We start from the raw sequence: 56787 nt of genomic DNA on the forward strand, positions 1-56787 counted from the left end.
CGCACACCTCCGGCCTGCGCCCCGAACTCCCGCTGTACGACTGCCGGGACGACAGGGCCCGGCTCGCCCTCCTGCGGGCCGAGGCACCGACGGCGGAGCCGGGCACCTACCGGTACTCGGACCTGAACATGCTCCTGCTGCAGTCGGTCCTGGAACGCGTCACCGGCCGCACCCTCGACGTCCTCGTGCACGACGGCATCACGCGGCCGCTCGGCATGACCGCCACCGCCTTCGGGCCCTGCCCCGGCGCGGCGGCCACCGAGGACCAGCGGCGGCCGTGGGCCAGGGCGGACCGGGGCATGCTGCGGGGCGTCGTCCACGACGAGAACGCCTGGGCGCTCGGCGGGGTCGCCGGCCACGCGGGCCTCTTCTCCACCGCGCCCGACCTGGCCGTCTTCTGCCGCGCCCTGCTCTGCGGCGGCTCGTACGGTCCCGCGCGCATCCTCGGCCCCGATTTCGTGGAACTGCTGTTCACCCCGCCGGGGCTGGGCTTCGCCCTGGACCAGCAGTGGTTCATGGGCGAGCTGGCGGGCCGCGGCGCCGCGGGCCACACCGGATTCACCGGCACCTCCCTGGTCCTCGACCCGGCGACCGATACCTTCCTGATCCTGCTGGCCAACACGGTCCATCCCAGACGCCGGCCACCGGACAGCGGCCCACGGGCGGCACTGGCCACACATCTGGCAAGAGCGGTGATCTGACACCGCCGCCGGCACCCCCACAGAAACCCTGACCCAGCCCGCCGGCCGGAGCCCTGGCCCCCGGACTGGCGGACGAAGCGGCCCCCCGGACGGCCGGCGGAGCCCTGACCCCAGAGCGCCGGCCGGAGCGCCCCCAGCCCGCCGGCCAGAGCCCTGGCGCCCAGACTGCCGGAGCCCTGGCCCCCGGACTGGCGGGCGGTGCCCTCGCTTGGCGGCCGGCGGCGGGGGTCTCTCTTCGGCGGTGCCTTTTCAGCCGGCCGAGACGGGTGGGCGGGTGGGCAGAACGGGGGTCTGGGGGCGGAGCCCCCAGCAGCGCAGGGCGCCATAGAATCACCGGGTGAACGACCCCCTCCGCACCGCACTGGCCGAGCTCCTCGAAGGCTTGCCCCCCACGGAGGTGTCCGCAGCAGTGGACCGGCTCATCGCCAACTACCGCGGCGACACCCCCACCACCGCGCCGATCCTCCGCAACCGCGCCGACGTCGCCGCGTACGCGGCCTACCGGATGCCCGCCACCTTCGAGGCCGTCCGCTCCGCGCTGGAGGCGTTCGCCGAGGCCGTCCCCGACTGGACGCCCGGCAGCCACGCCGACGTCGGTGGCGGCACCGGCGCCGCCACCTGGGCCGTCACGGCGACCTGGCCCGGCGAGCGCAGCGTCACCGTGCTGGACTGGGCCGAGCCCGCGCTCGCCCTCGGCCGGGAACTGGCCGCCGCCAACCCCGCCCTCGCCACCGCCCGCTGGCGGCGCGCCCGGATCGGAGCGGACCTCACCCTGGACGCCACCGACCTCGTCACGGTGTCGTACGTCCTCAACGAACTCTCCCCGGCGGACCGGACCGCCCTGGTCGACACCGCTGCGGCCGCCGCGCAGACCGTCGTGATCGTCGAGGCCGGCACTCCGGCCGGGTACGAGCGCGTCATCGAGGCCCGCGACCGGCTGCTCGCGGCCGGCTTCCGGGTCGCCGCGCCCTGCCCGCACAGCGCCGCCTGCCCGATAGTGCCCGGCACCGACTGGTGCCACTTCTCCGCCCGGGTCGGCCGGTCGTCCCTGCACCGCCAGGTGAAGGGCGGCTCGCTGGCCTACGAGGACGAGAAGTTCTCCTACGTCGCCGCCACCCGCCTCCCGGCCGAGCCCGCCCCCGCCCGCGTGGTCCGGCGCCCGCAGATCCGCAAGGGCCAGGTGCTGCTCGACCTGTGCGAGGCCGATGAGCAGCTGCGCCGTACGACGGTCACCAAACGCCACGGCGACCTGTACAAGGCGGCCCGGGACGCCGACTGGGGCGATGCCTGGCCGCCGTACGGCTCCGTGTCGTAGCCCGCCCTCGCGGCTTGTTACTTTCGACCCCATGGTCAACAAGCCCGCCCCCGACGCCACCCGCCGCAGCGAGAAGTCGCGCCGGGCGATCTATGCCGCCGCCCTCGAACTGGTCGGCGAGGTCGGATACCCGAAAACCACCGTCGAGTCCATCGCCGCACGGGCCGGGGTCGGCAAGCAGACCATCTACCGGTGGTGGTCGTCCAAGGCCGACGTCCTGCTGGAGGCGTTCCTGGACCTCGCCGAGCAGGCTGCCCGGGCGGCGGGGCAGGAGCCGTACGCCATCCCGGACACCGGTGATCTGGCCGCCGACCTCAAGGCGGTGCTGCGGGCCACGGTGGACGAGCTGGTCGACCCGCGCTTCGAGGTGCCGTCGCGTGCGCTGGCCGCGGAGGGGGTGGTCAACGAGCAGCTCGGCAGGGTGTTCGTGACGAAACTGCTCGAACCGCAGCTTCAGCTGTACGTCACCCGGTTGCGCTCCGCGCAGGACGCCGGGGCGGTACGGGGTGATGTCGACCCTCGTATCGCGCTGGAGCTGTTCGTGTCGCCGCTTGCGCAGCGGTGGCTGCAACGGACGGGTCCGATCTCGTACGAGTACACGGACACCCTGGTCGAATACGCCCTGCACGGCATCGCACCCCGTTGATTCCCACCCGCCCGCCCAGCCGTCCCGTTCGCTGGTGAGCACCGGCTCGGTCGGTCGTGAGCACCGTCCCGGTCGGTCGCGAGCACCCGCTCGGTCGGTTGTGAGGCTCGTCTCCTCCTGTTCCGGCAGAACCGTCCTACGGCACCCCGAAGCACAAGAAGATGGGACGATAAGGCATGCTGTCCGCACACCAGCGAGGCGACCACCAGACTGAGGCGATAGATGAGCGCGACGTTCGGCGGCCGGTCCGGCCGGCAGGGCAAACTCTCCCAATGGCTGCTCGGACGCCGCCCGAAGGAAGCCGGCGCCGTCGACGACGGCCGTGAGGCCCTGCTGCTCGCTGCCGCCGGCGCGGGTCTGCCGCTCGCCCCCGCCGCACATCCGGCCCCCGGTTACCGCTGTTCCTGCGACCGCATCGGCTGCCCCACCCCGGCCCGGCACCCGGTGTCGTTCGCCTGGCAGACGCAGTCCACCACCGACCGCGCCCAGATCGAGCGCTGGGCCCGGCACCAGCCACAGGCCAACTTCATCACCGCCACCGGCATGGTGCACGACGTCCTGGACGTGCCCCTGGATGCCGGACGCGAGGCTCTGGAGCGGCTGCTCGGTGCCGGTGTGGAGGTCGGCCCGGTCGCCGAGAGCGACGACGGCCGCATGCTGTTCTTCACCCTCACCCGCGGCACCCCCGAGGACGAGGACGAGTGGTGGCCCTGCGAACTGGACTGCCACCCCGAGACCATGGACGAGCACCCCGGCCTGCGCTGGCACTGCCGGGGCTCCTACGTCCTCGTACCGCCCGCCCGGCTGCCCGGTGACGAGGACCGTCAGGTCCGCTGGGTGCACGGTCCGGAGCATCCGCTGCCGGACCCGCTGTCCCTGCTGGAGACGCTCACCGACGCCTGCGCCCGGCACGCGGGCGCGGAGGCCGCCCACCAGGGCGCGGCCTGGCCGCTGCAGCACTGACGGTCCGCCGGCGGCTCATCCGCCCTGTGCGGCCGTCAGTCCCTGGACCCGCCCCAGCATCTGCACCGGCCCGCTGCCGGCCGGGTCCAGTACGGCCTGGTTGGCGATCGACTCCAGCGTCAGGGACTGCTTGACCTCGCCCTTGACGAGGGCCTGCACGTCCTTGTTCGGGGCCGGCACGGTGCCGCCCGCGTAGGCGGTCCGCTTCTCGTAGTGGTGCGTGGTGAAGAACACGAGCGCCCCGCCGTCCGCCGTGCGCAGCGCGAGCGGCGCGTAGTCGCCCTGGGTGAGCGGCTCGTCGATGAACTGGCGGACCAGACCGGGTTTCTCGGCCGCCTTCTTGCGGTCCGCGCGCAGCCGGCTGGTGTCGCGGCCGTCCGCGAAGGTCTTCCCGCCGCTCTTGAGGTAGGCCGCGTACGTCTTGCTCAACTCGTCCGGGCGGACGGCCAGTTGCGAGGTGTCGGCCGGTACGGCCTCGGCCCGGCCGTCCTCGTCCGTCCTGAACTGCGGCACGGTACCGGGCGCCATGAGCGTCAGATAGGCCACCTGCCACCGCTCGCCGAGGTCGTTGCGGGTGAACACGAGCACCCAGCGGGCGTTGCCGCCCTTGTTGCCCTGGGCGTCGGCGACGAACCAGCGCGGCCAGCCGGCCTTCTTCGGGATCGTGATCTTCACGTCCGTCAGGGTCAGCGGGGTGTGGTCGGCGTTGCCGGCCGGGCTGTTGGTGTGTCCGGCCTTCAGCCGGGCGGAGTCGATGTCCGCGAGGGCGCCGGTGACATAGGGCGCGTCCAGGGAGCTGTCGTAGGCCTTGTCGGCCCTGTTGTACGCGTCCGTGAACGCGGTGAGTGCCTTGGCGGCCTCGGCGCGGGTGGCGGCGGGGAGCACCTCGCGCTCCCCGTGCACCACCACACAACCGCTCATCGTCACCGACAAAGCGGTCAGCGAGGCCGCTATGAGTGCGTTGCGGTCACGCCTGCGAAGCCGTCGACGGCTGCGTTCCCTGGTCATCGGGCTCCTTCACCTTCCCCTTCCCGGAGGCGAACCCTACCGGGGACAGGAACAGCGCGAGCACCGGGACCAGATACAGCGCCCACACCGTGATCTGGACGACCGTCGGGTCCGGCTGGAAGTTGAAGACGCCCTTCAGCAGGGTGCCGTACCAGCTGTCCGGCGGGATGGTGTCGCTGATGTCGAAGGCCAGCTCGTTGATGCCGGGGACCCAGTTCGCCTCCTGCAGGTCGTGCAGACCGTACGCCAGTACGCCCGCCGCGACCACGACCAGCATGCCGCCGGTCCAGGTGAAGAACTTGGCCAGGTTGATCTTCAGGGCGCCGCGGTAGAACAGCCAGCCGAGCACCACGGCGGTGACGAGGCCGAGGGCCGCACCGATCAGCGGGCTGGCGGTGCCGTCGCTCGCCGCGTGCACCGACGCCCACACGAACAGCGCGGTCTCCAGGCCCTCCCGGCCGACCGCGAGGAACGCGGTGGCGACCAGCGCGCCCGTGCCCAGCGCGAGGGCCGAGTCCAGCTTGCCGTGCAGCTCCGACTTCAGGTGCCGGGCGGTGCGCCGCATCCAGAACACCATCCAGGTGACCAGGCCCACGGCGACGATCGACAGGGAGCCGCCGAGCGCCTCCTGCGCCTGGAACGTCAGCTCCTGGGAGCCGAACTCCAGGGCGCAGCCGAAGCCCATGGCGATGGCGATCGCGATGCCGATGCCGGCCCAGATCGGCCTGAGGGCGTCCCTGCGGCCGGTCTTGACGAGGTAGGCGATCAGGATGCAGACGACGAGCGACGCCTCCAGACCCTCGCGCAGGCCGATCAGGTAGTTGGAGAACACGGGCTACGCCTCCTTCGCGAACAGCGTGCGGCCCCACCAGTCGCCGGAGTCCCGGACGCCCGGGGGCACCGCGAAGACCGCCGAACCCACGTGCTGGATGTACTCGTTCAGCGCGTCCATCGCCGCCAGGTTGCGCTGCACCGGGATGAAGCCCTTGCGTACGTCCCGCTGGTAGGCGAGGAAGAACAGCCCCGCGTCCAGCCGGCCCAGGCCGTCGGTGCCGTCGGTGAAGGAGTAGCCCCGGCGCAGGATGGTGGCCCCGCTGTTGGAGTCGGGGTGTGCGAGCCGCACGTGCGCGTCCGGCTTCATCGCCTTCAGGAACGGCTCGTCGTGCTCCTTGGCCTTGCCGACCGGGGCGCCCTCGCGCTTGTCCCGGCCGAACACGTCCTCCTGCTCCTGCAGCGAGGTGCGGTCCCAGGTCTCGATGTTCATGCGGATGCGGCGGGCGACCAGGTACGACCCGCCCGTCATCCAGGCGCTCCCGTCGTCGCCGTCCCCGTCGCCGACCCACACGAACTTCTTCAGCCGGTCGGTCTCGGTGCCCGCGATGTTGCGGGTGCCGTCCTTGAACCCCATGAGGTTGCGCGGGGTCTGCGCGTCCGGGGTGGTCGAGGAGGTCTTGCCGAAGCCCAGCTGCGACCAGCGGATGGCGACCTTGCCGAAGCCGATCCGGGCGAGGTTGCGGATGGCGTGCACGGCGACCTGCGGGTCGTCGGCGCAGGCCTGGACGCACAGGTCGCCGCCGGTGCGGGACTTGTCGAGGTTGTCGCCGGGGAACTTGGGCAGGTCGACCAGGGCCTCCGGGCGCCGGTCGCGCAGACCGAACTTGTCGAAGAGCGACGGCCCGAACCCGATGGTCAGCGTCAGCCGGGACGGCTTGAGGCCGAGCGCCTCACCGGTGTCGTCCGGCGGGGCCTCGGCGAGCCCGCCGTACGCGCCCTCGCCGACCGCCTTGCCGGCGGTCATCCGGCGGGCCGCCTCCGTCCAGTCCTTGAGCATCTGGACGAACTCTTCGCGGTCCTCGGTCTTCACGTCGAACGCGGCGAAGTGGAGCCGGTCCTGCACCGGCGTGGCGATGCCGGCCTGGTGGGTGCCGTGGAACTCCACCGCGCCGCCCGTCTCGGCGGCCACCGGGTCCACGTCGTTGCCCGTTTTGGCCATCGCCACGGCACCGCCGGCCGCGGCGGCCCCGAGCGCGAGCCCGGCACCACCCCAGCCGATCAGCGCGCGACGCGACGGATTGCTCCCCTGGGTCTCGGTCATCGCCCTGCCCCCTTGCTTACTTCACGACCGCGGCGGCGAGCTTGGACAGCGGCTCGGCGAGCGCGTTCACCGCGTCCGACAGCTCCTTGCGCTGGTCCTTGGTGACCTTGTCGTAGGAGACGAAGTCGTACGAGTTCTTGTCCGAGCGGTACTTGTCGAGCAGCGTGTCCAGCGCCGCGAACTGCTTGTCCAGTTCCTTGGCCAGCGCCGGGTCGTTCTTCGCGGCGACCGGCTTCAGCAGCTCGTACGCCTTCTGGGCGCCCTCGACGTTGCCCTTGAAGTCGACCAGGTCGGTGTGGGCGTAGCGGTCCTCCTCGCCGGTGACCTTGCCGGTGGCGACCTCGTCCAGCAGCTCCTTGGCGCCGTTGGCCATGGAGGTCGGGGTGATCTCGGCCTTGCCGACCCGGCCCTGCCAGTCCTTGAGGTCCTTCGCCAGCTGGTCGGCGAGGGTCTTCTCCTCGGCGCCGATCTTCTTGTCCTGCCAGAGGGCCTTCTCCAGGCGGTGCCAGCCGGTCCACTTCTGGCCGTCCTCCAGGCCGTCCTCGCGGACGTCGACCTTCGGGTCGATGTCACCGAAGGACTCGGCGACCGGCTCGGTGCGCTCCCAGCCGAGGCGGGAGATGCCGTAGGCCTTCTTGGCGCCCTCGACGTCGCCGTCCTTGACGGCCTTCACGAAGGTCTCGACGAGCGGCAGCGTCTCGTCGGCCTGGTCCTGGGCGTACTGGCGGTAGTCGGCGACGGCCTTGTCCAGCTTGGGGTCGCGCTTGGCGGTGTTGCCGCCGCCGGTCACGGTGAGCTTCTGCCGGACGCCGTGACCCTTCATGCCGGGCCGGCAGGCGATCTCGTACGAGCCGGCCTTCACCTCGGCGGTGAGGGTGTACTTGGTGCCCGGGCCGATGTTCTCCTTCTCGGAGACGATCCGGTCGTCCGGGAACAGGATCTCGACCTCGGTGGCCTGCGAGCCCTTGTTCTCGATCTTCAGCGTGACCTGGCCGGCCGGGGTGGTCTTGGTGGAGGTGTCGCACGTGGAGTCGGCCGCGGTGACCTGGATGGCGTCACCGTCCTTGGCGTCGCTCTTCGCCGTGCAGGCCGAGAGGGCGGTCAGAGCGGCCGCGGTGGCGGCGGCGGTGACGGTCAGTCGGACGGCTCGCATGCAGGCTCCAAGCGGATCTGGTCTGGTGAGGCTGCCCTAACTTACATGAGGCTTACCTCACCCATACAGCCCTGGGTCGTGATTCAGGTCTCACGGAAATCTCACAGGCACGGCTTGATCTCACTGGCGAAAACCAGACTCCAAAGAAACGTAAAGGGATGGTCAAGACCGTAGATCCGGAGCCGCCGCGGACGGAGATCCGCGCCGTCGTCCGTCGCCGGAGGGGGAGGGGCGTCCTGCCCGCCGGCGGCCGGGACACCGGAGGCGTACCCGCCGGCGGTCTCGTCCGGGGCGTGCCGGCCGGGGCCGCGGTGTTTCAATTCCGGAGTGACTGACTACGACGTGCTCCGCGTCTTCTGCGCACCGAACGGCGGCTACGGCAATGAGCTGGGCGTCGTGCGCGAAGGCTCGGTGCTTCCCGAGCGTGCCGACCGGCAGGCGCTGGCGGCCAAACTCGGCTTCAGCGAGACCGTGTTCGTGGACGACCCCGAGCGCGGAGTGATCGACATCTACACCCCCACCGTGCGCCTGCCCTTCGCCGGACACCCTTGCGTCGGCACGGCCTGGCTGCTCGACGTGCCGGAACTGATCACGCCCGCCGGGGTCGTGGGGGCCCGGCAGGACGGCGAGTTCAGCTGGATCGAGGCCCGGGCGGAGTGGGCGCCGCCGCGCACTCTGCGGCAGTACGCCGACGCCGCCGAGGTGGAAGCCCTCGACGTGCCGCCGCCGGACGAGCGAAGCGAGACGGAGGTCCCCCCGGGCGGACTCAGGAGGGGGGTCTATGCGTGGGCCTGGGAGGACGAGGCGGCCGGCCGGGTGCGGGCCCGCGCCTTCCGGAGCCGCGTCGAGGAGCGCGACGGCAGCCGCTCCGGTGAAGCCGGTTCCTGCACCGGGGACATCCACGAGGACGAGGCGACGGGCGCGGCGGCGCTCCTCCTCACCGACCGGCTGGGCCGGGCACTGAACATCACCCAGGGCAGGGGCTCGCAGATCCTGACCGCCCCCCAGCCGCACGGCTGGATCGAGGTCGGTGGACGGGTGTACCTGGAGCGTTGACGGAAGCACCCGTCCGGGCGGCCGTCCGCACCTCCGTTCGAGTGGTACCGCGTGTGCGCGCCATGGCGAGCGGGGACTTCTGGGCGTGACCACTCCCCCTCCTCCAGAGGAGCATCATGCGTATCAGATCAGTCCTGGCCGCGACCGCTCTCGCCGCGGCGCTGGCCGCCACCGGCGCCGCGTCGGCCGGCGCCCACACCCAGGACCTCCTGGACGACGACGAGGCCGTCTGCAGCCCGTACGCAGGCGAACTCCACTCGCTGGAGAACAGCACGTCCTGGGCCGGTGCCCACTGCAGCGACTACCTGCGCTGACCCGGCCCGGGTCCCCCTCCCGCGCGGCGGGGGACCCGGCCGCCAGGGCTCACGCGGACTGCGGGAACTCCTCGCCCAGGGCCCGCAACACGGCCGTGTTCAGCGCGAACGCCCGCTTGCACTCGCCCGCGACCCGCTGCCTCTCCAGGTCGTCCACCGCTATCGCGTCCAGCAGCTCCCGGTAGCTCCGCTTGAACGCGGCCGGGTTGGCGATCTCCTCGAAGACGTAGAAGCGGACGCCGTCGCCCTTCTTCGTGAAGCCCCAGGTCTTCTCCGCCCTGTCGCGGATGACCTGGCCGCCGGAGAGGTCGCCGAGGTACCGCGTGTAGTGATGGGCGACGTAGCCGCCCGGCCAGCGCCCGGCACATTCCCGCACCCGGTCCGCGTACGCCAGCGTCGCGGGCAGCGCGCTCAGGCCCGCCCGCCAGCCCGGCCCCCGCAGATGGGCCAGGTCCCGCTCCAGCGCGGGCAGTCGCAGCAGCTCCGGCCGGACGAACGGCCCCGCCACCGGGTCCGCGGCCAGTCGCTCCGCCGCGCTCTCCAGTGCCTCGTACACGAACCACAGCTGCTCGGTGTAGCGCGTGTACGCCGCCACGCCGAGCCGGCCGCCCAGCAGGTCGCTCATGAAGGCCGAGGACTCCGCCTCGGTGTGCTGTTCGTGCGACGCGGTGCGGATGAGGGCCGAGAACGACTCCATGGACACTCCTCGTTTGCCGACCTGCTGTCGGTAAGTTTACCGACGCGGTGTCGGAAAAAAACACCGGACGCGTCCGGAGAGCGGGAGGAGGGCATGAGAAAGCCCGCCCGGGCAGGGGCGGGCTCAGCGGTACGGCCGGGTCACGGCAGGGTGAGGATCTCCGCGCCGGTCTCCGTCACCACCAGCGTGTGCTCGAACTGGGCCGTCCGCTTGCGGTCCTTGGTCACGACCGTCCAGCCGTCGTCCCACATGTCGTACTCGTGCGTCCCCAGCGTCAGCATCGGCTCGATCGTGAAGGTCATCCCCGGCTGCATGACCGTCGTCGCGTGCGGGCTGTCGTAGTGCGGGATGATCAGGCCCGAGTGGAACGACGAGTTGATGCCGTGACCGGTGAAGTCGCGGACGACGCCGTAGCCGAAGCGCTTGGCGTACGACTCGATGACCCGGCCGATGACGTTGATCTGCCGGCCCGGCCTGACCGCCTTGATCGCGCGCTCGAGGGACTCCCGCGTGCGCTCCACCAGCAGCCGCGACTCCTCGTCCACGTCACCGACCAGGTAGGTGGCGTTGTTGTCGCCGTGCACCCCGCCGAGGTACGCCGTCACGTCCAGGTTGACGATGTCGCCGTCCCTGAGGACCGTCGAGTCCGGGATGCCGTGGCAGATCACCTCGTTGACCGAGGTGCACAGGGACTTCGGGAAGCCGCGGTAGCCGAGCGTGGACGGATAGGCCCCGTGGTCGCACATGTACTCGTGGGCGACCTTGTCCAGCTGGTCCGTGGTGACCCCGGGCGCGATGATCCTCGCGGCCTCCGCCATCGCCTGCGCGGCGATGCGGCCGGCGATACGCATCGCCTCGATGGTCTCGGCGGTCTGCACCTCCGGCCCGGTGTACGGCGCCGGCGCGGGCTTGCCGACGTACTCGGGACGACGGATGTTTCCGGGGACCGAACGGGTGGGAGACAGCTCCCCTGGTACGAGCAGCGACTGGCCAGACATGCCAGCGAGTCTAACCAGCGGACATGGGGGAACATGTCGGTGGCGAGAGGAGCTGTTCATGGCCCTGTTCAAGAAGCGCACCGTCGGCAAGCCGGGCGAGTGGTACTACTGCCTGGAGCACAAGAAGGTCGAGGAGGGCCCGGACTGCCCGGGCAAGGACCGCTTCGGGCCGTACGCCTCCCCGGAGGAGGCCCGGCACGCGATGGAGACCGCCGCCGAGCGCAACCTCCAGTGGGAGAACGACCCGCGCTGGCACGACGCGCCCGCGGGCGGCAACCCCGAAGACACCTGATCGGACCGCTGCCGGACCCCGAGCTGCGGGCCGACCGAGTACGACAGCAGTTCGATCCCGGCGAGCCGGCCGCGCAGCTCGTCCGGGATCGTCTGGTTCCACGTGGCCGCCCGGAGCCGTGCGGCCGGCCTGTCGGTGGACCGAGCCGGTGGTCGGGTGGGACGGTCACCAGGGGGCAGCCGGCGGTGTCATCAGCGCTTCCGCCAGCCCGGACAACCGGTCCCGGAAACCCCGTCGCCCCCTCGGCGCCCCCGCGTTCTCGCCCGCCGCCGCGCTGACCAGGTGCTGGACGCTGTCCAGGTCCAGTTCCGCCCCGTCCGGCACGGCCAGCGTGTCGTGTGCCATCGCGGCGAGTTCGCCCCTGCCCGCCCCGAGCGCCAGCACCGTCACCCCGGCCCGCCGGGCCTCGTGCACCTGTTCGAGCAGCGGTGCGGGCTCCTCGGGCGCCACGACCAGCAGGGTCTCACCGCGCCGCGCCGCCGCGATCCGGCCCGGCCCGACGGCCAGATGCGCGGGGTCCGACGGGCGTGCGTGCTGCCGTACCAGCGTCGGCGCCAGCTCCGGCGTCCCCGACCAGGCCGCCTCGTCCACCAGATGCGCGGCCAGGTGCCAGGGCTCGTACCCGGGCGTGCCCACCAGCAGCAGCCCACCCCCGTGCGCCACCACCGACCCGCGCAACACCCCGGCGAACCTCCGGGTGGCTCCCAGCCACTCGGTCCCGGCGAGCACCTCACGCAGCAACGCGACCCGTACGGCGTCCATGCGGCCGCATCCTGCCGCAACAGACCACTCGTGACACGAAGTTCACCCTGAATTCGCCCGACCTGGGGATGGTCACGGCCCATCCGTTCGCGTGAGGAGCCGCCCATGACCGACGTCACCGTCCCCTTCCGCGCGGGCCGGGAGGGGTACGCCAGCTTCCGCATCCCCGCGGTCGTCGCCACCCGGGCCGGCACACTGCTCGCGTTCTGTGAGGGCCGGGCCGACTCCGCGGCCGACCACGGGCACATCGACATCGTGTTGAAGCGGTCCACCGACGGCGGCCGTACCTGGGGACCGCTCACGGTCGCGGCGGCCAACGGCAAGAACCTCGCCGGCAACCCCGCCCCCGTCGTCCTCGACACCGGCCGGATCCTGCTCGTGCACATCCGCGCCGCCGCCTGGGCCACCGAGGCCGCCATCCTGCGCGGCCAGGTCAAGGACGCCGACGGCCGCCGGGTGTGGGTGCAGCACAGCGACGACGACGGTGTCACCTGGTCCAGGCCCAAGGAGATCACCCGGCAGGTGAAGAAGCCCGGCTGGCGCTGGTACGCCACCACCCCCGGCCACGCCCTCCAGCTCACCTCCGGCCGCGTCCTCGTCCCGGCCAACCACACCCTGCCGCCCACCGGCGGCGACACCGGCACCGAGGCCAAGTACAACAGCGGGCACTGCCTGCTCAGCGACGACCGCGGCGAGACCTGGTACCTCGGCTACCTCGACGAGAACACCGACGGATACGTCAACGTCAACGAGACCACCGCCGCCGAACTCCTCGACGGCCGGGTCTACTTCAACACCCGCAACGACTCGCCCTCACCGGGCAACCGCGCCGACGCCCACTCCCGGGACGGCGGGAAGACCCTCGTGAAGCCCTTCCGCCCGCAGGCCGGGCTGACCGCACCGGTCTGCGAAGCCTCCGTGCTCCAGCTCCGCGACCCCGACCTGCTCCTCTTCTCCGCACCGGCCGACCCCGCCGCCCGCGCCCTGATGACGATCCGCGCCTCCGCCGACGGCGGCACCACCTGGCGCCCGGCGTTCACCGCCGACGGGCTGCCCGCCGCCTACTCCGACCTGGTCCGCGTCGACCGGCACACGGTCGGACTCCTCTACGAGACCGGCGACTTCAGCGCCTACAGCACCATCACCTTCCGCCGGGTGCCGGTGGAGCGGCTGACCTGAGCCGGTGCCGGTGCCCGTGCCGTCACGGACGTAGAGTCGGGCCATGACCTCTACCGACAGCGCACAGAAGGCCCCCGCCAAGGACCCCTGGGACCTGCCCGACGTCTCCGGGTACGTCGTCGGCGTGCTCGGCGGCACCGGCCCGCAGGGCAAGGGCCTCGCCTACCGGCTCGCCCGGGCCGGCCAGAAGGTGATCATCGGCTCCCGCGCCGCCGAGCGCGCCCGGGCCGCCGCCGACGAACTCGGCCACGGCATCGAGGGCGCCGACAACGCCGAGACCGCCCGCCGCAGCGACATCGTGATCGTCGCCGTGCCGTGGGACGGCCACGGCGACACCCTGAAGGCGCTGCGCGAGGAGCTGGCCGGGAAGCTCGTCGTGGACTGCGTCAACCCGCTCGGCTTCGACAAGAAGGGCGCCTACGCGCTCAAGCCGGAGGAGGGCAGTGCCGCCGAGCAGGCCGCCGCCCTGCTGCCCGACTCCCGGGTGACGGCCGCCTTCCACCACCTGTCGGCCGTCCTGCTGCAGGACCCGCAGATCGAGCAGATCGACACCGACGTGATGGTGCTCGGCGAGGAGCGCGCCGACGTGGAGATCGTGCAGGCGCTGGCCGGGCGCATCCCCGGCATGCGCGGCGTCTTCGCGGGGCGGCTGCGAGGCGCCCACCAGGTCGAGTCTCTCGTCGCGAACCTGATCTCCGTCAACCGCCGCTACAAGGCGCACGCCGGTCTCCGCGTCACCGACGTGTGAGCCGCGCGGGGCCATGGGGGACACTGGTCGGCGAAGCAGTCCCGAGCAGTGTCCCCGACAGGAGCCGTCCGTCATGTCCCCCCTGCCCCCGCCCGGCCCGGCCCGGCGACTCGCCCTCTACACCCTGATCGTCTGCCTCCTCGCCGTGGCCGCCGCGGTCGTCTCCTTCGCCCGGGGAAGCTGGCTGGGCATCGTCTGGGTGCTGCTGGCGGGCCTGACGTCCAACATGACCTTCTACTACGTGAAGCGCGCCCGGGACGCCGCCGGACAGGGCAGCTCGGTCACGGGCTGACGGCGCAGTAGGGGTCGCTCTCCCGCCAGAAGCGGAACAGGTCGTATCCGCAGTACGTGTCGTTGCCGCTGATGCCCAGCCCGCGCAGGAGCGCGTCGATCACGTCGAAGAACGCCGCGTTCACCGACGGCAGCCACAGCAGCGCGAACACGAACAGCAGCCCGAACGGCGCGAACGGCTCCACCTGCCGCTTGATGTTGTACGACAGCCACGGCTCGATCACGCCGTAGCCGTCCAGGCCCGGCACCGGCAGGAAGTTCAGGATCGCCGCCGTCACCTGCAGCAGGGCCAGGAACGCCAGCGCGTACCGGAACTCCGCGGGCACGCCGTCCAGCGCGTGCAGCCAGAACGGGGCCGTGCAGACTACCGCGAACAGCACGTTGGTCAGCGGGCCCGCCGCCGAGATCAGGCTGTGCCGCCAGCGGCCCCGGATCCGGTTGCGCTCGATGAACACCGCGCCGCCGGGCAGACCGATCCCGCCCATGATCACGAACAGTACCGGGAGCACGATGCTCAGCAGCGCGTGCGTGTACTTCAGCGGGTTCAGCGTGAGATAGCCCTTCGCGCCGACCGTGATGTCCCCGCCGTGCAGGGCGGTGCGCGCGTGCGCGTACTCGTGCAGGCACAGGGAGACGATCCAGGAGGCCGTCACGAACAGGAACACCGCGATGCCCGGCTGGGCGGCGAACCCGGTCCAGGTGGCCCAGCCGGTCACCGCCGTCACGGCCAGGATGCCGACGAACACGGGACTGACCCGGCGGTCGCCGCGGCGGGTGGTGGCGGTGGTCATGGGACGGGCTCCCTGTCGGCGTGAGTGATCGAAAGCCCGACCGTACCCGGCACGGGCTCTCGGGGAAAACGTCTCGCGGTGGCCGCCCGGTTCCGGGAAGGTGAAGGAATGCCACAGACGCGGGTGTTCTACGAGGACTGGCAGATGGAGTGCTGCGGCACTCCGTTCGCGGTGGGGGACGAGGTCGGCTGGCGGCTCGTCGCCGTCGACGAAGAGGACCCGCAGGGCGACTGCCACGGCGCCGCGGCACGGGTGGAGAACCACGGCGGCCCGGATCATGAGACCCATGGCCGCGTCGCCGCGGTCGACCTGGTGCTCCAGGAGTACCTGGCCCGGCACGACCCGCTCGCCGTCGCACCGGAACCCGAGCCGGAACCCGGCACGCTGGTGTTCCGCGCGACCGGGCGGGCCCTGCAGGCCGTGCCCGGCGCAACGGCCCGGGAACCCCTCGACGCCTGCCCGAAGTGGTTCGACGCCTACGAGGACGAGGAGCCGCCGCCGCGGCAGGCGCCGTACCGGGTCCGTCGCGCCGTCGGCGTCCTCGTCACCCTGGACGTCCCGGACGTCCCGGACGGCACGCCGTCGCAGCCCGGTGAGCACCGCTGACCGCTCCGGTGACAATGGACCCCGTGCGCTATCAGCTCTTCGGCACCACCCAGGCGATCCGCCCCGACGGCACGGCCGTCCCGGTCGGCGGGGCGCGGCTGCGCACCCTGCTGAGCGTGCTCGCGCTCCGGGCCGGCCGGACCGTGCCGGTGGGCGTGCTGGTGGACGAGGTGTGGGGCGCCGAGCCGCCCGCCGACGCCGCCGGTGCGCTGCAGGCGCTGGTCGGCCGGCTGCGGCGGACCCTCGGCGCCTCCGCCGTCGCCTCCGCCGACGGCGGCTACCGGCTCACGGCCGCCCCCGACGATATCGACCTCACCCGCTTCGACCGGCTGACCGGCGACGGCCTGCGCGCCCTCGCCGACGGCGACCCGGCGAAGGCCGCCACCGTCCTCGACGACGCCCTCGCCCTGTGGCGCGGCCCCGCACTCGCCGACCTGCCCGGCCACACCGCCGAGGCGGCCCGTTGGGAGACCCGCCGCCTCGACGCGCTGCGCGCCCGCCACACCGCCGCCCTCGCCCTCGGCCGAGCCGAGCAGTCGCTGCCCGAGCTGACCGCGCTGTGCGACGGCCACCCGCTGGACGAGCCGCTCCAGGCGCTGCGGCTGCGGGCCCTGCGCGACGCCGGCCGCCCGGCCCAGGCGCTCGCCGCCTACGAGGACGTACGACGCCTGCTCGCCGACCGGCTCGGCTCCGACCCCGGCCCCGAACTGCGCGCCCTGCACACCGAGCTGCTGCACGCGGAACCGGCGGACCCCCGGCCCGCGGCCGGCCCGGGCAACCTGCCCGCCCGGCTCACCTCCTTCGTCGGCCGGGAAGCCGACATCCGGGCCATCGGCTCCGACCTCGCGGCGGCCCGCCTGGTCACCCTGCTCGGGCCCGGCGGCGCCGGGAAGACCCGGCTGTCCCAGGAGGCCGCCGAGGCGGTACGGCACACCGTCCGGGACGGGGTGTGGCTCGCCGAACTGGCCCCCGTGGACGACCCGGACGCCGTACCGCAGGCCGTGCTCACCGCGATCGGCGCCCGTGAGACCGTGCTGCACGGCGCCGGCGCCGACAGCATGCGCGCGGTCACCGACCGGCACGGCGACCCCCTCGAACGGCTCGTGGAGCACTGCGCCCGGCGCCGGATGCTGATCATCCTGGACAACTGCGAGCACGTCGTCGCCGCCGCGGCCGAGCTGGCGGAGCGCCTGCTGGCCCGGTGCCCCGGACTCACCGTCCTCGCCACCAGCCGTGAGCCCCTGGGCGTGCCGGGGGAGCTGCTGCGGCCGGTGGAACCGCTGCCCGAACCCGTCGCCGTGCGGCTGCTCGCCGAGCGCGGCGCCGCGGCCCGGCCCGGCTTCCGGGCCACGGACGATCCCGGGGCGTGCGCCGAGATCTGCCGCCGCCTCGACGGACTGCCCCTGGCGATCGAGCTGGCGGCGGCCCGGCTGCGCATGCTGTCGCCCCGGCAGATAGCGGACCGGCTGGACGACCGCTTCCGGCTGCTCACCTCCGGCAGCCGTACCGTGCTGCCCCGCCAGCAGACCCTCAGAGCCGTCGTCGACTGGTCCTGGGACCTGCTCGACGCCGACGAACGGGACGTCCTCGCCCGGCTGTCGGTGTTCGCCGGCGGCTGCGACCTGGCCGCCGCCGAGGCCGTGTGCGGCCCGGTCGCCCTGGACGCGCTCGGCTCCCTGGTCGACAAGTCCCTGGTCGTGGCCGCCCCCGCAGCCGACGGCGGCATGCGCTACCGGCTGCTGGAGACCGTCGCCGAGTACGCGGCCGAACGGCTCGCCGAGACCGGCCGCCGCAGCGAGGCCGAACGCGCCCACCTGACGTACTACCGGGAACTCGCCCGCACCACCGACCCGATGCTGCGCGGCCCCGAACAGCGTGCCGCCATCGACCGGTTCCAGCTGGAGTACGAGAACCTGCGCACCGCCTTCCGGCACGCCGTCGCCGCGCGCGACGAGCAGGAAGCCCTGGCCCTGGCGCTGTCCATGATCTGGTTCTGGCAGATGAGCGACCTGCGCATCGAGTCCCGCACCTGGTGCTGGGACGTGATGGCGCTCGGCCCCGATCCGTTCGCCGAACCGGTCCGCCGCGCGCAGCCGGTCTGGGACCGCTGCACCGACACCCCGCCCCCGTACACCGGCGAGGTGCTCGCCGAGGCCCGGCGCGGTGTCCACCTGGCCCACCTGGCCTGCATGGACACCGACATGGAAGCCTGGGAGACCCCCGAGGCACGGGCCAAGCTGCGCATCATCACGCAGGTCTACGAGCCCGGGCTGCCGCAGACCTGCCGCGCCCCGGGCCTGCTGTGGTTCTTCGCCGTGATGCTGACCGGGGGCATGGACCGGCTGCGGACGATCATCGACGCCGCCGTGCGGACCTGCCGGGACACCCCGGGCTACGAGTGGGAACTGGCCGGCGCCCTGCAGTGGCGCGCCAACCTCCTCGCCAACCGCGCCGCCTGGGCCGGCGACGCCACCCGCGACGCCGACGAGTCGCTGGAGATCTACCGCCGCCTCGGCGACGACTGGGGCACCGCCGAGGCGCTGTCCGCCCGCGGCGAGTCCCACGAACGCCGGGGCGCCTACGCCGAGGCCGTCGCCGACTACCAGGCGGCCATCGACCGCGCCGACCGCCTCGGCGCTCGCGCCCAGGTGGCCGTGCTCCGCTCCCGGCTCGGCAGTGTGCTCATGGAGTCCGGCGACAGCGTGCGCGGTGAGCGGTTGCTGCGTGAGGTCATCGCGAGCCAGGACGGCGCCCACAACGAGGCGATGCCCGCCGCCCGGCTCTTCCTCGCCTGCTGGCTCGGTCTGGCCGACCGCGTCCCCGAGGCCCGCGAGCAGCTTCACCTGCTGCGCGAGGAGTTCAAGATCGCGCACTTCGTCGTCTTCGACGCCATGATCCTGATCCAGGAGGCCTGGCTGGACGCGCTGGAGGAGCGGACCGAGGAGGCGCTGGCCCGGGCGCGCAAGGCGCTGCGGCGCGCCACCGACCCGCTGACCGAGGCCATCACCCCCCATCTGCAATCCATCTGCCTCAACGTGGCCGCGATGGCCCTCGCCCGTGCCGACGGGGGTGGCCGCGCCGCCGACGCCGCCCGCTGCCTGGCCGCGGCGGACGCCCTCATGCCGGCCGGTCACATAGCCATCGGGGTGGAGCGGCGGGTGCGCGACATGACCGAGGCCCGGGTCCGGGAGACGCTCGACGACCGGGCGTACCAGGCCGCGTACGACGAGGGCGGTGGCCTCTCCCTCGCGGAGGCCACCGCCCTCGTCTGACCGCCCGGGAGCCTCAGCTCTTCGTGCGGAACTTGTGGATCGCGACCGGCGCCATGACCGCGGTGAGCCCCACCGACCAGATCAGGGTGACCCAGAGGTCGTGGGCCACCGGGCCGCCCTCCATCAGGCCGCGCGCGGTGTCGGCCAGCGCGGACAGCGGGTTGTAGTCGGTGAACGACTGGAGCCAGCCCGGCATCGACGCGGTCGGCGCGAAGATCGACGAGCCGAACTGCAGCGGCATCAGCACCAGGAAGCCCATCGCCTGCACCGACTGGGCGTTCTTCATCACCACGCCGAGGGTGAGGAACACCCACATCAGCGCCGAGCCGAACACCGCGGACAGCCCGATCGAGGCCAGCAGGCCGGCCCAGTGCTTGATGTCGTAGCCCACGAGGACGGCGACCACCATCAGCACCGCGGTCGCGAACAGCATCCGCATCAGCTCCACCGCGATCTTCGCGAAGAGGACGGAGCCGCGCCCGATGGGCAGCGAGCGGAAACGGTCCATGACGCCGGAGTTGAAGTCCTGGTTGAAGCCGGTGCCCACGCCCTGGGCCATGTTCATGCCCATCATGGCCATGAGGCCGGGGATCACGTACTGGACGTACCGCTCCTGGCCGCCGCCCAGCGACTGCCCGATGGAGCCGCCGAAGACGTACACGAACAGCAGAGTGAAGACGACCGGGAACAGGACGGCGTCGAACATCGACTCCGGGTCCTGCCGGATCCACAGCAGGTTGCGGCGGATCAGTGCGCCGGTGTGCCGCAGATGGGCCCGCACGGAGATCGGCGTGTCCGCCTTCGCGGCGGCCGGGGACAGGGTGGCGGTACTCATGCGGCGACCTCCTGGCGGTCGTCGGCGGGCGTGGCGTCCTGCGGGGCACCGGCGCGGTGGCCGGTGAGGGACAGGAACACCTCGTCCAGGCTCGGCAGTTCGGTGGTGATGGAGGAGAGGGTGATGCCGCGTGCGGTGACGGCGCCGACCACCGCGGTCAGCTGCTCGTCGCTGAGGATCGGCACCAGCAGGGTCCCGGTCTCGGTGTCCACGGTGGTGGCGGCGAGCCCGGTGATGCCCAGGTCGTCCAGCATCCCGGCGAGCGGGCGCAGCTCCAGCGGGTCCACCGGACGCACCCGGAGGGTGCGTCCGCCGACGCGGGCCTTCAGCTCCTCGATGCCGCCGGTGGCGATGACCTTGCCCCGGTCCACGACGGTCAGCTCGGAGGCGAGCTGTTCGGCCTCCTCCATGTACTGGGTGGTGAGCAGCACGGTGACGCCTTCGCCGACCATCGCCTTGACCTCGTCCCACACCTCGTTGCGGGTGCGGGGGTCCAGGCCGGTCGTCGGCTCGTCCAGGTACAGCACCGCGGGCCGGCCGATCATGGAGGCGGCCAGGTCCAGCCGCCGGCGCATGCCGCCGGAGTAGGTTCCGGCGGGCCGCCGGGCGGCCTCCGTCAGCGAGAACCGCTCCAGCAGTTCGTCGGCGCGGGTGCGCGCGTCCTTGCGGGACAGGTCCAGCAGCCGGCCGATCAGGTACAGGTTCTCCCAGCCCGGCAGCTTCTCGTCCACGGAGGCGTACTGGCCGGTCAGGCCGATCAGCCGGCGCAGCTGCCGGGGCTGCCGTACGACGTCGTAGCCGGCCACCGTGGCCTGTCCGGCGTCCGGGGTGATCAGGGTGGACAGGATGCGTACGAGGGTGGTCTTGCCGGCGCCGTTCGGCCCGAGCACACCCATCACGGTGCCCTCGCGCACGTCCAGGTCGACACCGTCCAGTGCCTTGGTCTCGCCGTAGTGCTTGACCAGTCCCCGCACGGTCACGGCGGAGTGTCCGCCGACGGGGTTGTCGTCGATGCGTGTCATGGGGAAGACAGTGCCAGCGCCCACCGACAAACCACCGACAGGCCGCCGACAGGGTGCCGACAGGGTGCCGGCGCGGCACCGACACGGACCTGGGGCGCCGGCCGGCCGCCACGGCACCGCCTGCCGGGCGGGCGGCCCGGGGCAAAGGGACAGCCCGCCGACGGGGGAAGATCGGCGGGCTGTCCTTGGTGCGACGGTGGATCAGTGGACGGAGTGCGCCTCCGTCGGGAACGCGCCGCCGACGACGTCCTCGGCGAACGCCTTGGCCGCGCCGGTCATCACCTCACGCAGATCCGCGTACTGCTTCACGAACTTCGGCACCCGGCCCGAGGTGAGCCCGAGCATGTCGGTCCACACCAGGACCTGCGCGTCCGTCTCCGGGCCCGCGCCGATGCCGACGGTCGGGATGTGCAGCACGCGCGTGACCTCGGCGGCCAGCTCGGCCGGCACCAGCTCCAGCACGACGGCGAAGGCGCCCGCGTCCTGTACGGCCTTCGCGTCCCGCAGCAGCTGCTGCGCGGCCTCCTCGCCCCGGCCCTGTACGCGGTAGCCCATCGCGTTCACGGACTGCGGGGTCAGGCCGATGTGCGCCATCACCGGGATGCCGGACTCCACCAGCAGCCGGATCTGCTCGTGCGAGCGCTCGCCGCCCTCCAGCTTGACCGCGCCGACCCCGGCCTCCTTCACCAGCCGGGTCGCCGAGCGCAGCGCCTGCACCGGGCCCTCCTGGTAGGAGCCGAAGGGGAGGTCGCCCACGATCAGCGACCGCTGCGTGCCGCGGACGACGGCCGCGGACAGCATGGTCATCTCGTCGAGGGTGACGGGTACGGTCGTCTCGTACCCGAGGTGGCAGTTGCCTGCCGAGTCGCCGACCAGGATCACCGGGATCCCGGCCTCGTCGAAGACGGACGCGGTCATCGCGTCGTAGGCGGTGAGCATGGGCCACTTCTCGCCCCGCTCCTTGGCGAGCGCGATGTCGCGGACGGTGATGCGACGGGTGCTGCCCTTTCCTCCGTAGAGGCCCCCGTACAGCGCCTTGCTGCCGTCGGAAGGCTTGTTCTGGGCAGCCGAAAGCTGCGTCATGGCAACGGCTCCTTCAGTCATCTCGAGGCACCCTGACGGTGTCCCCGGATCGTCTCCATGGTGGCACCTCGTGCCAGTCAGGACCAGGGGGACCCCCTGTGATCCCCGCGTATCTCCCGGCCGTCCGGCCCGTCGTGTAAGACCTTGGCAAAGAAATAAGATACGAGAACGTTCCGTATCGAAATTGTCGTAGGGTCGGACACATGACAAGTTCCGTCCCTGCCTCCCGAATACCGGAAGCGGTGCACCGGCGCCGCTGGGCGATCCTCGGCGTGCTGATGCTGAGCCTGCTCATCGTGGTGCTCGACAACTCGATCCTGAACGTCGCCATCAAGACCATCTCCACCCCGGCGCCCACCGGCCTCGGCGCCACCCAGAGCGAGATCGAGTGGGCGATCAACGCCTACACCCTCGTCTTCGCCGGCCTGCTGTTCACCGCCGGACTCGTCGGTGACCGCATCGGCCGCAAGAAGGTGCTGCTCGGCGGTATCGCCGTGTTCGGCATCGGCTCGGCCCTGGCCGCCGAGTCCGGCTCGCCGGGCCAGCTGATCGCCTTCCGCGCGCTGATGGCCCTCGGTGCCGCCTTCGTCATGCCCGCCACCCTCGCCGTGCTGATGAACGTCTTCGAGCGCGACGAGCAGCCCAAGGCCATCGGTCTCTGGGCCGGCGGCGTCGGCCTCGCCATCGCCATCGGCCCCATCACCGGCGGCGCGCTCCTCGACCACTTCTGGTGGGGCTCGGTCTTCTTGGTCAACGTGCCCATCGTGATCATCGCGCTGGTCCTGATGGCCTGGCTGGTGCCCGACTCCCGCGACCCGCGGCCCGGCCGCCTCGACCCGGTCGGTGTCGTGCTGTCCGTCGTCGGCCTCGTGCTGCTCGTCTACGGCATCATCAAGGGCGGCGAACTGGCCGACTTCACCGACCCGAAGGTCCTGGCGACCATCATCGCCGGGCTCGTCGTGCTGGCCGCCTTCGTCGCCTTCGAGAAGCGCAGCGACCACCCGTCGCTGGACGTGACCTACTTCAAGAACAAGGTCTTCTCGGCCGCCATGAGCGCCATCGCGCTGGTCTTCTTCGCGCTGATGGGCGTCACGTTCTTCGGTGTCTTCTACACCCAGAGCGTGCGCGGCTACTCCCCGCTGGAGTCCGGTGTGCTGATGCTGCCGCTCGCCGCCGCCCAGCTGATCTTCGCGCCGGGCGCCCGGCTGGTGGTCGACCGGATCGGCAACAAGGCCACCACCACGGCCGGCCTGGTGCTGATCGCGGGGACGCTGGTCGCCTTCGCCGGCTTCGAGACGGACACGCCGATCTGGCTCCTGGAGGTCGTCTTCTTCCTGATGGGTGCCGGCATGGCGCACATCATGACCCCGACCTCGGTCGTCATCATGCAGGCCCTGCCGCGCGAGAAGGCCGGCTCCGCCTCCGCGCTCAGCAACACCTTCCGCCAGGTCGGCGGCGCGCTCGGCATCGCCGTCCTCGGCTCGGTCCTCGCCACCGCGTACCGCAACGGCATCGAGGGCAAGCTCGGCCAGCTGCCGCCCGGCCTGCGCGACACCGCCGCCGAGTCCATCGAGGCCACCCTGGGTGTCGCCGAGAAGCTCGGCCCGCGGGGCGAGGCCCTGATCGCCCCCGCCGACGACGCGTTCCTGCACGCCATGCACGTCACCGCCCTGTGCGGGGCGGGCGTCGCGCTCCTCGGCGCCGTGGTGACGGCCCTGTTCCTGCCGGGCAAGCCGCCGGCCGGCAGGCCGGACAAGAAGGAGCCGGAACTGGTCGGCGCCACGGACTGAGGGTCCAAGAGCGCTTCCACGGGGGAAGGAGGCAGCTGCGGGACAATCCTCGCAGCACAGTTGAGAGGACGTAACGACGTGAGCCTTGCCGACAGCCGGCCGCGCCCTGCCGGTCCCGTACGGGGCCGGCCCCGCAGCGAGGCCGTGGAACGGGCCATCCTGGAGGGCGTGATGCAGCTCCTGGAGGAGGGCGTGCCCCTGGCCGAACTCTCCATGGAGCGCATCGCCCGCACCGCCGGGGTCGGCAAGGCCACCATCTACCGCCGCTGGAGCGGCAAGGACGAGCTGTTCATCGACGTCGTGCGTGCCGCCGAGCCGCCCGACCCCGAACTCCCCGGCACGTCCATGCGCGACGACCTGCTCGTCCTGCTGGAGAACCTGCGGCAGCGGGGGCTGGCCAGCCGGTCCTCGGCCCTCCTGCACAACGTCCACGCCCAGATGAAGAGCAGCCCGAGGCTCTGGGCGGCGTACCACGACAACGTGATAGCGCCCCGGCGTGCTCTCGTGCTCGACGTGCTGCGCCGGGGGCAGCGCAACGGCGAACTCCGGCCGGACGTCGACGTGGAACTCGCGAACGACCTGTTCGTCGGTCCGATCCTCGTCCGGTCCGTGCTGCGCCCCGACGCCGAGCTGCCCGAGGGGCTGGCCGAGCAGATCCTCGACACCGTCCTGGCCGGCCTACGACCCGTCAGCTCTCCGCCCGCGGGGCACTAATGTGCGCGTTCTGTCACAGACCACGCCGGTCCCGGCGGTAACCGGAACTCCCGGGCCCGCCCTGTTCGTCCTCGTCTTCCGTACGGCCGTCACGGGACGGCGGGAACGGAGCCGATCATCCCCTAGGGTCGGAAGAGCACGGGGGGACGAACGGTGTGCACGGCAGGCAGTGAGGCAGACGGTATGGCGCAGCAGGCGTACATGACGGAGACGGCGAGCGGCGACTCGGGACCCGGGCGACCGGGATCGCGGCTTCGGCGCCTCGCGCACCGCCTGTTCGCCGGCTGGCGCGGTGATCCAGGCATCTGGCGCCGCGGCATCGTCCTCGCCGTACTGGCCCTGCTCCTCGCCCTGGTGATGCTGGTGCACTCGCACATCCCCAACGTCGTGGGCAATCTGGGCAGTCTGACCGAGACGTTCCTGCCCTGGCTGGGCCTGGCCATCCCGGTACTGCTCGGCATCGGCGTGCTGCGCAGGTCGGCGACCGCCCTCATCGCCGTGGTGCTGCCCGCGATCGTGTGGCTGAACCTCTTCGGCGGGCTGCTCACCGACAAGTCGGCGGGGGGCACCGGTCTGATGGTGGCCACGCACAACGTCAACGCCGACAACCCGGACCCGGCCGCGACCGCCCGGGACGTGGCCGCCTCGGGTGCCGGCGTGCTGGCCCTGGAGGAACTGCCCGCCTCCTCCGTCCCCGTGTACGAGAAGGCGCTCGCGTCGACGTACAAGTACCACGCGGTGGTCGGCACGGTCGGCCTGTGGAGCAAGTACCCGATGACCGGCGTCGAGGCCGTCGACATCAAGCTCGGCTGGAAGCGGGCGATGCGCGCCACGGTCGCCACGCCCCAGGGCCCGCTCGCGGTCTACGTCGCCCATCTGCCGTCCGTGCGCGTGAAGATGGAGGCCGGGTTCACCGCCCGGCAGCGGGACAAGAGCGCCGACGCGCTCGGCGAGGCCATCGCCGACGAGTCCGTGCGGCGGGTCGTCCTGCTCGGCGATCTGAACGGCACGATGAACGACCGCTCGCTCAACGCCGTCACCTCGCAGCTGCGTTCCACGCAGGGCGCGGCCGGCAGCGGCTTCGGGTTCAGCTGGCCGGCGTCGTTCCCGATGGCGCGGATCGACCAGATCATGGTCAAGGGCGTCGAGCCGGAGAGTTCCTGGACGCTGCCGCGCACCAACAGTGATCACCTGCCGGTGGCGGCCCGCGTGAAGATGTGACCCGTTCCACAGCCGTGGACGTGAAGGTGCTCACACCCGCAACCAGGGCGCAACCCGCTGGAATACTGGACCTGAGAGAGTTTGTTCCGTACGGGAACATAGGCTGACATCCGTACGGCACCACTCTCCGAAAGGTCCTTCATGCCCCTGGCCCTGCTCGCCCTCGCCGTCGGCGCCTTCGGCATCGGTACGACCGAGTTCGTGATGATGGGGCTCCTCCCCGACGTCGCGGACGACCTGCACATCTCGATCCCCGCCGCCGGGCATCTGGTCTCGTCGTACGCGCTCGGCGTCGTCATCGGTGCCCCGCTGCTGGCCGCCCTGACGGCCCGCATGTCCCGGCGCACGGTCCTCATCGCCCTGATGGTCCTCTTCGTCGCCGGCAACGCGCTCTCCGCGCTCGCCCCCGGCAGCGGCTCCCTGCTGGCCGCCCGCTTCCTCAGCGGCCTGCCGCACGGCGCCTTCTTCGGCGTGGGCGCCGTCGTCGCCACCGCGATGGTCCCGCCGGAGCGCAAGGCCCGCTCGGTGTCCCTCATGTTCCTCGGCCTGACCGTCGCCAACATCGCGGGCGTCCCCGCCGCCACACTCATGGGCCAGCACTTCGGCTGGCGCGCGACCTTCCTGGCCGTGAGCGTGATCGGCCTGGCCGCGATCGCCTCGCTGGCGCTCCTCGTCCCGCGCGACGGGGAGCACGCGGCCGCGTCGGCCGGCCTGCGCGGCGAACTGGCCGCCCTGCGGTCCCTGCCGGTCTGGCTGGCCCTCGGCACCACGGTGGCGGGCTTCGGCGCGCTCTTCGCGGCGTACAGCTACGTCACGCCGATGCTGACGGACACGGCCGGCTTCGCCGCGACGAACGTGACCCTGCTCCTGGCCCTGTTCGGCGTCGGCGCCACGGCCGGCAACCTGCTCGGCGGCCGCCTCGCGGACCACTCCCTGCGCGGCACCCTCTACGGCGGCCTGGCCTCCCTGACGGTGGTGCTGGCGCTCTTCCCCCTGCTCATGCGCGCGCAGTGGAGTGCGGCCCTCGCGGTGGCCCTGCTCGGCACGGCGGCCTTCATCACCGGCTCCCCGCTCCAGCTGATGGTCATGGAGAAGGCAGCGGCGGCCCCCTCCCTCGCCTCCTCCGCCAACCAGGCGGCCTTCAACCTGGCCAACGCCGGCGGCGCCTGGATCGGCGGCCTGAGCCTCGCGGCGGGCCTCGGCACGACGTCCCCGGCACTCGCGGGCGCCGCCCTGGCCGTCCTGGGCCTGGGCGTGGCGAGCGTGGCGTACGCGGTGGACCGGCGCCGGGAGACTCCGTCGACGGGCCGGGTGGTCACCTCCCACGTGCCGGAGGAGTCGGGGGCGCTGCACCACTGACGCGGGCGCTCAAGTCCCGCCCGGCGCAATGACGGCTCAGGGGATGCGGATACTGCCGACAAGGTCGGGATGCATCCGGGCAGGAACGCCCAGTTCGCACCAGACCGTCTTGCGGTCCGGGTACCGGTCCACGCCCCACCGCTCGGCGAGCGCGTCCAGGAGAACCAGCCCCCGGCCGGACTCCGCCGCCTCCGTGGCGGACAGCAGGACGGGCAGCGCGCGTGGCGCGGGGTCGGTCACCTCCACGCGGGTGCGGTCGGGAGCCGTCGTACCGATGATCCGGACGGTCACCGGTGTTCCCTCGCGGTGAAGCGCTCTGGTTCAAGAGCAGCTACAGCAACGGTGATGGCGGGGAGTGCGTCGAAGTGGCGCACGACTTCCCCGGCGCCGCCCTCTGGCGCAAGTCGAGCTACAGCAACGGGACCGGCGGCGATTGCGTCGAAGTCGCCGACAACATCCCCGGCCTCATCCCCGGCCGCGGCTCCAAGGTCCCCCACGGCCCGGTCCTCCTCCTCACCCCCACCGCCTGGACACCCTTCATCACCTCGCTCAAGTAGCGGCAACGCAAAGGGGCGTGGGGCCCCCGGCACCCCACGCCCCTCAGCCGGTCCGCTGGATCAGCGGCGCCGGAACGACTGCACGTAGCCGCCTGCCGGCGAGCCCACGCCCGTCACGTCGTCGTAGCCCTTCACCGCGGACAGGGAGCTGTCCTTGCCGAGGCTGCGGACCGAGGTCAGCAGGCCGCCGGCGGCGTCGTGGCCGTTGGCGAAGTCCACGCGGACGACCGCCAGGCCGGAGCCCGTCGGGTTGTCCGTGACGTCGTGGAAGACGCCCTTCTTGCCGTGCTTGGCGTAGATCGCCGGGTTGGCGAAGCCGAGCGCCTTGCCGCCGCGCGCCTCCTGGGCGAGGGCCTGGACCGCCGCGATGACCGGAGCGGCGAGCGAGGTGCCGCCGATGCGGTACTCGCTGTACTTCTCCGAGCCGTCCGGGAAGGTCTGGGTCTGGCCGACCAGGAAGCCGGTGTTCGGGTCGGCGATGGCCGCGATGTCCGGGACGACGCGGTTGCCGGCGGCGTTGTTGGCCTTGGCGAGCGAGTCCGGGACCACGCCCTTCTGGTAGTACGGTTCGGCGACCGTTTTGCTGGTGCCGCCGCCCGCGCCCGAGGTGAACGCGCCGGGGAAGCCCTCCCAGGTCTTGCCGTCGGCCGACAGCGAGGCCTTCTCGGTGCCCCAGCCGGTCTCCCACAGGTACTTGTCGCCCTTGCCGACGGCCAGCGAGGTGCCGCCGACGGCGGTCACCCACGCCGAGTTGGCCGGGGTGTCGACCTGCTTGACCCCGGTGTTGGCGACCTGGTCGCCGTCGTCACCGGAGGAGAAGTAGAAGCCGATGCCCTGCACCGCGCCCAGCTGGAAGACCTGGTCGTAGGCGGCCGCGAGGTCCGGCGTCTGGTTGCCCTCGACGTCGCCCCAGGAGTTGGAGACGATGTCGGCCAGGTGGTTGTCGACGATCTTGCCGAGCGAGTCCAGCAGGTCGTCGTCGTAGCAGGAGGCCGCGCCGACGTAGGTGACGTCGGCGGCCGGTGCGACCGCGTGCACGGCCTCGACGTCGAGGGTCTCCTCGCCGTACCAGCCGGCCGCGCCGCACTCCTCGGTCTTCGTGTAGTTCTTCGGCAGCACCTGGTGCAGCTGGCCGGTCTTCCAGGCCGCGTCACCGTTCTTCAGCGCGTACTTGCCCGCGTCGTAGGCGATGGTCGGCGAGGCGTAGGCGTCCGTGATGGCGATGCGGACGTGCTTGCCGGTGTAGGTGCCGGCGCCGTAGGCGGCGCGCAGCTGCTTGCCGGTGTAGCCCTTGACCGCGTACGGGATCTTGTGGCCGTACGCGTCCGGCAGCGTGCTCGCGACGTTCGAGCCGTAGTACGACGAGAACGGCCCGGAGTTCTTGAACACGGCGTCCGGCGGCGGCAGCTGGTCGTCGTGGCTCGCCTTGTGCGGGGCGTTGTCCAGGCCGGTGACGGTCAGGACGGCGCCCTTCAGGCCGGCCGGGACCGAAGCCGTCCGCGCGGGGGCACGGTACGTCTTCGCGCCCTTGGCGAAGTTGTGCAGCTGGGTGCCGAACGCCTTCTCGGCGGCGGCCACGTCACCGGAGACGGCGACGTAGTGCGGGGTGACCTCGGTGACGGTCAGACCGGCCGACTTCAGCCAGGACCTGACCGCGGCCACCTGGGCCTTGGTGGCCCCGAAACGGGCCTGCGTCTTCTTGGCGCTCAGGTACTTGCCGTACAGCGGTGAACCGGGGTCGGACACGGCCTTGGCGTAGGCGGCCAGTCCGGCCGCGTCCTTGCCGGCGAGATAGACCCGGGCCTTGACCTGGGCGCTGTCCGAGGTCGCGCCCTTGTCCGCCTTGGCCGTGGCCCAGGCCGGCTTGCTGCCCTTCAGTGCGTCACGGGCGGGGCTGTCCGCAGCGTGTGCCGCGGGTATGCCCAGCGCCAGCGCGCCGGCGATCATGGGCAGTGTCGCTGCCATGCTCACACCGGCGCGCACCTTGGCGCGGTTGGATCTCATAGAACCCCCTGCGATGCGGTTCGCATGCATGTAGTGGCTGGAACATCGCGGTTCCGCGCGCCGGCCCGCGGCGGTGTCGGCCGGCGAATGGATCACACGATGGGGGCCACTCTGGCGATGAACCGTTCATGCCAGGGGAACGTGGGGGTCAAGAGAAGCTCAAGGACCCTTCACCCGGGGGGATTTGGGCCTTTCATCCCTACGGCGGTGTTACGGACGGGCCTGTGCGCCCCGTGCCTCGAGCATGTCGGCCATCAACCGGATCTCCGACTCCTGGGCGTCGACCATGCCCTGCGCGAGCCTCTTCTCCACGCCCACGGAGCACTTGGCGACACAGCCCTCGGCCATGTGGATGCCGCCCTTGTGATGGTCCGTCATGAGCTGCAGATAGAAGATCTCGGCCTGCTTCCCGCTCAGTGACTGGAGCTTCTTCAGGTCGGTGTTGGTCGCCATCCCCGGCATCAGCGCGCCGTCCTTGCCGGCGGGCATGTCGCCCATGCCCATCCAGGTCATCGGCGGCTCGGCCGACACCTTCGGCAGCCCCCACAGGTCCAGCCAGCCCAGCAGCATGCCGCGCTGGTTGGCCTGGGTCTGCGCGATGTCGTACGCGAGCCGCCGCACCTCCTCGTTCTTCGTGCGGTCCCGCACGATGTACGACATCTCGACGGCCTGCTGATGATGGACGGCCATGTCCCGCGCGAACCCGGCGTCGGCCGACTCCGCGCCCGGCGTCTTCGTGCTTGGTCCGCCCGTGTCCTCGGCGACCGCGTACGTGACCGCGCCGGCCGCGACGAGCACCGCCGCCGCGGCCCCGGCGGCCCAGCCGACGTGCTGCCGCCTCACTTCATGACCCCGCCGGTGCACGAGGCGCCCGGCTCGGGCGTCTGCCGGCCCTGGACGTAGGCGGCGAAGAACTTGTCCACCTGCGGATCCTTCGCGCTCTTCACGGCCACCTGGTGACCCCAGGCCGACAGGACCAGCGGGGCTTCCTGGTTCTCGTACGGGCTCATCAGCGAGTACGGGGTCTTCTTCACCTTCGCCGCGAGCGCGTCGATGTCGGCCTTCTGCGCCTTGCCGGTGTACGTCACCCAGACCGCGCCGTGCTCCAGGGAGTGCACCGCGTTCTCGTCCGCCACCGCGTCGGTGTAGACGTCGCCGTTGCAGTTCAGCCAGACCGGGTTGTGGTTGCCGCCGACCGGCGGGTGCATCGGGTACGACACCTTGGTCGTCACATGCGTCCGGGACAGCTTGCCCGACCAGGTCTTCACCCCGTCCTTGCCGTTGGTGAAGTGCCCGGAGTCCCCGGAGCCCTTCTCATCGCCGCTCGGGGCCGAGTCGTTCGTGCCGCTGTCGCTCTGCGACCTCACCAGGACCACACCGCCGACGACGAGACCGGCGACGACCACCGCACTGGCGGCGACGGTGAACACCCGGTTGCGGCGCTCGCGCGCACGCTCCGTACGCCGCATCTCCTCTATGCGCGCCTTGCGCGCCGCGGTGCTGCTGTTCTGGCCGGAACCCATGAGGCGTGTCCTTCTCGGGAGACGTGCGTGGACGGTGGGCCCGCTGATCGTAGTGCGCGCGAGGCGCCGGTCCGTAGAGAGGGCACGCCGAACCGATAATTTGAACCGCGGATGCGCATTACCTACCCTCGTGGTATGCGGTTGCTGCGCTCCACCGACCTGGCTCTGCGGGTCCTCATGCGGCTCGCCGTCGCCGATGGGACCAGCCCCACCACCCGTCAGGTCGCGGCGGACATGGACGTGCCGTACACGCATGCCGCGAAGGTGGTGGCGGAACTCCAGCACCTGGGCCTGGTCGACGCCCGCCGCGGCCGGGGCGGCGGACTGACCCTCACCGGACGCGGCCGTACGGCGTCCGTCGGCGCGGTCGTCCGCACCTTCGAGGGCGACGGCGACGTGGTCGACTGCGAGGGCACGACCCCCTGCCCGCTGAACTCCGGCTGCCGGCTGCGCGGCGCCCTGCGCCGGGCCCAGGAGGCCTTCTTCGCGGCGCTGGATCCGGTCACGGTGGCCGACATCGTCGCCGACCCGACCGGCCCGCTGCTGCTGGGCATCTCCCGGGGTCCGGCCGGAACCGGCTGAACCCCGTGGCCGGAAACAGCTGTTGATCATCAGGGATGCCTGGTGAAGGCTGGCCCCCGACTCGACACGACAACGGGGGTTCGTCATGAAGGTCCTGATCTCCGGCGCGAGTGTCGCCGGTCCCGCCCTCGCCTGGTTCCTGCACCGCGACGGCCACGACGTCACCGTCGTGGAACGCGCACCGGCACTGCGGGACAGCGGCTACGCCGTCGACTTCCGGGGCGCGGCCTTCGAGGTGCTCCAGGAACTGGGAATCCTGGAGGAGGTGCGCGGGCACGCCACCGGGATGCGCGGCACCGACCTGCTGGACGCCGGCGGCAACCGCGCCGGCGAGCTGCCCGCCGAGGTCTTCGCCGGCGAACTGGAAGTGCCCAAGCGCGAGCTGACCCGCATCCTGCACGAGCGCACGCGGGACGGGGTGCGCTACGTCTTCGACGACTCGGTCGACGCGATCGAGCAGGGCCCCGACGGCGTCCGGGTCGGCTTCGAACGCACCGCACCGGACACCTTCGACCTGGTCGTCGGCGCCGACGGCATCTACTCCGTGGTACGCCGCCTGGTCTTCGCCCCGCACGCGGAGGCCGTCCGGCACCTCGGTCTGTCCGGGGCCGGCTTCAGCGCGCCTAACCACCTCGGCCTGGACCACCGCGGCGTGCTGCAGCAGTCGCCCGGCCGGACGGTCTACGCGTTCAGCGCGGCCGACACCGGCCGGATGTCCGTCAGCCTCTCCTTCGCCAGTGACTCCGCACGGCTGGACCTGCTGGACCGCACCGAGCAGGAACGGATCGTCCGCGAACGGATGGCCGGCGCCGGCTGGATCGTGCCCCGGCTGCTCGACGACATGACCGCCGCCGGCGACTTCTACTTCTCCTCGGCCTGCCAGGTCCACCTCGACCGTTGGTCCGAGGGCCGGGTGGTCCTCGTGGGCGACGCCGGCTACTGCGCCGCCCCCACCTCGGGCATGGGCACCTCGCAGGCACTGATCGCCGCCCACACCCTCGCCCGGCACCTCGCCGGGTCCGGCGCCGACCACGCCAAGGCCTTCGCCGGCTACGAGGAGGAACTGCGCCCGTACGTGGCCGCGAACCAGGAGGCCGGCCGCGAGGGCGCCCTCCGCTTCGGCGCCTGAGACCCGCTCGCCGAGGCGCCGGAGAGACCTTCCGGTCTCACGGCCGCCCGTGCCGGATCTGGAACTGCCCGGCCTCGGCGTGCGGATCGTCAGCCTGCTGAGCCTGCGCCGCCCGAGGGCGCCTGCTGAGCCTGCGCCCCCCGAGGGTCGCCTGCTGAGTCTGCGCCGCCCGAGGGTGCCTGCTGAGCCGCCGCCGCCCGGGACCGGCCGCCTAGGCCTGTGCCAGCCACAGGTCCGGTCCGAACACCTCGTAGTGGATGTCGGCCGGGACCACGCCCTTCTCGATCAGCTGGGCGCGCAGGGCGCGCATGAAGGGCAGCGGGCCGCACAGGTACGCGCGCGTGCCGGGCCGTACGGTGACGCCGGACAGGTCGACCAGGCCGGTCCGGGCGTCCGGCCCCGCGTCGCGCTCGTAGAAGAAGTGCACGGACGCCTCCGGCAGCTTCGCGGCGTACGCGCTGTGGTCGGCGCGCAGGGCGTGGTGAGCGGGGGAGCGGTCGCCGTGCACGACGGTGACCGGGGCGCGGTGGCCGTCGGCCGCCAGTCCGGCCAGCATCGCGATCATCGGGGTCACGCCGATGCCCGCCGAGGCGAGCAGCACAGGCGTGTCGGGTCCGCCGGCCAGGACGAGGTCGCCGTACGGCTCGGACAGCTCCAGGACGTCACCGGGCCGCACGCGCGCGTGGAGGTGGTTCGAGACCTCGCCGTCCGGCGCGCCACCGCCGTGCACGCGCTTGACGCTGATCCGGCGCACCGCCTCTCCCGGGGCCCCGGACAGGCTGTACTGCCGTATCTGCCGGGCACCGTCGGGCAGCTCCACGCGGACGGAGACGTACTGGCCCGCCCGGAAGTCCCGCACCGGGCCGCCGTCGGCTGCCCGCAGCAGGAAGGTGACCACGTCCGGGGTCTCCTCGACGCGCTCCACGACCTCGAAATCCCTGAAGCCCGGCGCGCCGCTCTCCTCGTACAGCCGCTTCTCCACGGCGACGAGTGCGTGGGCCATCAGCCAGTACACCTCGTCCCAGGCGGCGGCCACCTCGGGCGTGACGGCCTCGCCGAGGACCTCCGCGATGGCGGCGAAGAGGTGTGTGTGGACGACCTCGTACTGCTCGGGCGCCACCCCGAGGGAGGCGTGCTTGTGGGCGATGCGGGCCAGCATCGAGTCCGGCCGCTGTTCCGGGTGGTCCAGCAGATGGCCGGCGAACGCGGCGATCGATCCGGCCAGGGCCTGCTTCTGGGCGCCCGAGGCCTGGTTGCCGCGGTTGAAGAGGTTCCGCAGCAGGTCGGGACGGGCGGCGAACAGACGGGTGTAGAAGCGCTCGGTGATCTCGCCGATGGCCGCGCCGACGGCGGGGAGGGTGGCACGGACGGTGGCTGCGGACTGCTCGGTCAGCATCGGGACTCCTCGGAGGACTCGGCTGACCGGCACGTTATGAAAATTTGCATTTCAGATACAAATTTAAGCGGCGTGGTGTCGGTCACCCGGCGAAGCGGACCGGGCATTACGGATGCCGGCGCGAGCAGGCAAGATGGGTCGAGAGCGCAGTACATCTGCCGTATGGGAGGCGTTCAGGGCGCGGACGCTCGGGCGATCAAGGTCTGCAACGCGCGTGAAATGGTGTTGTGGTGGGATGCTCAGGTGCCCGACCGCCTCCCGTGATACGGGGGACAGGCGGCCTGACCAGCAAGGATGGGGAAGCGGAAGATGGACAAGCAGCAGGAGTTCGTGCTCCGGACCTTGGAGGAGCGCGACATCCGGTTCGTACGGCTGTGGTTCACGGACGTGCTGGGCTTCCTCAAGTCCGTGGCCGTGGCCCCTGCCGAGCTGGAGCAGGCCTTCGACGAGGGCATCGGCTTCGACGGGTCCGCCATCGAGGGCTTCGCCCGGGTCTACGAGTCCGACATGATCGCCAAGCCGGACCCCTCCACCTTCCAGGTCCTGCCTTGGCGCGCGGAGACCCCCGGCACGGCTCGCATGTTCTGCGACATCCTCATGCCGGACGGCTCCCCGTCCTTCGCGGACCCGCGCTACGTGCTCAAGCGCGCCCTCGCCCGCACCTCCGACCTCGGCTTCACCTTCTACACCCACCCGGAGATCGAGTTCTTCCTGCTGAAGGACCGCCCGCTGGACGGTACCCGCCCCACCCCGGCCGACAACTCGGGCTACTTCGACCACACCCCCACCAACGTCGGCATGGACTTCCGCCGCCAGGCGATCACCATGCTGGAGTCGATGGGCATCTCGGTCGAGTTCTCCCACCACGAGGGCGCGCCCGGCCAGCAGGAGATCGACCTGCGCTACGCCGACGCCCTCTCGACGGCCGACAACATCATGACCTTCCGCCTGGTCATGAAGCAGGTTGCGTTGGAGCAGGGCGTACAGGCGACGTTCATGCCCAAGCCGTTCTCGGAGCACCCGGGCAGTGGCATGCACACGCACCTGTCCCTCTTCGAGGGCGACCGCAACGCCTTCTACGAGTCCGGCGCCGAGTACCAGCTGTCCAAGGTGGGCCGCTCCTTCATCGCCGGCCTGCTCAAGCACGCGGCGGAGATCTCCGCGGTCACCAACCAGTGGGTCAACTCCTACAAGCGCATCTGGGGCGGCTCCGAGCGCACGGCCGGCGCGGGCGGCGAGGCCCCGTCCTACATCTGCTGGGGCCACAACAACCGCAGTGCCCTCGTACGGGTCCCCATGTACAAGCCCGGCAAGACCGGCTCCGCCCGCGTCGAGGTCCGCTCCATCGACTCCGGCGCGAACCCGTACCTGGCCTACGCCGTCCTCCTGGCCGCCGGCCTCAAGGGCATCGAGGAGGGCTACGAACTCCCGCCGGGCGCCGAGGACGACGTGTGGGCCCTGTCCAACGCCGAGCGCCGCGCGATGGGCATCGACCCCCTGCCCCAGAACCTCGGCGAGGCCCTGACCCTCATGGAGAACAGCGACCTGGTCGCCGAAACCCTCGGCGAGCACGTCTTCGACTTCTTCCTGCGCAACAAGAAGTCGGAGTGGGAGGAGTACCGCTCCGAGGTCACGGCCTTCGAGCTGCGGAAGAACCTGCCGGTGCTGTAGGGGCAGGTCAAGGCGGGTCTCCGCCGAACGATTTCCTGGGGCCGACGGTCACTGACCGCCGGCCCGCCGGGGCTCGTCGCTGGGCCGCATCAGGCCTGCTGCCCGGTGATGTTGACCATCCACGGGATGCCGAACCTGTCGGTGCACATGCCGAACACGTCGCCCCACATCTGCTTCTCCAGGGGAACGGCCACCGTGCCGCCGTCGGACAGCTTGTTCCAGTAGCCGCGCAGTTCGTCCGCGTCGTCGCCGCTCAGGCTCACCGCGATGTTGTTCCCGGGGTTGTGTTCCATGCCGGGCGGATTGTCGGAGCCCATCAGGGTGAATCCGCTGGTGGTCTCGAGCATGCCGTGCATGATCTTGTCGCTGTGTCCGGGCGGGACCTCGGACATAGAGTCGCCATAGGTGTGGACGTCCAGGTTGCCGCCGAAGACCTCCTTGTAGAACTCCAGGGCCTGCTTCGCCTCACCGGAGAAGCTGATGTACGGGTTGAGGCGAGAGGGCATGCTCGTTCCTTTCGTGGCGAATCGTCACTTCCGGCAGCCTATGCCCGCCCGTGTCCGACACGGGTGATCCGAACGCCGTGGTCGCTCCCCGTCGGCGGGTGGGTGCGGCCCCTGTCCGCGCCGAGGGCAGCGGATGGCGCGCCGTCGCCCCGGCGCGGATGCTTCGGTTCGCCGTTCCGCCGCCCCTAGCATGCGCCCGTGGCACCCCTCCTGGCCGTATGCGCCGGCTACTTCATGGTCATCCTGGACGTCACGATCATCAACGTCGCCGTGCCCGTGGTGGGCCGGGAACTGGCGGCCTCGCTCACCGGGATCCAGTGGATCACGGACGGGTACACCCTCGTCTTCGCCGGGTTGCTGATGACCGGTGGGGCGCTGGGGGACCGGCTGGGCAACCGGCGGGTCTTCTGCGCCGGCGTCGGGGTGTTCACGGTGGCCTCGGCGGCCTGTGCCCTCGCGCCGAATGCCGGCTTCCTCGTCGTGGCCCGCCTGGCCGAAGGGCTGGGCGCGGCGCTGATCGTCCCCGGCTCGCTCGCCCTGCTCCAGGAGGCCTACCCCGAGCCGGCGGCGCGCTCGCGGGCCTTCGGGCTGTGGGGGTCGATGGCCGGCATCGCGGCCTCCGCCGGGCCCCTGCTGGGCGGCCTGCTGGTGTCGACCGTGGGCTGGCGGTGGGTCTTCCTCATCAACCTGCCCGTCGGAGTGGTCTGCCTGGTGCTGACGCTGCGCTGCGTAGCGCTCTCGCCGCGGCGCGCCGACCGGGCCCTGGACTGGCCGGCGCAGTGCGCCGTCGTCGCGGCGGTGGCCCTGCTGACCGCCGCGCTGAACGAGGCCGGCCGGCGCGGCTGGTCCGACTCCGCCGTGGTCGCGGGGCTGGCCCTGGCCGTCCTGGCCGTGGTGGCGTTCGCGGTGCGAGAGCGGCTCGCCCGCCGTCCCGCGCTCCCGCTGCGCCTGCTGCGCTCCCGCTCGACGAGCGGCGGGGCCGCCATCGGCCTGCTCTTCAACTTCGGCTTCTACGGCATGGTGTTCACCGCCAGCCTCTACTTCCAGCACCAGCGCGGCTTCAGCGCGCTCAGGACCGGGCTGGCGCTGTTCCCGGCGGTGGCGATGACCATGTTCGCCTCGGTCCTGTCCGGACGGCTGAGCCGCCGCACCGGTGACCGCCCGCTCGTGGTCTGCGGCATGCTCCTGGGCGCCCTCGGCCTGGGCGGCTGGGCGGTGGCCGGATCCGACCCGGCGTACGTGCTGCTCGTGGGCCCGATGATGGCCACCGGCTTCGGCACGTCCTTCGCACTCACCGGCTCGACCGCCACCGTGATGGGCGCCGTACCCCCGTCGTACGCGGGTACCGCCTCCGCACTGTTCAACACCACCCGCCAGATCGGCAGCGCCACGGGCGTGGCCCTCGGCGGCAGCCTGCTGGCGACCAGCACCGATTACGGCGCCGGCCTGCGCGTCAGCATGACCGTCGGCGCCCTCGCCTACCTGACCGCGGCCGTCCTCGCGTGGCGGTGCGTGCCGGGCAGGGCGCACGACCCCGTGGAGCACACCGGCGGACGGTGACCGGAACACCGCACCGCACCAGGCCCCCACCGTCACTCCGGGCGCAGCACCTCGATCTCGTAGTCCCCGCTCTCCTCGTCGATCGTCACCCCATGCGTCTCGCTGCGGAAACCCGGGAAGCGGCGGTCGAACGTCTCGAGCGCGGTGAGGTAGCGCAGAAGGGGGCCGTCGGGGGTGCCGGTGGACTCGCCCGGCATGAGGACCGGGATGCCGGGTGGTGTCACCGTGACCATCGCCGCCGCCACCCGGTTCGCCGCGCCGGCGATGCGGACGCGTTCCGTGCCGCCCCGCACCAGCCGCTGGTAGCAGTGCTGGGGCGGGAAGACCGGCTCCGGGAGCTGCTGGAACGCGGTGTCCAGCAGGTCCACCAGACGGGCCGAGCGCAGCTGTTCGTGCATCTGGTGGCACAGTTCCCGCACGGTGAGGCCGGAGTAGCGGCGCGGGTGCGCGGCGACCGCCGCGGGCAGGACGCGCTCGAGCGGGGCGTCGGCGTCGTACAGGGCCTTGAAGTCCATCAGGGCGTCCAGCAGCGTGCCCCACTTGCCCTTGGTGATGCCCATGGAGAAGAGGATGAGCGCGGTGTAGCTGTCGGTCTTCTCGACCACGATGTTCCGGGTGGCCAGATACGCCGTCAGGACCCGTGCCGGGATACCCTCCTCGGTCATCTCGCCGGTGGCGTCGATGCCCGGGCAGGTCAGCGTGACCTTGACCGGATCCAGCATGCAGTGGCCCTCGGTCAGGCCGGGGAAGCCGTGCCAGGCGGCGCCCGGTTCCAGCAGCCAGCAGGACTGCCGGGTGCGCAGCAGCTCCGGCGGGACCTCGTCGAAGGGGAGCCGCTGACCCGTCGCGGGGTCGGTGACCTCTTCCGGCTGCCAGACGCCGAAGAACCACGGCGGGCGGTCCCCGGCGCTCGCTACCCGCCGCCGCAGCCGGACCATCTCCTGACGGAAGCGGACCGCCTCGGTCACCGCCTCGTCCACCAGCCACTCGCCCTGCGGACCGTCCATCATCGCCGTAGCCACGTCCAGCGACGCGATCATCGGGTACAGGGGGGACGTGGTGCCGTGCATCATCAGGACCTCGTTGAAACGGCCGTGCTCGACCGGTGCCCGGGGCGCGGGCCGCACGTGCACCATCGCGGACTGGGACAGCGCGGCCAGCAGCTTGTGCGTGGACTGGGTCGCGAAGACCGTCGGCCGGTCCGGGCCGGGGAAGGCCTCCGCGTCCACCGACATGCCGTACCGGCCCGCGTACAGCGGATGGAAGCGGGCGTACGCGAACCACGCCTCGTCGAAGTGCACCCGGGGCGTGCTGGCCGCGAGGGCCCGGGCGGCCGGTACGGCGTCGTAACTCAGGCCGTCGTAGGTGGAGTTGGTGAACACCGCGTACTGGGGGTCCGGCGACACGACCCCCTCCGCCAGCGGGTGCGCGGCGATCCGGGCCGCGATCGAGTCCGCCGCCAGCTCGGCCGGGGGCAGCGGGCCGGCGAGTCCGTAGCCGTTGCGGGTCGGTACCAGATAGACCGGTCGTGCGCCGGAGACCACCAGGCCGTGGAGCACCGACTTGTGGCAGTTGCGGTCCACCAGGGCCAGTTCGTCACGGGTGACGCTGAAGTGGCCCACCAGCCGGTTGCAGGTGGAGTCGCCGTGCAGCACGAAGTAGGTGAGATCGGAGCCGAACACGCGGGCCGCGTTGCGCTCCGCGTCCCCGATCGGCCCGGTGTGCTCGAACAGCGAGCCCAGCTCTTCCACCGAGATCGACAGGTCGCTGCGCAGCAGCCGTTCGCCGAAGTAGTCGTGGAAGGCGCGGCCCGCGGCCGACTTGAGGAAGGCGACGCCACCGGAGTGGGCGGGGGTGTGCCAGGAGTACTCGTGGGCGTCGTCGAACCGGCGCAGCGCCCGGAAGAACGGCGGCAGCACGTCCTCCCGGTAGCCGCGGGCGGCGGTGGTGATCCGGCCGGCGATGAACCCGGGGGTGTCCTCCAGCGGCCACACGTACCCGACGACCGTCTCCGACACCCACAGCGGCAGCTCCCGTACGCCCTCGTCGGCCATGACCAGGAACACCGGAAGATCCCGGAATCGCCGGCCGATCCGGCGCAGTACCGCGGCCCCGCCAGTGTGCCCCTCCGCCGCCCCGGCCTGCCGGGGCGGCACGGCGAGCGCGGCCCCGGGCCCGTCGCCGGCGGGCCGCACCCGCAGCCCGTCGCCGGCGGGCAGGTCCCAGGCGACCAGGGCCGCCGCCAGGCCGGCCTCCGTCCGCAGCACCGCGTCCGCGTCCTGCGCGGTGACCGCCCAGCGCACCTCGAAGCCGTCCGCCTCCACCGCGTCTCGGATCTTCCGCAGCTGTTCGGCCCCGGCGCCCTCGGCGCGCGGATGCTGCGGTACGGCGACCAGGATCCTGCTGTCGGCCATCGTGTACCCCGCCTTCCCCGGCGGCCGTCCGGCCGCCGCCCCGGAGAGTCTGCGGGCCGGCCCACCGGCGCGCCCGGCACGCACGACGCCAAACCACCGGGACGACGGAAAACCCCGGCCACCGCGTTGACCCGCGGTCGGACTGTCCGAGCCACGCCGTCGACCCGCGGCCGGACTGTCCGAGCCACGCCGTCGACCCGCGGCCGGGCTATCCGGGGTACGCCGGTGACACGGCGGCCGGGCTGATCCGCCGTGGCTGCCCCGAGCCGTCCGCCGGGACCTCGTACAGATCGGCGCCGTAGTCCCCCGGCAGCGCGTACACGACCGTGTGCGCGTCCCGCCACACCGCCTGGTCGTCCACGCTGCGCGGCTCGGCGAGCGGGGTCTCGTGCATCGTCCGCAGGTCCAGGACGTACAGACGCCACGGGGCGTCCTCGGGAAGCCCCGCGACCCGCTTCTTGTACGCGACCCGCGTACCGTCCGGCGACAGGGACGGGCACTCCACGTTCGCGTGCAGGGTGGTGACCGTACGGCTGCGCAGGTCGCCGCGGACCAGGTAGGTCCGCCCCTGCGTGGCCAGAGTCGCATAGAAGGTGCGGTCGTCGGAGGCGAACGTCACGCCCCAGAAGTTGACGTCCGCCGCCCGGTACGGGTGCCCGTCCTTGACGATCCGGAAGGCCTCCAGCGACGGGACGAGGGCACCGCTGCGGGTGTCCACGATCGCCGCGCGCGTGGAGAAGTCCGTCCCGGCGTACGAGTCGCCGCCCACGAACACCGTCCAGGCCGCGAAGTGCCCGGTGGGGGAGACCCGGGCCCGGGACGGGATGCCCGGGACGTCGTAGCGGTCGACGGTCCGCAGCCGGGCGTCCAGGACCAGCGCCCGGTAGGTGTCCGAGACCGGCCCGTGCACGGCCTGCAGGCACACTCCGGTGCCCGAGGCGGCGTGGAACCGCAGGCACTTGACCCCGGCGGCGGTGCGCGGCCCGGACGGGTCGCTCGCCGGGACACTCGTCAGTTCGTCGCGGTGCGGCCCCCACGCCATGTTCCGGAACACCAGCCGCCCGGACCCGCTCAGCGTCACCGTCCCCGCTGTGACCCGAGGGCCGCCCGCCTGCGTCTGGTTGCGCCGGTCCGCCCGCGCGGAGGCGTGCAGCACCGAGGCCAGCCCGACCGCCGCCAGCACGGCGACGGCCGCGACCAGGATCAGCACCCGGTTGCGTACGGTCATGCGGTCACCGCCCCCTTCGTCCCCTCGGTCCCTCTCGGCCGCAGGGTCAGGGAGAACGCGGCACACCCGGCCAGCGCCACCACCGCCCCCGCCAGCGCCGCACGGTCGCCCCACACCGTCCAGGCCGCGCCGAACAGCAGCGAGCAGGCGAACCGCGTCAGCGCCTGCCCGGTCTGTACGACGGCCAGTCCCGACGAGCGCAGCGCCTCCGGCACGCTGTCCGAGGCGGCGGCCATCAGCACGCCGTCGGTGGCCGCGTAGAAGGCGCCGTGCAGGGCGAGCACCACGTACGGCAGTCCCGTGCCGTGCCACGAGGTGAGCAGCAGCGCGTACACCACGAGCAGGGCGCCGTGACCGGCCAGGAAGACCGTCCAGCGACCCACCCGGTCCGCGAGCCGGCCCAGCGGCACGGCCAGCAGCAGGAACGCTGCCGCCGTGCCCAGGGGCAGCAGTGCGAACCAGCGGTCGGGCACCCCGAGGCGGCGCTGGAGCAGCAGGTAGACGAAGGAGTCGCTGACCGTGGCGAGACCGAGCAGCAGCGCACAGACGGTGATCCGGCGCAGATCACGGCCGCGCAGCAGCCCTACCGCACCGCGCAGCGTCGGCCGCTGCGCCGCGACCGCCGTACCCCGCCCGCCCGGCACGAAGAGCACGAGCACCAGGACGCCCAGCACGGCCACGCAGAAGCTGACGGTGAACACCGCGTCGTACCCGTCCACGGTGGCTCGCAGGATGAGGAACGCCGCCACGGGCCCGAGCAGGGCACCGGCCGTGTCCATGGCCCGGTGCACCCCGAAGGCCCGCCCGCGTGTCTCCGGTGTGCTGGACAGCGAGATCAGCGCGTCGCGCGGAGCCGTCCGCAGCCCTTTCCCCGTCCGGTCGGCGGCGAGCACGACCCCGATCGGGGTCAGCGAATGGGCCACCAGCAACAGTGGTTTGCACACGGCCGAGATGCCGTATCCGAGCCCGGCCACCCACTTGTGCCGGCCGCCGCCACGGTCGGCGAGGTGCCCGCCCACGAGCCGTACGAGCGCCGAGAACCCGTTGTAGACGCCGTCCAGCACGCCGAAACCCAGCGGGGACAGGCCGAGCCCCGTCACCAGGTACAGCGGCAGCACCGCCGTCACCATCTCCGACGACACGTCGGTGACCAGACTCACCGTCCCCAGCGCCAGTACCGTCGGCGCGACCGCGGCACGGCGCCGCCCGGCGTGAGACCGGACGGCACCGTGAGCGGACGTACGCGCGCGGCTGTCCGCGACGTACACGTCAGGACGCCCAGATGCCGGTGATGTCCTTGGCGGAGGCCGCGTTGCCCGCGTGCGTGGTCAGGCCCTGGGTGTCCTCCAGGGTGCGCAGCAGGTCGTAGTGGTTGTACGTGGCCGAGGAGCTGGACCCGGCGGTGACGGGCTGCCCGTAGAACACCGTCGGGATCCGGTTCCCGCTCAGCCGGTTGTCCTCGTCGAAGGTGACGACGAGCAGACTGTTGTGCGTCTTGGCCCAAGTCGCGTACGCGCCCAGGTTGTTCTTCAGCCAGGTGTCACCGGTGGACACCGAGCAGTCGTGCATGTCGCTGCACAGGTTCGGCACCACGAACGACACGTGCGGCAGCGTCGAGTAGTCCGTCGGGAACTGCGCGAAGGTCTTCGCGCTCGACGTCGGCACATTGCTGAACCCGAACCACGGGTTGTGCTTCCGCGCGTACTTGCCGCTGCTGCACGTCGTGGACCCCTGACTCGGCAGCGTCTCGTTGTAACTGGCCCAGCTGCGCCCGGCGGCGATCAGCTCGGACGCGAGGTTGCGCGCGGACGAGAAGCCGGGGGTGTAGCAGCTGTCGTCGGTGATGCCCTGCGTCGAACCGGAGAACATCGCGAAGTAGTTCGGCTGGCTCGGGTGGGTCTCGGCGTACGACTGGGTGAGATTGGCGCCCCCGGACTTCAGCGAGTTGATGTACGGCGCGCTGGAGGATCCGATGACCTGGCTGTAGGCATGGTTCTCGAAGACCACGACGACGACGTGGTCCGGGCTGGGCACGGCGCCCGCGGCGTGCGCGGACCCCTCACCGACCCCGGTCCAGACTCCGACGGCGGCCGCGGCGAGGGCCGCCGCGGCCGCCACGACGGTACGGGCACGGCGGTACACGGAACTGCCGGACACATCAACCTCCGGGTGGGAATGGACGGTTGGCGGTGCGGACAGAGCATGCGCACACCAATATTCCCGCGGCCCACGGCGGCCAACCTCACGGGTGAAGACCGGATGAACGGCGGGTACCCCCGCCCGTATGGCGGACATCCTCATCGGCACCTGCGGCTGGACCGACCCGGCACTGATCAGGAGCGGCTGGTACCCACCCGGCCACAAGGACCCCGGGAAACGCCTGCGCCACTACACGACCCGCTTCCCCCTGGTGGAGGCGGACTCCCCCTACTACGCCCTCCCGACCCCCCGCACCACCGCCCTCTGGGCGGACCGCACACCCCCCGGCTTCCGCTTCGACGTCAAGGCGTTCTCCCTCCTCACCGGCCACCCCACCCGCCCGTCCGCCCTCCCCGCGGACCTGCGCGGCCACCCCCGGAACGAGGCCTTGCTGAACGAGGTCTGGACCCGCTGCGCCGAAGCGCTCGCCCCCCTCCGCGACGCCGGCCGCCTGGGCACCCTCCTCTTCCAGTACCCGCCCTCCCTCACCCCCGGCCCGGAGGCCGAGTCCTTCATCCGCACGGCCCGGGAACGCGCCCACGCCTGGCCGTTCGCCGTCGAGTTCCGCAACGCCGCCTGGTGGCACCCCGACCGGGCCGACCGCACGGCCGCGTTCCTCGCGGACCTGAGCGCCACGGCGGTGGCCGTCGACACCGCCCAGGGCCTGCCGACGTCCATGCCCGGGAACGCGCCGGTCACCACCGGGCACCTCTCGGTGGTCCGCTTCCACGGCCGCAGCCCGCACTGGGGCGCGGGCAGCAAGGAGGACCGCTTCCGCCACACCTACACCGAGCCGGAACTCAGGGAGTGGCTGCCGCGCATCCGGGCCTTCGCGGCGGCCACGGACGAGGTCCACATCCTCTTCAACAACTGCTGCGGCGACGCGGCACCGAGGGCGGCCGAAACGATGCGGGCCCTGTTGGGCAGCCCGGTCCCGCACCAGGGGCCGGGCGAGCGGGAGGCCAGCGGGGCAGCAGCCCGACCGGACTGACGGGAGGCTGACGCGGCCCCGCCGCGAAACAAAGCACAGGCGCAACCGCAACCACGACAGACCCGCACCGACAGGCCGCGACGGACCGCACCCGACAGGCGACGACGGACCCGCACCCGACAAGCCGGGACGGACCCGCACCGGACAAGCCGCGACGGACCCGCACCGGACAAGCGGCGACGGACCCGCACCGGACAACGCAACCAGACCCCGCACCCGACAAGCCGGGACGGACCCGCACCCGACAAGCCGGGACGGACCGCACCGGACAAGCGGCGACGGACCCGCACCGGACAACGCAACCAGACCCCGCACCCGGCAGACCACGACGGACCCGCACCCGACAGGCCACGACAGGCCCGCACCCGGCAACGCACCCAGCCCCCCCACCCCGGCACCGCCCCGAAGCCCCCGCGGCCCACTCCGGCTAGGCTCTGGCCAGGACGACAGCCGACCCGACGGGAGGCCACGGAGATGACGCCGGGGCGCAGGAGCAGTACCTTCACCCGCCTGCTGCGACACGGCTTCACCGACCCCTCCGCAGCCGAGCGCCTCCTCGACGCCCCCGAGCTGGCCCCCGTCCGCGACGACCCGTTCCTCCTGGAGGCCCTGGGCGCCACGGCCGACCCGGACCTGGCGCTGCAGGGTCTCGTCCGCCTCCTGGAGTCCCAGCACGGTCCCACCGCCCACCGCGAACTGCTGGACACCCTCATCGCGGCCAAGCCCCTGCGCGACCGCCTCCTGGGCATCCTCGGCGCCTCTGCCGCCCTCGCCGACCACCTCGCCCGCCACCCCACCGACTGGCAGGCCCTGGTCACGTACGAGCCGCAGGACCTCCACCCGGGCGTCACGGAGTTCGAACGCGGCCTGGCCGAGGCCACCGATCCGGTCTCTCTCCGGGTGGCCTACCGCCGCTGCCTGCTCTCCATCGCCGCCCGGGACGTCTGCGGCACCACGGACGTCGCGGAGACCGCCGCGGAACTCGCCGACCTGGCCACCGCCACCCTCCGCACGGCCCTGGCCCTCGCCCAGCGCTCGGCGCCGGAGGACGCCGCCGCCTGCCGCCTCGCGGTGATCGCGATGGGCAAGTGCGGCGGCCACGAGCTGAACTACGTCTCCGACGTGGACGTGATCTTCGTGGCGGAGCCGGCCGAGGGCACCACCGAACCACAGGCGCTGAAGTCCGCGACCAAACTCGCCTCCCACCTGATGCGGCTCTGCTCCGAGACGACCGTCGAGGGCTCCATCTGGCCGGTCGACGCCAACCTCCGCCCCGAGGGCCGCAACGGCCCCCTCGTGCGCACCCTCAGCAGCCACCTCGCCTACTACCAACGCTGGGCGAAGACCTGGGAGTTCCAGGCCCTCCTCAAGGCCCGCCCGGTGGCCGGCGACGCGGATCTCGGCCGGGCGTACATCGACGCCCTCGAACCCCTGGTCTGGAAGGCCGCCGAACGCGAGAACTTCGTGGCGGACGTCCAGAAGATGCGCCGGCGCGTGGTCGAGAACATCCCCGCCGCCGAGATCGACCGAGAACTCAAGCTCGGGCCCGGCGGCCTCCGGGACGTCGAGTTCGCCGTACAGCTCCTCCAGCTGGTGCACGGCCGCACCGATGCCGGCCTGCGCAGCGGCACCACCCTGGACGCCCTCCAGGCCCTGGCCGCCGGCGGCTACGTCGGCCGGGAGGACGCCGCCCGGCTGGACGAGGCGTACCGCTTCCTGCGCTCGATGGAGCACCGGATCCAGCTCTACCGGCTGCGCCGCACCCACCTCGTCCCGGAGGCGGAGGCGGACCAGCGCCGCCTGGGCCGCTCCCTGGGGCTGCGCACCGACCCGGTGTCCGCACTGAACCGGGAGTGGAAGCGGCACTCCGGCGTCGTACGGCGGCTGCACGAGAAGCTGTTCTACCGCCCGCTGCTCGACGCGGTGGCCCAACTCGGCCCGGGCGAGGCCCGGCTGAGCGCGGCGGCGGCCCGCGAACGTCTGGAGGCGCTCGGCTACGCCGACCCGGCCGCCGCCCTGCGCCACCTGGAGGCGCTGGCCTCCGGCGTGACCCGCAAGGCGGCGATCCAGCGCACCCTCCTCCCGGTCCTCCTCGGCTGGTTCGCCGACTCGGCCGACCCGGACGCCGGCCTGCTGAACTTCCGCAAGGTCTCCGATGCGCTCGGCAAGACACCCTGGTACCTCAGACTCCTGCGGGACGAGGGCGCGGCGGCCGAGAACCTGGCCCGCGTCCTGTCGGCGGGCCGTCTCGCCCCCGACCTGCTGATGCGCGCCCCCGAGGCGGTCGCCCTGCTCGGCGACGGCACCGGCGCCGGCCCGGTGGCCCTCGGCGGCGGCCTGGCCCCCCGCGACCGCGGACAGCTGGAGCAGGAGATCCTCGCCGCGGTACGCCGGGCCGAGAACGCCGAGCAGGGCGTCACGGCGGCCCGTGGCGTCCGCCGCCGGGAGCTGTTCCGGACCGCCGCCGCCGACATCGTCGGCTCCTACGGCACCGAGACCAGCCCCGCCGAGGCCGACCAGGGCGCCCTGGTGGACCGGGTCGGCGCGGCCGTCTCCGACCTCACCAAGGCCACCCTCGCCGGCACCCTGCGCGCGGTCGTCCGCGACGGCTGGGGCGACACCCTGCCCACCCGGTTCGCGATCATCGGAATGGGACGCTTCGGCGGCCACGAGCTGGGCTACGGCTCCGATGCCGACGTGCTGTTCGTGCACGAGCCGCAGGACGGCGTGGACGAGCACGAGGCGGCCGCCGCCGCGAACAAGGTGGTCGCCGAGATGCGCCGCCTGCTGCAGCTGCCCAGCGCCGACCCGCCGCTGCTCATCGACGCCGACCTGCGCCCGGAGGGCAAGTCGGGGCCGCTGGTGCGCACCCTGAAGTCGTACGAGGCGTACTACCGGCGCTGGTCCCTGGTCTGGGAGTCCCAGGCGCTGCTGCGGGCCGAGCCGGTGGCCGGCGACGAGGACCTGGGCCGGCGTTTCATCGAGCTGATCGACCCCCTGCGCCACCCGGCGAACGGTCTCACCGATGCCTCCGTGCGCGAGATCCGCCGGCTGAAGGCGCGGATGGAGTCCGAGCGGCTGCCGCGGGGCGCCGACCCCAAGCTGCACACCAAGCTCGGCCCCGGCGGCCTGTCCGACGTCGAGTGGACCGTGCAGCTGCTCCAGCTACGGCACGGCCACCACCTGCCCGGCCTGCGCACCACCCGTACCCGCCAGGCCCTGGCCGCGGCCCGCGAGGCCGGGCTGCTGTCCGCCGAGGAGGCGGAGACCCTGGACGAGGCCTGGGTGCTGGCCACCCGGGTGCGCAACGCGGTCATGCTGGTCCGTGGCCGGGCCGGGGACACCTTCCCGACCGAGCCGCGCGAGCTGGCCGCCGTCGGCCGCTACCTGGGCCATGGCGCCGGGCACGCCGGGGACATGCTGGACGAGTACCGCCGCACCACCCGCCGGGCGCGCACGGTGATGGAGGAGCTGTTCTACGCCGACTGACGGGCCGCGCAGCCGCGCGCGACCAAGGACCGGCGTGCTGCCCTGCCCACCGGCCGACGTGCCCCGGCCGGCGCGCTACGCGGACTGGACGGACGGGGCCGGCTCGCCCGCGGGCGCCGGTACCCGCCGCGGCAGCAGGTACGGCAGGTCGCCGTACCACAGCCGGGCCACCGCGAAGCCGAAGCCCAGGCAGAGGAGACCGCCCACCGCGTCCAGCCAGAAGTGGTTGGCCGTGGCGACGATCACCACCAGGGTCGCCACCGGATACAGCAGGCCCAGCACCCGCACCCACGGCACCGACGCCAGCGCGAAGATCGTCAGCCCGCACCACAGCGACCAACCGATGTGCATCGACGGCATCGCCGCGTACTGGTTGGACATGTGCTTGAGGTCGCCGGAGGCCATCGAGCCCCAGGTGTGGTGCACCATCACGGTGTCCACGAAGTGCCCGCCGTGCATGAGCCGGGGCGGTGCGAGCGGGAACAGGTAGTAGCCGACGAGGGCCACGCCCGTGGTGGCGAACAGCGTCAGCCGGGTCGCCGCGTACCGGCCGGGATGCCACCGGTACAGCCACACCAGCACCCCGAGCGTGATGACGAAGTGCAGTGTGGCGTAGTAGTAGTTCATGCCCACGATCAGCCAATTCACCGAGTTCACGGCGTGATTGACCGACTGCTCGACGGCGATGTCCAGCTGGTGCTCGACGCGCCAGATCCAGTCCGCGTTGCGCAGGGCCGCGCCCCGCTGCTCGGGGACGGCGTTGCGGATCAGTGAGTACGTCCAGTAACTCACCGCGATCAGAAGGATCTCGAACCACAGGCGGGGCCGCCGCGGACGCCGTAGCCGGTCCAGCGGACCCCGTCGGTCCTCGCCCGTGACGGTCCGTGGAACGGCCACCTCCTCGCGACCTTCCTGCTGTGTCACGGTCGAGTCACTCATAGGCACAGAGTCTGCCAGAAAAGGCTTCCTCGACCGATCATCCCCTGGTCGGGTCCGCAGCGCACGTTCTACGACGTACGGAGGACATGCGGGGCCGATGCGGTTGAACCGCGCACCACCAGCTCCGGCATGAAGACGAACTCGCTGTGCGGTGCCGGTGTCCCGCCGATCTCCTCCAGCAGCGTGCGCACCGCGGCCTGTCCCATCGCCGGGACCGGCTTGCGGACCGTCGTCAGCGGCGGATCGGTGAAGGCGATCAGCGGGGAGTCGTCGAACCCGACCACCGACACGTCCCGGGGCACCTCCAGGCCGCGCTGCCGGGCCGCCCGTATCGCACCCAGCGCCATCATGTCGCTGGCGCAGACCACGGCCGTGCAGTCCCGGTCGATCAGTGCCGTCGCCGCCGCCTGACCGCCCTCCAGGGTGTACAGCGAGTGCTGGACCAGATCGGCCTCGACGCTCTCCGCGGCGAGCCCCAACTGGTCCTGCATCGCCCGGACGAAACCCTCGATCTTGCGCTGTACCGGCACGAACCGCTTCGGCCCGAGCGCCAGCCCGATCCGGGTGTGCCCGAGCGAGACCAGATGCGTCACGGCGAGCGTCATGGCCGCCCGGTCGTCGGGGGAGATGAACGGCGCCTGCACCTTCGGCGAGAACCCGTCCACCAGCACGAACGGCACGCCCTGAGCCCGCAGCCGCTCGTAGCGCTGCATGTCGGCGGTGGTGTCCGCGTGCAGCCCGGAGACGTAGATGATCCCGGCGACCCCGCGGTCCACGAGCATCTCGGTCAGCTCGTCCTCGGTCGACCCGCCCGGGGTCTGGGTCGCGAGCACCGGTGTGTAGCCCTGGCGGGTCAGTGCCTGGCCGATGACCTGGGCCAGGGCCGGGAATATCGGGTTCTCCAGCTCCGGCGTGATCAGGCCCACCAGGCCCTCGCTGCGCTGGCGCAGCCGCACCGGACGCTCGTAGCCGAGCACGTCCAGCGCGGCGAGCACGGACTGGCGGGTGGCGGCGGCGACGCCCGGCTTTCCGTTGAGGACCCGGCTGACAGTCGCTTCGCTCACCCCCGCCTGCGCAGCGATGTCAGCAAGCCGTGTGGTCACGGCACTGGACTGTACCGGTCGTATCTGCCCTTGCACACCGGCCGGACGCCGGGCGCGGGAGACCGCACGGCCCGCCGCGGATTGCTGCGTCATCGCGCTCCTCGTCCTTCTGTGAAGCTGGAACGGCAAGAACTTGCAGAGTCTTGCACAGCCGACCCGCCCCGCGTCGACCGGCGACGGAACCCGGTCGCCACAGGGCCTCGTCCAGGTCACGGCAGTGTAACCCCCGAGTTTCCTTGCACTTTTTTTCTGCAAGGTCTTTCGCAACGCTTACATCGCTGTTACGTTCCCTGTCGCCCGGCCGCGGCAACGGCGCAGTCGGCAAGTCGCAGGGGCGGCGGACGGGGCCGCCCTCTGTACCACTCGGGCTTAACCCTCAAGGAGAACTCATGCGGCGTGGCATAGCGGCCTCCGCGCTGGTGGCGTCCCTCGCCCTCACGGCGACGGCGTGCGGCGGGAGCGACAGCGACAGCGGGAAGTCGGACGGCCCGGTCACCATCACCTGGTGGGACACCTCCAACGCCACCAATGAGGCGCCGGCGTACAAGGCCCTGGTCCAGCAGTTCGAGGCTGCCAACAAGGACGTCAAGGTCAAGTACGTCAACGTCCCCTTCGACCAGGCGCAGAACAAGTTCGACACCGCGGCCGGCGCCACGGGCGCCCCGGACGTGCTGCGCTCCGAGGTCGGCTGGACCCCCGCCTTCGCCAAGAAGGGCTTCTTCCTGCCGCTGGACGGCACCGAGGCCCTCTCCGACCAGGGCAAGTTCGAGCCGAACCTGATCAAGCAGGCCCAGTACGAGGGCAAGACCTACGGCGTGCCGTTCGTCACCGACACCCTCGCGCTGGTCTACAACAAGGCCCTGTTCAAGAAGGCCGGCATCACCGAGGCCCCCAAGACCTGGGACGAGCTGAAGGCCGACGCCGCCAAGATCAAGAACAAGGCCAAGGTCGACGGCTACTGGGGTTCCACCCAGGCCTACTACGCCCAGACCTTCCTGCACGGCGAGGGCACCGACACCGTCGACGTCGCCGCCAAGAAGATCACCGTGAACTCGGCCCCCGCCAAGAAGGCCTACGGCACCTGGCTCAGCCTGTTCTCCGGCAAGGGCCTGCACAAGGCCGACACCACCGCCGACGCCTACGCCCACATCCAGGACGCGTTCGTCAACGGCAAGGTCGCCGCGATCATCCAGGGACCCTGGGAGATCACGAACTTCTACAAGGGCAGCGCCTTCAAGGACAAGTCCAACCTCGGCATCGCCACCGTCCCGGCCGGCTCCGCGGGCAAGGCGGGCGCCCCGACCGGCGGCCACAACCTCTCGGTCTACGCCGGCTCGGACAAGGCCCACCAGGAGGCGGCCCTGAAGTTCGTGAAGTTCATGACCTCGGCGAAGGCCCAGGAGACCATCGCCCTGAAGAACTCCACCCTGCCCACCCGCTCCGACGCCTACACCGCCCAGGTCAAGGCCGACCCCGGCATCGCCGGCTACCAGGGCGTCCTGTCCGCCGCCCAGCCGCGCCCGGCGCTGCCCGAGTACAGCTCCCTGTGGGGCCCGCTGGACACCGAGCTGCCCAAGATCGCCGGTGGCAAGGAGTCGCTGGACAAGGGTCTGAGCAACGCCGAGCTGGCCATCTCCAAGCTCGTGACCGGCTTCAGCAAGTGAGCCCGGGTGGCCGTCGGATCCTCTCGTGAGGAGGGGAAGGATCCGGCGGCCACCGCCCTGTGCCCGGCCCGACCTCGTGAACCAATGAAGGTGTCGAACCATGACAGTCGCCATCGACCGCGCGACCGGCAAGCGCCGCGGTGACCGCGCGCCTCGGCCCGGGCTGGGGCAGCGCTTGAAGAACGGCCTCCAGAAGTACTGGTACGCCTACGCGATGATCGCCCCGGTGGTCATCGTGCTCGGCGTTCTCGTGGGCTACCCGCTGGCGCGGGGCGTCTACCTCACCCTCACCGACGCCAACAGCCTCAACTCGGCGCGCACGATCGGCGTCAACCACATCGACGCCACGTACAAGTTCATCGGCCTCGACAACTACCAGGACATCCTGTTCGGCCCCACGGCCTACGACCGGTTCTGGTCCCACTTCCTGTGGACGGTCGTCTGGACGGTCGCCTGCGTGGCCCTGCACTACACCATCGGCCTGGGCCTCGCGCTCATGCTCAACCAGAAGCTGCGGGGCCGCACCGCCTACCGGCTGCTGCTCGTGCTGCCCTGGGCCGTGCCGACCTTCGTCACCGTCTTCTCCTGGCGGATCATGCTCGCCGACTCCGGCGTGCTCAACCAGATCCTCGGCTCCCTGCACCTGCCCCAGCCGCAGTGGCTGGAGGACACCTTCTGGCAGCGGTTCGCCGCGATCATGGTCAACACCTGGTGCGGTGTCCCGTTCATGATGCTGTCCCTGCTCGGCGGCCTGCAGTCCATCGACTCCTCGCTCTACGAGGCCGCGGAGATGGACGGCGCGAGCGCCTGGCAGCGCTTCCGGCACGTCACGCTGCCCGGTCTGCGCTCGGTCAGCTCCACCGTCGTGCTGCTCGGCATCATCTGGACCTTCAACCAGTTCGTCATCATCTTCCTGCTGTTCGGCAAGAACTCCGCCCAGGACGCGCAGATCCTCGTCACCTGGGCCTATGCGCTGGGCTTCGGCCAGCAGCCACGGGACTTCGCCCAGTCTGCCGCCTACGGCGTGCTGCTGCTGTCGATCCTGACCGTCTTCACCTCCTTCTACTTCCGCTGGCTGAAGCGCAATGACCAGCTCGCCGTCTGACGCCGCAGGAGCCGCCGCCATGAGCACCACGACCCTGGACAAGACCGAGACCGCACCGGCTCCCGCCCCCGCGCCCCGGCGCCGCGCCCCCCGGCGCGGCGAGCGCGGCCCGCTCGGCGCCGCCCTGCTGCACGGCGGCCTCGTCGTGGCGAGCCTCATCGCGGTGGCCCCCGTGGCCTGGCTGTTCTACCTGTCCCTCGGCCCGGACAAGGAGGACTACCTGCACCCGGGCGAGATCGCGGGCAAGCTGACCTTCTCGAACTACAGCTTCGTGCTGGAGGACACCGCGTTCTTCGACTGGTTCAAGTCGACGCTGATCGTGGCCCTCGGCACCACCTTCATCGGTGTCTTCGTCGCCGCCACCACCGGCTACGCGGTCTCCCGGATGCGCTTTCCCGGCTACAAGCAGCTGATGTGGGTCCTGCTGCTCACCCAGGCCTTCCCGATCGCCATCCTGATCGTGCCGATGTACGAGATCTTCAGCGAGCTCGGTCTCATCGACACCTACTGGTCGCTGATCATCATCAACTGCTCCACGGCCGTGCCGTACAGCGCCTGGCTGCTGAAGGGATACTTCGACACCATCCCCTTCGAGATCGACGAGGCCGGGCGCGTGGACGGGCTGAGCCCCTTCGGCACCTTCTTCCGGCTCATCCTCCCGCTGGCCCGCCCGGGCCTGGCCGTCGCCGCGTTCTACAACTTCATCACCGCCGTCGGCGAGGTCGCCTTCGCGACCACCTTCATGCTGGACGACTCCAAGTACACCTTCGCCGTGGGCCTGCAGACCTTCGTCAGCGAGCACGACGCCCAGTGGAACTACATGGCCGCCACCGCGGTGCTGATCGCGATACCCGTGACCGTGTTCTTCTACCTCGTGCAGAAGAACCTCGTCACCGGCCTCACCGCCGGCGGCACCAAGGGCTGACGCCCACCGGAAAGAGGCTCCCGCGCGCTCTGTCGCGCGGGTGGGCGGACCGCGGTGCCCTCCCCCTGGCTCTCCGGGCAGGGGGTACCCCAGACCCCGCCGGCACCGCGGCCCGCCGCGCACCTTCCGTCCCGCCGCCGTACCCACGCCCACCATGCCCTTCCCCCCGCTCCCGACTGCGTTCGAGCGGGGGACCTCCATCGCATCAAGGACGCCATGAGCCAGCAGCACTCCGCCGCACCGGCCCGACACTCCGCCGCCGGCACCGTCGCCGACCGCCGCGACTGGTGGCGGGACGCGGTCATCTACCAGGTCTATCCGCGCAGTTTCGCCGACAGCAACGGCGACGGCATGGGTGACCTGGAGGGCGTACGCTCCCGCCTCCCGTACCTGCGCGACCTCGGCGTCGACGCCGTGTGGCTCAGCCCCTTCTACGCCTCCCCGCAGGCCGACGCCGGCTACGACGTCGCCGACTACCGTGCCGTCGACCCCATGTTCGGCAACCTCCTCGACGCCGACGCGCTGATCCGCGACGCCCACCAGCTGGGCCTGCGCATCATCGTGGACCTGGTCCCCAACCACTCCTCCGACCAGCACGAGTGGTTCAAGCGTGCCCTCGCCGAGGGCCCCGGCTCGCCGCTGCGCGAGCGCTACCACTTCCGCCCCGGCAAGGGGAAGAACGGCGAACTCCCGCCCAACGACTGGGAGTCCATCTTCGGCGGCCCGGCCTGGACCCGGGTGACCGAGCCGGACGGCACGCCCGGCGAGTGGTACCTCCACCTGTTCGCGCCCGAGCAGCCCGACTTCAACTGGAACCACCCGGCCGTCGGCGACGAGTTCCGCTCCATCCTGCGCTTCTGGCTGGACATGGGCGTGGACGGCTTCCGCATCGACGTGGCCCACGGCCTGGTCAAGGCGGACGGCCTGCCGGACCTCGGCTCCCACGACCAGCTCAAGCTGCTGGGTAACGATGTCATGCCGTTCTTCGACCAGGACGGCGTGCACGCGATCTACCGCCAGTGGCGCACGATCTGCGACGAGTACGCGGGCGACCGCATCTTCGTGGCGGAGGCCTGGACCCCGACCGTGGAGCGCACCGCCAACTACGTTCGCCCCGACGAACTCCACCAGGCCTTCAACTTCCAGTACCTCGGTACGGAGTGGGACGCGGCGGAGCTGCGCACGGTCATCGACCGCACCCTGGAGGCCATGCGCCCGGTCGGCGCCCCGGCCACCTGGGTGCTGTCCAACCACGACGTCACCCGGCACGCCACCCGCTTCGCCAACCCGCCCGGTCTCGGCACCCAGATCCGTACCGCGGGCGACCGCGACCTGGGCCTTCGCCGGGCCCGTGCCGCCACCCTGCTGATGCTCGCCCTGCCCGGCTCGGCGTACGTCTACCAGGGCGAGGAGCTGGGGCTCCCGGACGTCGTGGACCTGCCCGACGAGGTGCGCCAGGACCCGGCGTACTTCCGCGGGGCCGGCCAGGACGGCTTCCGCGACGGCTGCCGGGTCCCGATCCCGTGGACCCGCACGGGCACCTCGTACGGTTTCGGCAGCGGCGGCAGCTGGCTCCCGCAGCCGGCCACCTGGGCCGAGCTGAGTGTGGAGGCGCAGACCGGCGTCGCCGACTCCACCCTGGAGCTGTACCGGGCCGCGCTGCGCGTGCGCCGGGAACACCGGGACCTCGGTGCGGGCGAGGCGGTGGAGTGGCTGCGGGCGCCCGAGGGCGTCCTGGCCTTCCGGCGCGGCGAGTTCGTGTGCGTCGCGAACACCACGGGGGAGTCGGTCATGACCCCGGCGTACGGCCGGCTGCTGCTCGGCAGCGGGGAGATCGCCGAGACCGGTGGCGAGGCGAAGGTGCCCGCGGACACGACCGTGTGGTGGACGACGGCGGACTGACGCCCCGTCCGGAAAGTTCTTGCATCAACTTCACAACGGCCCGCTGCCTTTCCGGCAGCGGGCCTTTAACATCTGCGTCACCGCAAGTTTGCTGAAACGTTGCAGCAAGCACCTTCAGCGGTCCTCCCCGCCTTCAATGTCGAAGGACCCCACATGGCACGCAGAACTCTCCCCGCGGCGCTCGCTCTCGCAGCCGCCGCCACGGTTGGCATGAACCCGACGATCGCCGAGGCCTCCCCGCCCGGCACCAAGGACGTCACCGCCGTCCTCTTCGAGTGGAGCTACGCCTCGGTCGCCAAGGAGTGCACGAACACCCTCGGCCCCGCCGGCTACGGATACGTCCAGGTCTCCCCGCCCGCCGAGCACATACCGGGCGCGCAGTGGTGGACGTCGTACCAGCCGGTGTCGTACAGGATCGCGGGCCGTCTCGGTGACCGCACGGCGTTCCAGAGCATGGTGAACACCTGCCACGCGGCCGGCGTGAAGGTCGTGGCCGACACGGTGGTCAACCACATGGCGGCCGGCAGCGGCACCGGCACGGGCGGCTCGTCGTACACGAAGTACGACTACCCGGGCCTGTACTCGAGCCACGACTTCGACGACTGCACCGCCCAGGTGTCGAACTACTCCGACCGCTGGAACGTCCAGCACTGCGAACTCGTCGGCCTGGCCGACCTGGACACCGGCGAGGAGTACGTCCGCAGGACGATCGCCGGCTACATGAACGACCTGCTGACCCTGGGCGTGGACGGCTTCCGCATCGACGCGGCCAAGCACATCCCGGCGGCCGATCTCGCGAACATCAAGAGCCGGCTGACCAACCCCTCGGTCTACTGGAAGCAGGAGGTCATCTACGGCGCGGGCGAGGCCGTCCAGCCCTCCGAGTACACCGGCAACGGAGACGTCCAGGAGTTCCGCTACGCCTATGACCTCAAGCGCGTCTTCCACAGCGAGAAGCTCGCGTACCTGACCAACTACGGCGAGGGCTG

Annotated in this window: 50 protein-coding genes and 1 pseudogene (2 of these 51 only partly in view); 28 read left to right on the forward strand and 23 right to left on the reverse strand. The window is 71.8% G+C overall.

Features of this window, described 5'->3' with window-relative positions; all coding sequences use genetic code 11:
- The 4 genes from ACZ4SF_RS04200 to ACZ4SF_RS04215 all read left to right on the forward strand — a co-directional run.
- A protein-coding gene (locus ACZ4SF_RS04200) for a serine hydrolase domain-containing protein (RefSeq protein WP_468377921.1) crosses the window boundary here: on the forward strand, positions 1–701 show its 3' portion. 469 nt of this gene lie to the left of the window's left edge; 701 of the gene's 1170 nt are visible here — the last part of the coding sequence; its start codon lies beyond the left edge, outside the window; the stop codon is at positions 699–701.
- Between the two features lie 337 nt (positions 702–1038).
- Complete coding sequence (locus ACZ4SF_RS04205; RefSeq protein WP_468377924.1) at positions 1039–2016, forward strand: small ribosomal subunit Rsm22 family protein; 978 nt, start codon at positions 1039–1041, stop codon at positions 2014–2016.
- A 31-nt stretch (positions 2017–2047) separates the two neighbouring features.
- Positions 2048–2662: a TetR/AcrR family transcriptional regulator gene (locus ACZ4SF_RS04210; protein ID WP_468377927.1), complete on the forward strand. Its 615-nt coding sequence runs from the start codon at positions 2048–2050 to the stop codon at positions 2660–2662.
- A 222-nt stretch (positions 2663–2884) separates the two neighbouring features.
- Positions 2885–3625: a bifunctional DNA primase/polymerase gene (locus tag ACZ4SF_RS04215; RefSeq protein WP_468377931.1), complete on the forward strand. Its 741-nt coding sequence runs from the start codon at positions 2885–2887 to the stop codon at positions 3623–3625.
- 15 nt (positions 3626–3640) lie between these two features.
- Here ACZ4SF_RS04215 and ACZ4SF_RS04220 read toward each other — a convergent pair whose 3' ends face one another.
- Genes ACZ4SF_RS04220 through efeO form a run of 4 tightly spaced genes read right to left on the reverse strand, consistent with a single transcriptional unit; the run spans position 3641 to position 7881 of the window.
- Complete coding sequence (locus ACZ4SF_RS04220) at positions 3641–4633, reverse strand: SCO2278 family lipoprotein (RefSeq protein ID WP_468377933.1); 993 nt, start codon at positions 4631–4633, stop codon at positions 3641–3643.
- Positions 4593–5465, reverse strand: coding sequence for an iron uptake transporter permease EfeU (efeU, locus tag ACZ4SF_RS04225; protein ID WP_468377936.1), 873 nt, complete (start codon positions 5463–5465; stop codon positions 4593–4595). The genes ACZ4SF_RS04220 and efeU overlap by 41 nt, the downstream gene beginning before the upstream one ends.
- Positions 5466–5468: 3 nt before the next feature.
- Positions 5469–6728 (reverse strand): iron uptake transporter deferrochelatase/peroxidase subunit, encoded by a 1260-nt coding sequence (gene efeB / locus ACZ4SF_RS04230; RefSeq protein WP_468377939.1) that lies wholly within the window; start codon positions 6726–6728, stop codon positions 5469–5471.
- A 16-nt stretch (positions 6729–6744) separates the two neighbouring features.
- Entirely contained in the window at positions 6745–7881 is a 1137-nt protein-coding gene (efeO, locus tag ACZ4SF_RS04235; protein ID WP_468377943.1) for an iron uptake system protein EfeO, read from the reverse strand.
- A 327-nt stretch (positions 7882–8208) separates the two neighbouring features.
- On the opposite strand from efeO, the gene ACZ4SF_RS04240 reads away from it, so the two are divergent.
- Both ACZ4SF_RS04240 and ACZ4SF_RS04245 read left to right on the forward strand, forming a co-directional pair.
- Positions 8209–8937, forward strand: coding sequence for a PhzF family phenazine biosynthesis protein (locus tag ACZ4SF_RS04240; RefSeq protein WP_468377947.1), 729 nt, complete (start codon positions 8209–8211; stop codon positions 8935–8937).
- Between the two features lie 116 nt (positions 8938–9053).
- Complete coding sequence (locus ACZ4SF_RS04245) at positions 9054–9251, forward strand: hypothetical protein (protein WP_468377950.1); 198 nt, start codon at positions 9054–9056, stop codon at positions 9249–9251.
- Positions 9252–9300: 49 nt separating this feature from the next.
- Here ACZ4SF_RS04245 and ACZ4SF_RS04250 read toward each other — a convergent pair whose 3' ends face one another.
- Together ACZ4SF_RS04250 and map are read right to left on the reverse strand one after the other, a co-directional pair.
- On the reverse strand, positions 9301–9948 hold the full coding sequence (locus tag ACZ4SF_RS04250; RefSeq protein WP_468377953.1) for a biliverdin-producing heme oxygenase: 648 nt from the start codon (positions 9946–9948) through the stop codon (positions 9301–9303).
- 140 nt (positions 9949–10088) lie between these two features.
- Positions 10089–10946: a type I methionyl aminopeptidase gene (gene map / locus ACZ4SF_RS04255; protein ID WP_468377955.1), complete on the reverse strand. Its 858-nt coding sequence runs from the start codon at positions 10944–10946 to the stop codon at positions 10089–10091.
- A gap of 58 nt (positions 10947–11004) precedes the next feature.
- Between map and ACZ4SF_RS04260 the strand changes: the two genes are divergently transcribed.
- Complete coding sequence (locus tag ACZ4SF_RS04260) at positions 11005–11238, forward strand: hypothetical protein (protein WP_468377958.1); 234 nt, start codon at positions 11005–11007, stop codon at positions 11236–11238.
- Between the two features lie 165 nt (positions 11239–11403).
- Here ACZ4SF_RS04260 and ACZ4SF_RS04265 read toward each other — a convergent pair whose 3' ends face one another.
- Positions 11404–12000, reverse strand: coding sequence for a hypothetical protein (locus ACZ4SF_RS04265; RefSeq protein ID WP_468377960.1), 597 nt, complete (start codon positions 11998–12000; stop codon positions 11404–11406).
- Between the two features lie 105 nt (positions 12001–12105).
- Here ACZ4SF_RS04265 and ACZ4SF_RS04270 point away from each other — a divergent pair, with 105 nt between their 5' ends.
- From ACZ4SF_RS04270 to ACZ4SF_RS04280, 3 genes are read left to right on the forward strand one after another with little or no spacing between them, the layout of a single operon-like run.
- The gene (locus ACZ4SF_RS04270; protein ID WP_468377963.1) at positions 12106–13179 is read left to right on the forward strand and encodes a sialidase family protein; all 1074 of its coding nucleotides are present in this window, start codon (positions 12106–12108) and stop codon (positions 13177–13179) included.
- A 43-nt stretch (positions 13180–13222) separates the two neighbouring features.
- The gene (gene npdG, locus ACZ4SF_RS04275) at positions 13223–13927 is read left to right on the forward strand and encodes an NADPH-dependent F420 reductase (RefSeq protein WP_468377967.1); all 705 of its coding nucleotides are present in this window, start codon (positions 13223–13225) and stop codon (positions 13925–13927) included.
- 13 nt (positions 13928–13940) lie between these two features.
- Complete coding sequence (locus tag ACZ4SF_RS04280; protein ID WP_468377970.1) at positions 13941–14219, forward strand: hypothetical protein; 279 nt, start codon at positions 13941–13943, stop codon at positions 14217–14219.
- Here ACZ4SF_RS04280 and ACZ4SF_RS04285 read toward each other — a convergent pair.
- Complete coding sequence (locus ACZ4SF_RS04285) at positions 14209–15009, reverse strand: site-2 protease family protein (RefSeq protein WP_468377973.1); 801 nt, start codon at positions 15007–15009, stop codon at positions 14209–14211. The two genes, ACZ4SF_RS04280 and ACZ4SF_RS04285, sit on opposite strands and share 11 nt — an antisense overlap.
- Positions 15010–15117: 108 nt before the next feature.
- On the opposite strand from ACZ4SF_RS04285, the gene ACZ4SF_RS04290 reads away from it, so the two are divergent.
- Both ACZ4SF_RS04290 and ACZ4SF_RS04295 read left to right on the forward strand, forming a co-directional pair.
- Positions 15118–15615, forward strand: coding sequence for a DUF6578 domain-containing protein (locus tag ACZ4SF_RS04290; protein WP_468377976.1), 498 nt, complete (start codon positions 15118–15120; stop codon positions 15613–15615).
- Positions 15616–15629: 14 nt separating this feature from the next.
- Entirely contained in the window at positions 15630–18887 is a 3258-nt protein-coding gene (locus ACZ4SF_RS04295) for an AfsR/SARP family transcriptional regulator (protein ID WP_468378315.1), read from the forward strand.
- A 13-nt stretch (positions 18888–18900) separates the two neighbouring features.
- On the opposite strand, the gene ACZ4SF_RS04300 is transcribed toward ACZ4SF_RS04295, so the two are convergent.
- The 3 genes from ACZ4SF_RS04300 to panB form a co-directional block, all read right to left on the reverse strand.
- Positions 18901–19722, reverse strand: a complete 822-nt coding sequence (locus ACZ4SF_RS04300) for an ABC transporter permease (RefSeq protein ID WP_468377978.1) — start codon at positions 19720–19722, stop codon at positions 18901–18903.
- The gene (locus tag ACZ4SF_RS04305; RefSeq protein WP_468377981.1) at positions 19719–20744 is read right to left on the reverse strand and encodes an ATP-binding cassette domain-containing protein; all 1026 of its coding nucleotides are present in this window, start codon (positions 20742–20744) and stop codon (positions 19719–19721) included. Before ACZ4SF_RS04305 ends, ACZ4SF_RS04300 begins: the two co-directional genes overlap by 4 nt.
- Before the next feature lie 201 nt (positions 20745–20945).
- A complete protein-coding gene (panB, locus tag ACZ4SF_RS04310) occupies positions 20946–21827 on the reverse strand; it encodes a 3-methyl-2-oxobutanoate hydroxymethyltransferase (protein ID WP_468377983.1) in 882 nt (293 codons plus the stop codon).
- Between the two features lie 203 nt (positions 21828–22030).
- Here panB and ACZ4SF_RS04315 point away from each other — a divergent pair, with 203 nt between their 5' ends.
- The 4 genes from ACZ4SF_RS04315 to ACZ4SF_RS04330 all read left to right on the forward strand — a co-directional run bounded on the left by ACZ4SF_RS04315 (position 22031) and on the right by ACZ4SF_RS04330 (position 26911).
- Positions 22031–23617 (forward strand): MFS transporter, encoded by a 1587-nt coding sequence (locus ACZ4SF_RS04315; protein ID WP_468377985.1) that lies wholly within the window; start codon positions 22031–22033, stop codon positions 23615–23617.
- A gap of 78 nt (positions 23618–23695) precedes the next feature.
- Entirely contained in the window at positions 23696–24331 is a 636-nt protein-coding gene (locus tag ACZ4SF_RS04320) for a TetR/AcrR family transcriptional regulator (RefSeq protein ID WP_468377988.1), read from the forward strand.
- A 183-nt stretch (positions 24332–24514) separates the two neighbouring features.
- On the forward strand, positions 24515–25552 hold the full coding sequence (locus ACZ4SF_RS04325; protein ID WP_468377990.1) for an endonuclease/exonuclease/phosphatase family protein: 1038 nt from the start codon (positions 24515–24517) through the stop codon (positions 25550–25552).
- A 141-nt stretch (positions 25553–25693) separates the two neighbouring features.
- Positions 25694–26911 (forward strand): MFS transporter, encoded by a 1218-nt coding sequence (locus ACZ4SF_RS04330; protein ID WP_468377992.1) that lies wholly within the window; start codon positions 25694–25696, stop codon positions 26909–26911.
- Between the two features lie 36 nt (positions 26912–26947).
- Here the strand turns inward: ACZ4SF_RS04330 and ACZ4SF_RS04335 are convergent.
- Positions 26948–27214: pseudogene (locus tag ACZ4SF_RS04335) on the reverse strand (ATP-binding protein); the annotation flags it as partial.
- Between ACZ4SF_RS04335 and ACZ4SF_RS04340 the strand changes: the two are divergent.
- The gene (locus ACZ4SF_RS04340; RefSeq protein ID WP_468377995.1) at positions 27205–27468 is read left to right on the forward strand and encodes a DUF397 domain-containing protein; all 264 of its coding nucleotides are present in this window, start codon (positions 27205–27207) and stop codon (positions 27466–27468) included. The pseudogene ACZ4SF_RS04335 and the gene ACZ4SF_RS04340 sit on opposite strands and share 10 nt — an antisense overlap.
- A 60-nt stretch (positions 27469–27528) precedes the next feature.
- Here the strand turns inward: ACZ4SF_RS04340 and ACZ4SF_RS04345 are convergent, their stop codons facing one another.
- The 3 genes from ACZ4SF_RS04345 to ACZ4SF_RS04355 form a co-directional block, all read right to left on the reverse strand.
- A complete protein-coding gene (locus ACZ4SF_RS04345; RefSeq protein ID WP_468377998.1) occupies positions 27529–29472 on the reverse strand; it encodes a S53 family peptidase in 1944 nt (647 codons plus the stop codon).
- A gap of 210 nt (positions 29473–29682) precedes the next feature.
- Positions 29683–30315: a DUF305 domain-containing protein gene (locus ACZ4SF_RS04350; protein WP_468378001.1), complete on the reverse strand. Its 633-nt coding sequence runs from the start codon at positions 30313–30315 to the stop codon at positions 29683–29685.
- Positions 30312–30995 carry a DUF3105 domain-containing protein gene (locus ACZ4SF_RS04355; RefSeq protein ID WP_468378004.1) on the reverse strand — a complete coding sequence of 228 codons (684 nt, stop codon included), beginning with the start codon at positions 30993–30995 and terminating at the stop codon, positions 30312–30314. The genes ACZ4SF_RS04350 and ACZ4SF_RS04355 overlap by 4 nt, the downstream gene beginning before the upstream one ends.
- A gap of 135 nt (positions 30996–31130) precedes the next feature.
- Here ACZ4SF_RS04355 and ACZ4SF_RS04360 point away from each other — a divergent pair, with 135 nt between their 5' ends.
- The gene (locus tag ACZ4SF_RS04360) at positions 31131–31577 is read left to right on the forward strand and encodes an Rrf2 family transcriptional regulator (protein WP_468378007.1); all 447 of its coding nucleotides are present in this window, start codon (positions 31131–31133) and stop codon (positions 31575–31577) included.
- 85 nt (positions 31578–31662) lie between these two features.
- Positions 31663–32706 (forward strand): FAD-dependent monooxygenase, encoded by a 1044-nt coding sequence (locus ACZ4SF_RS04365; protein ID WP_468378010.1) that lies wholly within the window; start codon positions 31663–31665, stop codon positions 32704–32706.
- Between the two features lie 211 nt (positions 32707–32917).
- On the opposite strand, the gene ACZ4SF_RS04370 is transcribed toward ACZ4SF_RS04365, so the two are convergent.
- The gene (locus ACZ4SF_RS04370) at positions 32918–34102 is read right to left on the reverse strand and encodes a globin domain-containing protein (RefSeq protein WP_468378013.1); all 1185 of its coding nucleotides are present in this window, start codon (positions 34100–34102) and stop codon (positions 32918–32920) included.
- Between the two features lie 309 nt (positions 34103–34411).
- On the opposite strand from ACZ4SF_RS04370, the gene ACZ4SF_RS04375 reads away from it, so the two are divergent.
- Positions 34412–35773, forward strand: coding sequence for a glutamine synthetase family protein (locus ACZ4SF_RS04375; protein WP_468378015.1), 1362 nt, complete (start codon positions 34412–34414; stop codon positions 35771–35773).
- Positions 35774–35862: 89 nt separating this feature from the next.
- Here the strand turns inward: ACZ4SF_RS04375 and ACZ4SF_RS04380 are convergent, their stop codons facing one another.
- Positions 35863–36279 (reverse strand): VOC family protein, encoded by a 417-nt coding sequence (locus tag ACZ4SF_RS04380; RefSeq protein ID WP_468378018.1) that lies wholly within the window; start codon positions 36277–36279, stop codon positions 35863–35865.
- Between the two features lie 198 nt (positions 36280–36477).
- Here ACZ4SF_RS04380 and ACZ4SF_RS04385 point away from each other — a divergent pair, with 198 nt between their 5' ends.
- Positions 36478–37839, forward strand: coding sequence for an MFS transporter (locus ACZ4SF_RS04385; RefSeq protein ID WP_468378021.1), 1362 nt, complete (start codon positions 36478–36480; stop codon positions 37837–37839).
- A 32-nt stretch (positions 37840–37871) separates the two neighbouring features.
- Here ACZ4SF_RS04385 and ACZ4SF_RS04390 read toward each other — a convergent pair whose 3' ends face one another.
- The 4 genes from ACZ4SF_RS04390 to ACZ4SF_RS04405 form a co-directional block, all read right to left on the reverse strand.
- Positions 37872–40253: an Orn/Lys/Arg family decarboxylase gene (locus tag ACZ4SF_RS04390; RefSeq protein WP_468378024.1), complete on the reverse strand. Its 2382-nt coding sequence runs from the start codon at positions 40251–40253 to the stop codon at positions 37872–37874.
- A gap of 208 nt (positions 40254–40461) precedes the next feature.
- Complete coding sequence (locus ACZ4SF_RS04395) at positions 40462–41481, reverse strand: TolB family protein (protein ID WP_468378028.1); 1020 nt, start codon at positions 41479–41481, stop codon at positions 40462–40464.
- Positions 41478–42749: an MFS transporter gene (locus ACZ4SF_RS04400; protein WP_468378029.1), complete on the reverse strand. Its 1272-nt coding sequence runs from the start codon at positions 42747–42749 to the stop codon at positions 41478–41480. Before ACZ4SF_RS04400 ends, ACZ4SF_RS04395 begins: the two co-directional genes overlap by 4 nt.
- Position 42750: 1 nt before the next feature.
- Positions 42751–43638 carry an alkaline phosphatase family protein gene (locus tag ACZ4SF_RS04405; RefSeq protein WP_468378032.1) on the reverse strand — a complete coding sequence of 296 codons (888 nt, stop codon included), beginning with the start codon at positions 43636–43638 and terminating at the stop codon, positions 42751–42753.
- A gap of 127 nt (positions 43639–43765) precedes the next feature.
- Between ACZ4SF_RS04405 and ACZ4SF_RS04410 the strand changes: the two genes are divergently transcribed.
- Positions 43766–44671 carry a DUF72 domain-containing protein gene (locus tag ACZ4SF_RS04410; protein WP_468378035.1) on the forward strand — a complete coding sequence of 302 codons (906 nt, stop codon included), beginning with the start codon at positions 43766–43768 and terminating at the stop codon, positions 44669–44671.
- A gap of 474 nt (positions 44672–45145) precedes the next feature.
- Entirely contained in the window at positions 45146–48160 is a 3015-nt protein-coding gene (locus ACZ4SF_RS04415) for a bifunctional [glutamine synthetase] adenylyltransferase/[glutamine synthetase]-adenylyl-L-tyrosine phosphorylase (protein ID WP_468378037.1), read from the forward strand.
- A gap of 75 nt (positions 48161–48235) precedes the next feature.
- Here ACZ4SF_RS04415 and ACZ4SF_RS04420 read toward each other — a convergent pair whose 3' ends face one another.
- Together ACZ4SF_RS04420 and ACZ4SF_RS04425 are read right to left on the reverse strand one after the other, a co-directional pair.
- Positions 48236–49099, reverse strand: coding sequence for a phosphatase PAP2 family protein (locus ACZ4SF_RS04420; RefSeq protein WP_468378040.1), 864 nt, complete (start codon positions 49097–49099; stop codon positions 48236–48238).
- Positions 49100–49167: 68 nt separating this feature from the next.
- Positions 49168–50202 carry a LacI family DNA-binding transcriptional regulator gene (locus ACZ4SF_RS04425; protein WP_468378042.1) on the reverse strand — a complete coding sequence of 345 codons (1035 nt, stop codon included), beginning with the start codon at positions 50200–50202 and terminating at the stop codon, positions 49168–49170.
- A 389-nt stretch (positions 50203–50591) separates the two neighbouring features.
- Here ACZ4SF_RS04425 and ACZ4SF_RS04430 point away from each other — a divergent pair, with 389 nt between their 5' ends.
- The 5 genes from ACZ4SF_RS04430 to ACZ4SF_RS04450 all read left to right on the forward strand — a co-directional run.
- Positions 50592–51866 (forward strand): extracellular solute-binding protein, encoded by a 1275-nt coding sequence (locus tag ACZ4SF_RS04430; RefSeq protein WP_468378044.1) that lies wholly within the window; start codon positions 50592–50594, stop codon positions 51864–51866.
- Between the two features lie 100 nt (positions 51867–51966).
- Positions 51967–52971: a carbohydrate ABC transporter permease gene (locus ACZ4SF_RS04435; protein ID WP_468378047.1), complete on the forward strand. Its 1005-nt coding sequence runs from the start codon at positions 51967–51969 to the stop codon at positions 52969–52971.
- Positions 52972–52990: 19 nt separating this feature from the next.
- A complete protein-coding gene (locus ACZ4SF_RS04440) occupies positions 52991–53896 on the forward strand; it encodes a sugar ABC transporter permease (protein WP_468378049.1) in 906 nt (301 codons plus the stop codon).
- Between the two features lie 216 nt (positions 53897–54112).
- Entirely contained in the window at positions 54113–55798 is a 1686-nt protein-coding gene (locus tag ACZ4SF_RS04445) for a glycoside hydrolase family 13 protein (protein ID WP_468378051.1), read from the forward strand.
- Between the two features lie 153 nt (positions 55799–55951).
- A protein-coding gene (locus tag ACZ4SF_RS04450; RefSeq protein ID WP_468378053.1) for an alpha-amylase crosses the window boundary here: on the forward strand, positions 55952–56787 show its 5' portion. It continues 541 nt past the right edge of the window; only the first 836 of its 1377 coding nucleotides appear in the window; it begins with the start codon at positions 55952–55954; its stop codon lies off the right edge, out of view.

It is taken from the genome of Streptomyces sp. NPDC027663 (assembly GCF_055566415.1).

Coding starts and splice junctions, on each gene's coding strand:
- ACZ4SF_RS04295 (WP_468378315.1), top strand. CDS start 15,630: ATGGACCCCGTGCGCTATCAGCTCTTCGGCACCACCCAGGCGATCCGC.
- ACZ4SF_RS04440 (WP_468378049.1), top strand. CDS start 52,991: ATGAGCACCACGACCCTGGACAAGACCGAGACCGCACCGGCTCCCGCC.
- npdG (WP_468377967.1), top strand. CDS start 13,223: ATGACCTCTACCGACAGCGCACAGAAGGCCCCCGCCAAGGACCCCTGG.
- efeO (WP_468377943.1), bottom strand. CDS start 7,881: ATGCGAGCCGTCCGACTGACCGTCACCGCCGCCGCCACCGCGGCCGCT.
- ACZ4SF_RS04215 (WP_468377931.1), top strand. CDS start 2,885: ATGAGCGCGACGTTCGGCGGCCGGTCCGGCCGGCAGGGCAAACTCTCC.
- ACZ4SF_RS04435 (WP_468378047.1), top strand. CDS start 51,967: ATGACAGTCGCCATCGACCGCGCGACCGGCAAGCGCCGCGGTGACCGC.
- ACZ4SF_RS04375 (WP_468378015.1), top strand. CDS start 34,412: ATGGACAAGCAGCAGGAGTTCGTGCTCCGGACCTTGGAGGAGCGCGAC.
- map (WP_468377955.1), bottom strand. CDS start 10,946: ATGTCTGGCCAGTCGCTGCTCGTACCAGGGGAGCTGTCTCCCACCCGT.
- ACZ4SF_RS04270 (WP_468377963.1), top strand. CDS start 12,106: ATGACCGACGTCACCGTCCCCTTCCGCGCGGGCCGGGAGGGGTACGCC.
- ACZ4SF_RS04410 (WP_468378035.1), top strand. CDS start 43,766: ATGGCGGACATCCTCATCGGCACCTGCGGCTGGACCGACCCGGCACTG.
- ACZ4SF_RS04380 (WP_468378018.1), bottom strand. CDS start 36,279: ATGCCCTCTCGCCTCAACCCGTACATCAGCTTCTCCGGTGAGGCGAAG.
- ACZ4SF_RS04280 (WP_468377970.1), top strand. CDS start 13,941: ATGGGGGACACTGGTCGGCGAAGCAGTCCCGAGCAGTGTCCCCGACAG.
- ACZ4SF_RS04355 (WP_468378004.1), bottom strand. CDS start 30,995: ATGGGTTCCGGCCAGAACAGCAGCACCGCGGCGCGCAAGGCGCGCATA.
- ACZ4SF_RS04290 (WP_468377976.1), top strand. CDS start 15,118: ATGCCACAGACGCGGGTGTTCTACGAGGACTGGCAGATGGAGTGCTGC.
- ACZ4SF_RS04250 (WP_468377953.1), bottom strand. CDS start 9,948: ATGGAGTCGTTCTCGGCCCTCATCCGCACCGCGTCGCACGAACAGCAC.
- ACZ4SF_RS04365 (WP_468378010.1), top strand. CDS start 31,663: ATGAAGGTCCTGATCTCCGGCGCGAGTGTCGCCGGTCCCGCCCTCGCC.
- ACZ4SF_RS04360 (WP_468378007.1), top strand. CDS start 31,131: ATGCGGTTGCTGCGCTCCACCGACCTGGCTCTGCGGGTCCTCATGCGG.
- efeB (WP_468377939.1), bottom strand. CDS start 6,728: ATGACCGAGACCCAGGGGAGCAATCCGTCGCGTCGCGCGCTGATCGGC.
- ACZ4SF_RS04345 (WP_468377998.1), bottom strand. CDS start 29,472: ATGAGATCCAACCGCGCCAAGGTGCGCGCCGGTGTGAGCATGGCAGCG.
- ACZ4SF_RS04445 (WP_468378051.1), top strand. CDS start 54,113: ATGAGCCAGCAGCACTCCGCCGCACCGGCCCGACACTCCGCCGCCGGC.
- ACZ4SF_RS04325 (WP_468377990.1), top strand. CDS start 24,515: ATGGCGCAGCAGGCGTACATGACGGAGACGGCGAGCGGCGACTCGGGA.
- ACZ4SF_RS04300 (WP_468377978.1), bottom strand. CDS start 19,722: ATGAGTACCGCCACCCTGTCCCCGGCCGCCGCGAAGGCGGACACGCCG.
- ACZ4SF_RS04415 (WP_468378037.1), top strand. CDS start 45,146: ATGACGCCGGGGCGCAGGAGCAGTACCTTCACCCGCCTGCTGCGACAC.
- ACZ4SF_RS04260 (WP_468377958.1), top strand. CDS start 11,005: ATGGCCCTGTTCAAGAAGCGCACCGTCGGCAAGCCGGGCGAGTGGTAC.
- ACZ4SF_RS04330 (WP_468377992.1), top strand. CDS start 25,694: ATGCCCCTGGCCCTGCTCGCCCTCGCCGTCGGCGCCTTCGGCATCGGT.
- ACZ4SF_RS04395 (WP_468378028.1), bottom strand. CDS start 41,481: ATGACCGTACGCAACCGGGTGCTGATCCTGGTCGCGGCCGTCGCCGTG.
- ACZ4SF_RS04245 (WP_468377950.1), top strand. CDS start 9,054: ATGCGTATCAGATCAGTCCTGGCCGCGACCGCTCTCGCCGCGGCGCTG.
- ACZ4SF_RS04370 (WP_468378013.1), bottom strand. CDS start 34,102: ATGCTGACCGAGCAGTCCGCAGCCACCGTCCGTGCCACCCTCCCCGCC.
- ACZ4SF_RS04265 (WP_468377960.1), bottom strand. CDS start 12,000: ATGGACGCCGTACGGGTCGCGTTGCTGCGTGAGGTGCTCGCCGGGACC.
- ACZ4SF_RS04220 (WP_468377933.1), bottom strand. CDS start 4,633: ATGACCAGGGAACGCAGCCGTCGACGGCTTCGCAGGCGTGACCGCAAC.
- ACZ4SF_RS04390 (WP_468378024.1), bottom strand. CDS start 40,253: ATGGCCGACAGCAGGATCCTGGTCGCCGTACCGCAGCATCCGCGCGCC.
- ACZ4SF_RS04210 (WP_468377927.1), top strand. CDS start 2,048: ATGGTCAACAAGCCCGCCCCCGACGCCACCCGCCGCAGCGAGAAGTCG.
- ACZ4SF_RS04315 (WP_468377985.1), top strand. CDS start 22,031: ATGACAAGTTCCGTCCCTGCCTCCCGAATACCGGAAGCGGTGCACCGG.
- ACZ4SF_RS04430 (WP_468378044.1), top strand. CDS start 50,592: ATGCGGCGTGGCATAGCGGCCTCCGCGCTGGTGGCGTCCCTCGCCCTC.
- panB (WP_468377983.1), bottom strand. CDS start 21,827: ATGACGCAGCTTTCGGCTGCCCAGAACAAGCCTTCCGACGGCAGCAAG.
- ACZ4SF_RS04285 (WP_468377973.1), bottom strand. CDS start 15,009: ATGACCACCGCCACCACCCGCCGCGGCGACCGCCGGGTCAGTCCCGTG.
- ACZ4SF_RS04420 (WP_468378040.1), bottom strand. CDS start 49,099: ATGAGTGACTCGACCGTGACACAGCAGGAAGGTCGCGAGGAGGTGGCC.
- ACZ4SF_RS04305 (WP_468377981.1), bottom strand. CDS start 20,744: ATGACACGCATCGACGACAACCCCGTCGGCGGACACTCCGCCGTGACC.